Origin of the sequence: Cohnella hongkongensis, from assembly GCF_042654645.1 — a bacterium.
Classification (GTDB): Bacteria; Bacillota; Bacilli; order Paenibacillales; family Paenibacillaceae; genus Cohnella; species Cohnella hongkongensis.
In genome coordinates this window covers 57,672-115,049 of record NZ_JBHSEP010000003.1, presented here as the reverse complement: position 1 = coordinate 115,049, position 57,378 = coordinate 57,672, and the positions used below count along the sequence as shown (strand labels likewise).

The following is a 57,378-nucleotide window of genomic DNA, read 5'->3' as shown; positions in this document are numbered from 1 at the left end:
GGGTACAGACTCGCCTGTAATCGCAGCTTGATTAAGCGCGGACGTGCCTTTAACGATTACGCCGTCCATCGCTAGCTTCTGTCCCGGCTTGACGACCATCACGTCGCCCACTTGGATTTGGTCCACATCGACCGTCCATTCAGCAGCCCCGCGCTTGATCAGGGCTTCTTTAGGAGCGATATCCATAAGGGATCGGATAGATTGGCGAGCTTTTTGCATGGAATAGCGTTCGAGCGCCTCGCTGATTGCAAATAGAACGACCACGACGGCCCCCTCGCCCCACTCGCCAATTGCGGCGGCGCCTATGATGGCCACGGTCATTAAAGTGTTCATGTCAAACTGGAATCGAAGCAGATTGTTAATCCCCTTAACAAATAGCCCATAACCACCGACTAGAATGGATGCGGCAAAAGCTAAGGCAGAGAACAAGCTTTCTTCCCCGTTAGTCGAAGCAAGTAAATAACCTGCAGCCATCCCTAACACGGAAACGAATACGTTCCAATTCTTTTTCCAAAAGGGTTTTTTATTTTCCGCAATCCTCTGTTTGTCCGGTGTTAATTTTAAGTTTTCAAACGCCCCAGCCTTCTCTAGCTCTCCGACAGTCGTGTTCCCAAATACGGTGATTTTGGAAGCTCCGAAGTTGACCTGCGCATCCGTGACTCCCGGCAGGCTCTTGACGTTTTTTTCGAATTTCGCTGAGCAGTTCGTACAAGTAAATCCTTGCACGCGGTACACGCGTTTCTGAGCCTCATGTTGCTGCATGGGTCACCAATCCCTTGCTGTGGACGGAAGCCAGTTGAATGAATGGCCGAACTAGATCGTCTGCTAATGAATAAAATGCCATCTTTCCTTCCTTGCGGTGTTTAGCCAGCCCGAGCTGCTTTAATGTGCGCAAATGATGTGAAGCAGTGGCCATCGAGGAGCCAATAATATTGGCCGCGTCGCAGACGCACAATTCATCCTCCTCGCATAATGCAAAGGCAATCTTCATGCGGGTCTCATCGCCCAGTACTTTAAACAGCCTTGCCATACCCGAAATATTTTGCTGCAGCAGCGCCGCCTGCACTTTTTGTACTTTTCGTTCGTCATAGCAATAAATTTCGCAGCTATCCCTCATTTCATGCCTCCTACAATCAAATATACGTTTGAATATAATCAACTTACCACGCTGCCGCTATTCAGTCAAATAATCATTTGATTATCGTTGCATAAAAATGGCTGCCCCATTCAGAAGGAGTTCTAAATGACAGCGCCGACTTTCTCCTTGCTATTTCTCACGCCCGATTCATCCTTCGATTCGCTTGGGTGCGCCGTTTTTAAGCTGCATGGCGTTTGTACGCGCGCATCGCAAAGATATAAGCTGCGAGCATAATTCCGACGCACCACGCAAGCGCGATCCAGATATCATGGCCTACAGGCTGATCGGACAGCAGCGCTCGGATGGTTTCTACGATCGAGGTCACCGGCTGGTTTTCGGCAAAGACGCGGACGACCGGCGGCATCGACTCGGTCGGCACGAACGCCGAGCTGATAAACGGCAGGAAGATCAGCGGATAGGAAAACGCGCTTGCGCCTTCCACGGAGGCTGCAGACAGTCCGGCAATCGCCGCGACCCAGGTTAATGCCAGCGTAAACAGCACGAGTATACCGGCGACGGCAAGCCATGGCAGGATCCCCGCCGAAGAACGAAAGCCCATCGCGAGCGCGACAAGAATGATGACGACAACCGATAGGGCGTTGGATACGACCGAGGTCAGCACGTGCCCCCACAGCACGGCGGATCGCGCAATCGGCATGGAGTGGAACCGTTCAATGATGCCTCGCTGCTTATCCAAAAACAGGCGGTAAGCCGTATAAGATATCCCGCTGGCAATGGCCATAAGGAGGATGCCGGGCAGCAAGTAGTTCACATAGTTATCCGTACCGGTCTGGATGGCGCCGCCGAACACATAGACGAACAGCAGCATCATCGCGATCGGAGTGATGCAGACGGTAATAATGGTGTCCATGCTGCGGAAAATATGACGCATGGAACGACCCAGCATAACGCCCATATCGCTAAAAAAGTGATTTTTTGCCGTCTCCATTTTACTTCTCCTCCTTTTTGCCGACGATGGCGAGGAAGATCTCCTCCAATGTCGGCTGTTTTTCCACATACTGTACCTCTGCGGGCGGGAACCGCTTTTTCAGCTCATCGAGCGTGCCGCCTGCGATAATCCTGCCCTCGTGCAAAATGGCGATTCGGTCGGCAAGCTGCTCGGCTTCCTCCAAATACTGCGTGGTCAGGAGGATCGTCGTGCCTCCGTCCGCCAGCTCCTTGACCATCTTCCAAACCTCGATGCGCGCTTCGGGGTCGAGCCCGGTCGTCGGCTCGTCGAGGAAAATGATCTGCGGGTTTCCCACTAGGCTCAAAGCGATGTCGAGCCTGCGGCGCATGCCGCCCGAATACGAAGACGGCTTGCGGTCGGCGGCGCCTGTCAGGCCGAAGCGTGTCAGCATGTGATCCGCCGCCTGACGCGGATTTTTAAGGTGCCGCAGCTTGGCGATCATGACAAGGTTTTCCCGTCCGGTCAGCATCTCGTCCACGGCGGCAAATTGTCCGGTCAGGCTAATCGCTTGCCGCACGTTCTCGGGCTTTGACGCGACGTCAAATCCGTTTACGGCGGCGGTGCCTCCGTCCTGTTTGAGCAGCGTGGAGAGAATTCTGACCATCGTCGTCTTGCCCGCGCCGTTGGAGCCGAGCAGGGCGAAGATCTCCCCTCGCTTCACTTCAAAATCGACGCCCTTTAGGACTTCTGTGTCCTTGAACGACTTTCGCAGACCTTTCACTTCAATTGCTTTTACCATCCGGATCTCCCCCTTTCTTTGTTTTGTCCGTAACCCTCTTCATGGCCTTGTTCACTTCTTGGTCGACGGATTCTTGATAGAGGTCAGTGTAAGTTTTTGAATCTTTGATGAGATCGTCGCAGAAAGCCGCCACGTCTCTGCCCGTCACTTCGAGCACGCTTCTTCCCGAGGCTGCGCCTTCTTCAAAAAGATCGACGATCCCCGAGAGCAACCCCGTCCCCTCGGTTAATTCAACGGGGCCGACCTTAAAGAGATATTTTTGAATCTCTTTATACACGATCTGATAATCTTGTGGCAGCGCCTTGACGCGCGCCATGTGCGCCCGCCACTCTTTTTTGCCTTCGATGAGGTCTCGTAAGCTCATTTTTTTATCCTCCTATTTGCCTAATTTTTTCGCGATATTACGGTTGAGCTGCTCGCGCCACTTGTCGCGATAAGACTTGGCTCCTTCTTCTCCGGCCAGCGCTGAACAGAAGCCTTTGATATCGTCGCCCAAAACCTCTTGGACGCTCTGACCGTCCGCCGCCGTCTCTTCAAGCAGGCCAAGCACGCCATCCAGAATGGGCATGAGGTTACGACCGGTGAAATCCGAGCGGGGCCAAAGATTGGCTTTAATTTGTTCCCATGCCGCTTGATAGTCAGCCGGCAGCTTTTGGACTCGCGATTCAAAAGCTTTCATTTCCTTAGTCATGTCGCTGCCGGTGATCTTTTCCCAAAAATTCATGGTTTTCTCTCCTTTAACTCGTTCATTTTTGAGGCTACGAACTCCCATTTTTCCCAGAACCTCCGCAGCTCCTCGCGCCCCGCGTCGTTGAGCGTGAAAAACTTTCGCGGCGGTCCCATGTCGGAAGGCTTTTTAGCGACCTCTACCAGCTTGCTTTTTTCAAGCCGGATCAGGATGGTGTACACCGTTCCTTCCACAACGTCCGTGAAGCCGAGGGCGTTCAGCCGCCGCGTAATTTCGTAGCCGTAGGTCTCTTCGCGGCTTATCATGTCAAGGACACAGCCCTCAAGCACGCCTTTGAGCATTTCCGTTAAGTTTTCCATAACCAACACCCCCCTGCTATTCTGTATGACTGGTAACATGTATTACTTACTACTGCTATAAAGTAACACGCAGTAGCTGTCGTTGTCAATAGCGAGAATTTTATATCATTTAACACTAATATAACAAATGGATTATATAATCGAAGAGTGAAATGAAAATAAGTTAAGGGGGAAATAAGGTGTCGAGGGAAAAAGACTTACGCATTTACTTTTTATGCGGTCAAAATCGCTGCCGCAGTCAAATGGCTGAAGCATTTGCCAAACATTATGGCAGTCCGAGTGTCGTCGCGGATAGTGCCGGGCTTGATCCGAGTCCGCTGCATCCACTGACGGTAGAAGCAATGCGGGAAATCGGACTGGATGTGTCTGAACAGATCTCCAAACGGATCGATATGAAAGTATTCTTATCGGCTACCGTAATCGTGAAGCTATGCGAAGATATTCAGGAGAAATGCCCCATCGTGCCTTTTGGAATTCGCAATGAGCAGTGGAATGTAGCGGACCCATTGGCCCAAGCGGCTCCTTCTATCCAAGATGTTCGCAAAGCAAGAGATGAAATCAAATCAAAAGTCATTCATTTGCTCCAGCAGCATCAAGCTTGTAACCCGACAACCTCAAGATAAGTATCAACTAATATTATTGTTTACTTATATTTGGGGCTGTGTGTATAATACGAAGGAGTTGAACTTTGCAAGGAAGGGCGTGAAATTCTAATGACGAATGTCGAGGAGATGTCGGATTCCCTAAAGCTTCTATCGGATAAAAGCAGACTCACGATTCTTACGCTTCTTAGAGAAGGCGAACTTTGTGTATGCGACATCGTCGCACTGCTGGAGACCACGCAACCGAATGTGAGCCAGCATTTGAAAAAGTTAAAAACCGGCGGTCTCATCAACGAAACCAAACGTCGGCAGTGGGTGTATTATTCCCTGAATGTGGAGGATAAGCCCTATATCAAAGAAATATTGGCTCAGCTGCCCTCGATGAAGGATCGAATAGATTCGTTAAAAGGGCAAAGCTGCGACTAACGTGGAGGAATTATGGTAGCGATCGCTTCTCTTCTCTTTCTGGTCACGCTTGTTTTCGTCATCTGGCAGCCTAAAGGGCTCAACATTGGTTGGTCTGCTTGCGGGGGCGCAATCCTCGCATTGATCTTCGGCGTCGTCCATTTTAACGATGTTTGGGACGTTACGCAGATCGTTTGGAATGCCACGCTTGCCTTCGTTGCCGTGATTCTCATTTCCCTTATCTTGGACGAGATCGGCTTTTTCGAGTGGGCTGCCCTGCATATGGCCCGGTTTGCGCAAGGCAACGGCACACTGATGTTCGTTTACGTCATTTTACTCGGCGCTGCCGTAGCCGCATTTTTCGCCAATGATGGAGCTGCGCTGATTCTTACCCCAATCGTCTTGGCAATGGTTCGGGCTTTAAGATTCGATGAACGAATGATTCTCCCCTTCGTTATGGCAAGCGGGTTTATCTCGGATACGGCCTCCCTTCCGCTTGTTGTCAGCAATCTGGTAAATATCGTATCTTCGGACTTCTTCGGGATCGGATTTGTCGAATACGCAAGTCGCATGATCGTCCCAACGATCTTTGCGATCGCCTCCAGCTTAGGGGTTCTGTACCTGATGTTTAGGAAGAGCATTCCTAAGCAGTATGATCTTTCTCAGCTGAAACAGCCTAGGGAAGCCATTAAAGACATACGGCTATTCCGGATTTCATGGGCGATATTGGCCGTATTATTGATGGCGTACCTGACGAGCGAATTCATGAACGTCCCCGTTTCCATAATGGCCGGTGCAGCCGCCATTCTCTTTCTTTTACTGGCTAGGCAAAGCAAAGGGATTCATACTTGGAAACTTGTAAAGGGCGCCCCGTGGGCTGTTGTCGTCTTCTCGATCGGGATGTACGTCGTCGTGTACGGATTGCGCAATGTCGGGCTTACCGATGAGCTGGGCAAACTTTTCGATTGGGTCGGGGACCAGGGGTTGTTCGCGGCTGCCATCGGATCCGGATTTATTGCGGCGATCCTCTCCTCGATCATGAACAACATGCCGACCGTCATGATTGATGCGCTTGCCATTCAGGGCACCGATGCAACGGGACTTGTTCGCGAAGCCTTTATTTATGCAAATGTCATCGGATCCGATCTGGGTCCCAAAATCACGCCCATCGGTTCGTTGGCTACGTTATTGTGGCTTCATGTGCTTTCTTCCAAGGGGGTCAAAATCGGCTGGGGGTATTATTTCAAGGTCGGCATCCTTCTGACCGTCCCTGTGCTCTTGATCACCTTGACGAGCCTTTATCTCTGGCTGATGATCCTCAACTAAAACACCCATAAAGGAGAATGAAAAATGGAAAAACCTCTCGTGTACTTTCTTTGTACGGGCAACTCTTGCCGAAGCCAGATGGCGGACGGATTCTTGAATGCGATCGGCGGCCATCTCTACGAGGTGCAAAGCGCTGGCCTTGAAGCCCATGGTCTGAACCCGCGTGCCGTTAAAGTCATGGCAGAAGCCGGCGTCGATATCTCGTCTAATTCCTCCAACGTCATAGATCCGCAGACTTTGAATCGAGCGGCCTATGTCATTACCCTTTGCGGACATGCGGATGAACATTGCCCTGTTATCTCCAATCCGAACGTCATCAAATGGCATTGGGGCTTCGACGATCCCGCCAAAGCGACTGGGACGGAAGAAGAAATCATGGATCAGTTCCGTGCGGTGCGCGATGCCATCAAAGCGCGAGTGGAGCAGTTCGTTCAAGAGGGGAAATAGCTCTGCCAGCAAATGAACCTGCCGCGATCTGAAGTGTCGATGCTTCTGAATAGCAAAAAAAACGGGCTGCTCCAGCCGCTTTCAGCGTACACGCGCCAAGCGGCAGGAGCAGCCCTTCCATCGGATTCCTGTCCGATAACCTCGCTAATCATCCGAACATCATCCCCTCAGCGACCTTTCCTAGATCACCTCAACCGCCGCATTCCCCAGTATCGCGAATATGGACGTGCGAAGCTTGCGCGCCCAGTTATTGCCATGCATGTTTTTCCGTCATGAAGACATTTTACATTCAGGCTTCAAAATAGGAGGTGACCCCAATAAACGATTCATTTTCTCCGATGCTGTATCATTGGTTCGTGCGTCCGAAATGGTTTACGAAAAAATATATCCACGATCACATCACGTCGCAATTTTCGTTCGACAATCAGTCGGTTCTCGATTTCGGCTGCGGTACCGGCGCCAATTGCCGGATGTCCCCCGCGGCTTCGTATCTGGGAATCGATCCGGACAGCCGAAGAATCCGCTTCGCCAGCCGGTTATTCCCCGACTACGATTTCCGCGCGCTGGCGACGGAAGTTCTGCCGGTTGACGACAACTCCGTCGATTACGTATGGATCATTGCGGTATTGCATCACCTGCCATCGGATTTGATCGCGCATTATTTAAAGGAATTCCGGCGCGTGCTTAAAAAAGACGGACAAATTCTTGTCATCGAGCCTTATCTTTGCCCCAAAACGCCCATCTGCAACCGATTCATGCAGCTCTACGACAGGGGACGGTATATTCGGGAAGAGGATCATTACTTGCGGCTGTTTGACGAGAATCGCTTCTCCTGCAGCATCCATCGTAAATTCCGGAAATGCTTTCTGTACAACGAGCTTTTCTTCTCGGCCAGGCAGACTACAGTTTAACGCTCTGTACCTTCTTGAGTCTGGCACCGACCGGAAGGAAAGCTTCGAGGTTTCCTGGCTGTCCCCGACAGCTTAAAGAGCCCTAAAAAGGGCTCAACTTTTTGCAAGGACGAAGCTATGCGCTTTGGCTTGGTTTTTTGCGAATGCTCGTTAACTCGAAAGCCTCTTTGGGAATTCCCAGCTCCAGAGCCTTCTTCTTTTTCATGACCATGGCCTGCTGTAGGCTGGTGGCTTGAAATTCGATGGTGGTGCCTGACGGATCCTCGAATGCGTAATAGCTCTTTTTATTTGCCATAAACCAGTCGCCTTCCCATCCTATTTTGCACGTTAGCGGACCCTTGAGACGGATTTAAGCTTCAAGTCAACGACGTTTGCCGGGCCCGAATTTGTTCTCTGCCTTCATCGCTTATTCGCGCAGGCGTCCATTTCGGTTCAAAAACAAGCTTTACCTCGACCTGCTCGACCCCTTCGACTGATCCGGCCGCGCTTTTGACATTGGCCACGATTTGATCCGCCAAAGGGCATTCGGGAATCGTAAGCGTCATTTCGATGACGACCTTCCCATGATCCGCTGTTTCGATTCCGTAAACGAGTCCGAGATCGACGATATTCACGCCGATTTCGGGATCGATCACTTCTTCTAGCGCGGTCATCAATCGCTCTTCATTCAAGGTAACACATCCTTTTTGCAAGCCTTGGGATCTCGAAAACATTTTTCCCAAGACAGGCCCTTACAATGCGCGCTGCGAAGGCGGCTGAACCGGCTAGATCAAATAGGAAAAGCTGTGTTGGCCTGATCCAACGTTCGCGGTGAGCCCCTTCTCACTCCACGCAAATTGACTTTCCAGCTCGGCGGCAACCGACTTCGCCTGACCTAATACCAGCGTTGCGGTCGTGTTATGAGGAATGGTCACCTCAAGTTGAACCCGATTGCCTTCCGCTTTCCACGAAACGACAATGTCGCCATAGATCGTGGAATACGTCGCATGTACATCCTCCAAGCCTCCGCCGATATGCGGTTGGATAAGGGTATGTTTAAAGCCCGCTTGATGTTCATCCGCTTCGATTCCCGCGACTACCCGGAACAGCCATTCCCCTACCGCCCCGTAAGCGTAGTGGTTAAAGGAATTCATATCCGGGCTCCACATGGTTCCATCCGGCTTGATCCCGTCCCAATGCTCCCATATCGTCGTCGCTCCGGCCTTCACTTGATACAGCCACGAGGGGAAGTCGTCCTTTAACAGAAGCTCGTACGCTTCCTTCAAGCGGCCGTTCTGACTAAGGGCATGGCAGAAATACGGGGTGCCCACAAACCCTGTGACGAGATGTCCGTCGTTCTCCTCCAACAACTCCACCAGCGTTCGGATGGTCCTTTCCCTGAATTCTTCCGGAACCAGATTAAAGTACAAGGCAAGAATATGCGCGGTTTGCGTTCTGGCGGCCATTCTTCCGCTGCGGGTAAAAAATTCTTTCTGGAACGTATCCGCGACCTCGCGATATAATTTCGAATACTTCTCGTAATCCCGGTCTTTGTTTAATCTCTTGGCGATTTTCGCAAATAACTCGGTAGAATAGGCGTAATAAGCGGTGGCTACCAACTCGTTGGGAGTGGCTCCGAAATAACTGCCTTCCTTGGCATCAAGAGCAACCCAATCGCCGAATTGGAGCTTGTAGTTCCAAATCCCGTTCTCGGAATGCCGTTCCATGAAATCGATCCACGCTTTCATGCTGTCATACTGCTCTTCCAGGATTCGAGTATCGCCGTACATGAGATATAACGTCCATGGCATAATAACCGCTGCGTCCGCCCAAGCCGCAGCCGAATGCGTTCCCTGCTTCAACAGCCAGTTATCGTCGGCTTTCCCCGACACGATATCCGGAACGACATGCGGCACGCCTCCTTCCGGCGTTTGATCCGCTTTCACATCCCGGAGCCACTTGCTGAAAAACGTATACGTATCCATCAGATAGGTTGCCGTTCTGCAGAAAATTTGCGCGTCTCCGGTCCAACCCAACCGTTCGTCCCGCTGAGGGCAGTCCGTTGGAACGTCTACAAAATTGCCCTTCATTCCCCAAACAATATTATGCTGCAGCTGATTGACGTCCTTATTGGAGCATTCGAACGTTCCTGCAGGCTTCATGTCCGAATGAACGGCAACCGCTTCGAAATCTTCCAGCTTCAGTTCCCCGGGATACTCGACGACTTGGACATACCGGAAACCTTGGAAGGTGAAATGAGGGTGATAAGCCTCCTCCTCCCCGCCCTTTAGCGTGTAGCTGATCGTTTGCTTCGCTTTTCTTAGGTTATCGAGGTATACGTTGCCTTCCGCGTCCAGCACTTCAAAGTGCTTGAGCACAACGCGTTCGCCGGATTGCCCTTTCACTTTGAAGTGAACCCAGCCCGTCAGATTTTGTCCGAAGTCGATGACCGTATCTCCCTGAGGCGTGACGATCCGTTCTTGGGCCGGAATTCGATCGATTGGTTTGACCTTGGCTCCTGCTTGCGACACTAACGCCGATGTATCGTATGCTACAATCTCGACGGGTTTCCAAGCTTTATCGTCATATTCCGGATTGCTCCAGCCCTCTTCCTCAAGATTGGCGTCATAGATTTCGCCATCGTAGATTTCAGAGAATAATACGGGAGAATCGGCGCCTTTCCAACGGCTGTCCGTTACGACGACCTCCTTGGAGCCATCCGTATAAACGATCTCCAACTGGCATAACAACGCCGTTTGATCCCCGTAATGATTTCTCTGCCTGGCGAATCCCATTAATCCCTTGTACCATCCCGCACCGAGCATCGCTCCGATCGCGTTCTCTCCGCTTTGCACCAGGCGAGTGACGTCGTGCGTCTGATAGAGCAAATGTTTTTTGTAAGAAGTCCAGCCGGGAGCCAGCTCATCCTCGCCGACTCTTGTGCCGTTGATATAAAGCTGATAGAGTCCCAATGCCGTAGAATAGACGACGGCTCTCGCGATTTCAGGCTTCGCGGCAAACTTGCGGCGGACGTAGGTGCCCTTGGAATTCGCTGCGTCTGCTTTCGTCTCTGCCGACACGAATTGCCCCTTCCACTCCTCATGGGTCAGCAGCGCCGTCGCGAAGGAAGCAGTTGCGCTCCACTCGCTCTCTTCCGCATCGTCCGTGATTCTCACTCTCCAATAATAGACGGTAGAGGACGACAGCTTGAGTTCTTTCATCTCCACATGGGCAGATTGTTCGCTTTCCACGATCCCGCTGTCGAGCAGAAGATTTTGAAAGCGCGGATCGGAAGCGACTTGAATGCGATACGATTTTTGAATCACATTGGTCTTATCGCTCCCGATCGTCCAGCCCAGCTGCGGAGGTTTCGTAATTCCGACGGGATTGACCAAATAATCTGCAGTTACTTGCTCTATTCGCAACATGCTATCCCTCTTTCCAGTAAACAATTTTCAGTATATAAAGGTACTTTACCGGCTTTTGAAGGATTTTTAAATGACGATTCAAGAGGAATAGCATGACCATTTATGACTCACACAACAATATACATCCTGCTTCAAAACGACTATACTGGAGCTAGCGATCAAAAAAGGAAGCAAGGTGTGTCTGACTATGACAGAGGCGGAGCTGGATTCATTTCTGCGGAAATATACGGACATAGAAGCCTTATTGGAGGCCTGCGACAGTCCGGAAGGCAAAGAGGCTCTGAAACGGGAATATCAATTCCATGACTCCGATACCTTCGACGAGGCCATGTTCATTCCTCCCGGACAAGACATCACCTTCTCGGTGCACACTCGTTTCAAACCTGTCGCCAGTCACCGTCATTCCTTCATTGAATTAATCTATATCTATTCGGGCGAGTGCCGCCAAACGATAAACAACCAAAGCGTCTCCATGAAAAAGGGGGAGCTTTGCATTCTCGACACGAACACTTTTCATTCCATCGAGGATACCGGCAAAGACGACATCCTCATTAACTGCCTCATGAGGAAAAGTTATTTCGATTGGGCTTTCTTAAGCAGGCTCTCCGGGAATGACATCTTTTCAAGCTTTTTGACCCATGCCATCTATGAAAACAAGCATTCCAACGAGTATATTTTAATTCGTTCCGGCGACAACCCTAAAATCAGCCGCATCATGAATGCTATTCTGTGCGAGTACTTTGACAAGCAGCCTTGCTCAGACGAAATTATTAACTCGTATATGGTCATTCTCTTTGCGGAAATGCTTCGCATGTACGAAGGCGACGTAAACGAGCGGAATTATTCGACTTTGAAAAATACGCAAATTACAGACATCATCCATTATATTCAGACGAACTATAAGTCTGTCACGCTGGATTCGACGGCCCGCCATTTCAATTTCAACGCCAACTATTTGGGCAAGGTTCTGAAGAAAATCACCGGAAGCAATTTTATCGATCTGGTTCATCAGATCCGACTCGGTCAAGCTTGCACTTTGCTCAGAAACTCGGATGTCAGCGTGCAGACGATCGCCAACGAGACGGGATACGAGAACATCCACTTTTTCTACAAGATTTTCAAACGCAAGTACAACTGTTCGCCTGCGGAATACCGGGAAAAGTCTCGTTTCCGTTAGTCGAATGAAGCCTCGTTCGGACAGGCGTTAACCCTCCCCCGGATCCGGCAGGTGAAGCAGCTCGGACACCGTCATGAACGAATACCCCTCCGCTCGCAGCTCGGAAATGATTTGCTCGAGCGCTTCGACCGTGTTCTCCAGACCGTTCTTGCCGCCGGCGGAATGCTGAAGCACGATTCCGCCGGGATAGATTTGCTCTCGGACCCGCTCCATGATTTCCTCCGTCGAGACGCCCGACCAATCCATCGTATCCACCGTCCAGTTGACGACGGCCAGATTCATTTCCGCGATACGGTCCAATTTGTCCTGCTGCAGCGCGCCATAGGGGGGCCGAAACAGGTTGGGGCGATAACCGATCGTATCTTCGAGCACGCGCTGCGTATTTTCGATCTCCTCCAACGCCTCTTCCATCGAGATATCGTCGAATTTCGGATGCGCCCAGGAATGGTTGCCGATCGCGTGTCCTTCCTCGGCGATCCGCCTCGCCATGTCGGGATGGGCTTGGACGCGATTGCCCAGCAGGAAGAAGGTTGCCTTGATGTCGTTGTCCTTCAAAATGTCCAGAATTTGCGGAGTGACCGTCTGGTCCGGGCCGTCGTCGAACGTTAGCGCCACGCGCTTCCCTTCTCTGGAAGAACCGTTAAACAGGATTTTGTTGCCGCCTTGCCGATGACTCGCGCCGAGCGCGCGCCTTCCCGGCGTTTGTTCGCTAAAATACGTCTTTAGCCCTTCGTAAACCGCTTGAGCCGCACGTTGTTGTCCCTCATCGCTTAACAGCATGCTCTCCTCCTCCGGATGGGTCAAGTATCCCGTTTCTACGATCACCGCCGGCATATGAGCCGCTGACAGCACAACGTACTCCCCCTGCTTCGAGCCGCGGTCCCGAATTCCCAATGCCGCCGCGACCTGCTCTTGAAGCGCTTGAGCAAGCGGCAAGCTGCTCTTGGCGGTGTATAAAATCTCCGTCCCGGAAACGGCAGGGTCGTGGAACGTGTTGCCGTGAATCGACACGAACGCATCCGCCTCCCAGGCGTTGGCGATCTCCGCCCGATCCTCCAGCTCGATGAACCGGTCGTCCGAACGCGTCATTCGCGCTTCGAACATCGGGTCTTGCTCGAGCAGCTTGTGAATCCGCTCGGCCAGCGACAGGTTAAACTCCTTTTCGTAAGCGCCGCTGACCCCCGTTGCTCCCGGATCCTTGCCTCCGTGGCCGGCATCGATCACGATCCGGAATTTCGAATGGAGCGAATCGGACTGGCCGGCCTGCGAGGTTCCGAACGGCGACGAAGCGAGCGGAGTCGGCCCCGCCGCGGAAGAAAGGGTGTTCCAGGCGATTCTGACGCCCATAAGGACAACGAATGAGATCAGTAGAAGGTACATCGCTTTGACAGGTCTTTTGCGTTTGCGGCTGCTAGAATGGCTCATGGTTCCTCCTCGTGTAAGTTTTTGAGATTTAAGTTTCATAGCTCCTATCTAAAATCAATATAAAGGATGGATGTGGAGAACGTTTCGACACGATGTCAACAAGATGTCAACAAATTGCGTACAGAGCGAACGGGGGCGATTGAAATAAAGAAAAGGCGCTGCCGGGAATTCTATCCCGAGCAACGCCGTTTTCGATGGGGTTAAGTTACTTGAACGCGATAACCAGGCTTTGGCTCACGGGGTCGGCAGCGCTTACTAACTCCCTGACCGCCTGCGGACTGCCCGACTTTAAACCGTAAACGAGCAATTTGCCGTTCGTCGGGCTCCACTCCATGCCGTAAGCATCGATCCCTTTATAAATTTGTTTCCTGTTTAATACCGTATTGCCGTACATACTGGCTGCATACACGTCGTCGCCCTGGGTATAGGCGATGAATTTGCGGTCGCCCGATAACCGGAATCGTCCGACATCGTTCAGCATCGCCGATAGCAGACGATTGCGCTGATCGTATGCGTACAGCGTGCCGTCCGCCCCGACGAAAGCGATCTGATCCGGGTGAATCCATTCCACCCGCCCGTCCGTGCTGATCGGATGCCGATATTGGGGAATGAAGGCGTCCCCGCTAAGCTTCCCCCACTCCATCATCGAGTCTCGTCCCGACGTCTTGACGATGACCGCGTCCTCGCCGTTGTCCGAGACGCTGACGAACCAAACCCATTCGTTCAATTGCGAACCTGGGAGCTTGTACCTTTTCGTCTTTTTTTCCGTCCTATCGTAAACGAATAACAGAGCAGCCCCGTCCATTTCGTCACTGTCCGCATAACTGAAAAATCGGCTGTTGTTCGACCACGACATTTGCGTAAAATAAATAGACTTGCTTCTCGAAATCTCAATCCGGCTATTTTCGCCGTCGCTTAGCGAATGCAGGTTCAGCTCTATCGCGTTACCGGTCATATCGACATAGGAAACATGACGCTGATCCGGCGACAACACAATGCTGTTATACGTGCCCTCCGCTTGGAACGGGCCAGGATCGAGAAGCTTCTGCCTGGCGGCGTACGGCTCGTTTACCCGGTTGAAATAGGGGCGGTAAGAGGGCGTAATCCCGAGCAGCGAGTTGTCGTCGATCCAGCCGATCGGAAACAGCGGTTCCTTGTCTCCGTCCAGAACGGTATAAATCGTCTCTACGTTAAAAAGCGAAGCTTCGTCTTCGTCGGAGCCCCTCTGCTCGGCATCGTCCATAAGGATCGTTTCCGTCCGCGGCGTTCCCAGGCATCCGGTCAGCAGCAGGGAGACAACCGCGAATAAAACGTATAAACCGGTTTGTCTTCTCATCCATCATCATCCCTTCTGGGCTTTCGCCAACGGAAAATCCATCTCGACCTCCGTCCGTCCGTCGTTGCTGGATATTCGGATGCGGCCTTGATGCTCGTCCACAATGGCTTTGCATATGCTGAGTCCGAGCCCGACGCTTGCCGATTCGGTCTCGTCCTGCCCCGCCCTGTAGTACGGTTCGAAAATATGGTCCAGATGGTCTTCGCCGATCGTCTCCCCGCGATTGGATACGAGCAGTCGGACCCGATCGCCGTCAAGGCTGGCCGCGGCGAGAATGTCGGTATGCGCGTGCGAATATTTGATGGCATTGTCGAGCAGATTGATGACGAGCTGCCGCAGCCGGTCCGGCTTGCCGTGCACGAGCGTTCCTTGCTGCGTGTCGCAGCGAATCGTTTTTTTGTACCGCTGCGCCCTCATCGCCATGGCCTCGCTTACTTCCTGCACAATTTGCGCCGCGTCCACGACCGCATCCGCATCGTACGTTTCCGCCGCTCCGGATTTTTCGAGCAGCTCCAGCACCATCGCATGCAGCCGCTTGCTCTCGTTCAGGATATGGTCCATCCCTTTGTGAAAAAGAGCGGCGTCCTTCGTCCCGTTCTTACGGATCATGTCCGCATAGCCCATAATCGTCGTCAACGGCGTTTTCAGCTCGTGGGTGACTTGATCGAAAAACCGCTTGCGGTGTTGATTGAGCGCCTCCAGCCTGTCGCGGTCCTGCTCGATGATCGCAAACTGCTCCTGCAGCTTCTCGAGCATGCTGCCGAAGTTGGCCGCCAACTGCCCGACCTCGTCCCGCTGCTTCACTGCAATGCGGACGCGAAGATTACCGTTCGTGACCTCGGTCGTCGCTTTCGTCAGCTTGCTGAGCGGAACGGTGATATGACGCGACAGGAGGATGGAGAACAGAAACGCCGCGGCAAATACGGCCAATGCAATCGAAGCGATCGTCCGCTGCATTTGGCTGCTTTGGCTGTACAGGGGCGTAAAGTCCTTGGCAAAGCGCACAATCCCGACTTTATCTCCGTTCACGGTGACCGGATAGGAAAACAGCACGGCGGATTTCCCGTCCGCCCGGGTTAATGTGAAGGCGGTCCTGTCCTGCCTCGCCAGCTCCAAATCCTCGCTGCTTGCCGAGAAGGCCTCCGGATCGGAAGCGTAGATCAGCTTGCCTGCAAGCGAATAGAGCGCAACCTCGCCGGAGGCGGCATGACGCAGCTCCGTCCCGAGCTCTTCGGCGATTTGCCCGAAATAAATATCGTCGCTTGTGAAGTGATGCGTCAGAAACGATTGCTGGATATAGCTGTTGCTGTTGTTTTTCAAATCCTGCAATTGGCTCTTCACGGTGCTGCGGTTGCCCGATTCGATGTGGGCCGTCATCCATTGAAAAAGGACCAGAAAAAACACGCCGAAAATCACGAAAAATCCGATGAGAAACTTGCTTTGAATAGATCGGATCATCTTAAACGTCCGTCATCTTGTTGAATTTATAGCCGATGCCGAACACGGTAACGATCAAATCTCCGAGATCCAGCTTCTTGCGCAAGCGCTGGACGTGCGTATCCACCGTTCTCGTATCTCCGGCGTATTCGTAGCCCCACAGGTCGTCCAGCAGCTCTGCGCGGCTGAAGATTTTTCCCCGATGCGTATAGAGTTTAAGCAGCAGGTCGTATTCTTTGGGCGTCAGTTCGATTTCCTTCCCGCCTTTGTTGACGACGCGCTCCGCGGTCAAAATTTCGATGTCCTTAAACCGGATGGCCGGCGGACCGGCTTCTACGGATTCCACCGTCATCCGGTTAGCCTGGTCAACGCGCCGAAGAATCGTGCGGACGCGGGCGTTAACCTCCCTCATGTCGAACGGCTTCGTTATATAATCGTCCGCGCCGAATTCCAGCCCTAAAATCTTGTCGGTAATGTCCGACTTCGCCGTAATCATCACGATGGGAATATTATAGGAGGCGGTTGCCCGCTTGCATACGTTCAGCCCGCTCATATCCGGCAGCATCCAGTCCAGCAAGAGCAGATCGGGCCGAAATTCCGCAAGCTGCGCCAGACCGTCCGCTCCGGTATGGGCGCTTCTCGTCAGGTAGCCTTCCTCCCGCAGCCCGTACTCCAACAGATCCGCAATCGCCGCTTCGTCTTCGATAATCAGTATTTTCGTTTTATTCATCGCGACCCCTCGGCATTGGATGGATTCTATTTTATACTCTCAAGTATAGAGAATACATGTAACCAACTGTCGTCCAACTTGTAAACAAATTGTTACAAGCAAAAACGCTTTCGGCATCCTCTAGACGCGGAATCGCGTTTTTGTCGGAGGTGATTCAGATAAGGATAGCGCATTTTATCCTTTCTGAATCACCAAGCATAAACGGCTCACGTCGTCCTTGGGATCGGCGGGATATGTCCTGATCGCGCTTTCCACGACTTTGGTCGGGCGCCGCCACCTTCCTCGGTCTGTTCTGCAGGACGGCGCTATCCGGTATACTATAACCAGTATGGCATGAGGAGCGATTGACGATGAGTTACGAGCAGAAAGCGCGCGAGGAAATCGCCGCTTGGGAGCGTCAGCTCTTCAAGCCTCCCGGTTGGCTGGAGAGAGCCTCCAAGACGATAGGCGCCCGTATTAACGGCTTGCTCCCGCCCAAAGCGCACCGCATCATTACGACGACTATAAAATCGATCGTGCGCACCGCGCTGTTCGGCGCGGAATATACGCCTCAGCGGCCGGTGCAGCGGAATCTCGACTTGGAAGCGAACGATCAAGAGGCGAAGCGGCTGTTTTCCCTATACCAGAAAATTGCGGTGGCCGAAGGCGCAGGCACCGGAGCCGGCGGCCTGATTCTCAACGTCGTGGACTTCCCTGCTTTAATCGCGATCAAGATGAAATATTTGTTCGAGCTGGCTCATCACTACGGCTACGACACGAAGCATTTTTCCGAACGGGTGTTCATCCTTAAAGTATTCCAATTGACGTTCTCCGGGCCGGAGCAGCGCGCCAAGCTGTTACAAGCGATCAAAAACTGGAGATCCGAAGAAGCGCTATGGTCTGCGGACCGCGACTACTCCAAAAACATGGACTGGGAGACGTTCCAGAAGGAGTACCGCGACGCAATCGACTTTCGAAAGCTGCTTCAGATGGTGCCGGGAATCGGCGCAGTCGCGGGGGCTTGGGCGAATTATACCATTCTCGAGGAGCTCGGGCAGACCGCAACGAACGCCTATCGCATGCGAAGATTAAACGAGGGGACAACAACGCGGGGACAACAGAAACCGCCAGACCATCTAACCTCACCTGCCTGAGGGCTCTGCTCGAACGGCCTGTTCGCCGATCGAGCAACCGCCCCGACTTCCCTAGTGGATCGGCTAATAACCAGTAAAGGCGTCCCTCTTGATCTTTTTCTTCGGCACATCTTTATTTCTGAAATAAGCGGACACCGAGTCGGCGAACGACTTCGATCCGGCAGTCAAGTAACTCCCCATGCTCTTGTTAGAGGAGAGAAAAGTCTCCAACTCCTGGTTCAGTTCCTCCCTGGAACTCAGGTAAGCGACCCGGACGAAGGGATCGCCGGCGGCGATTTCGTCAAGCTCATCCGAATACAGATATGACTTGGAGCTGTCCATATAGAGCAGATGAATCGGGGAGCCCGCCTTCTTCCCTTCCGCCTTCCGCTGCATGAGGATTGAGCGGAACGGCGTCATTCCGATCCCGCCTGCAACCAGCAGTGTCGGACCGTTTTCCTCCGGATAAAAAGACCCTAGAGGCCCGCTCATCTTCACGGTCATTCCCGGCTTTAATTCCAGCAACGCTTTCTTAAAGTCGCTTGGACTCCCGGGTATGCGCGTTGTAATGCGAACGCTGTTTTCTGCGGGAGCAGACGCGATGCTGAACGGCTTCGTCGGGTTTTTGATTTTCGTATGCGCGATGCTGAACAAACCGTATTGCCCTGCTCTCCAGGTCAAATCTTCGCTCTTCGCAAAAATAAAGGAATAGACATCTTCCGATTCCTGGATTCTTTCGCGAAAGACCAGATCTCTTTTCTTCCAGACGGACATCAGATCTTGAAAAAAACTCAATTTCTCGTCACCCCGTTTTCGAAGCTTGGATCAAATATTTCCCCGTAATCGAATGCTCCGAGTGAACAATCTGCGAAGGCTTGCCCTCGAACACGACCTGGCCTCCCCGGCTGCCTCCGTCCGGGCCCATATCGATAATCCAATCGGCTTGGCTGATGACATCCAGATTGTGCTCAATGACGATTACCGTATTTCCGGCATCCACGAGACGGTTCTTGATCGCCATCAGATGGCTGATATCCGACATGTGCAGCCCGGTCGTCGGCTCGTCCATCACGTAGATGCTTCCTTTCTTATGCAGTTCGCTGGCCAGCTTTATACGCTGGCATTCCCCGCCCGAGAGCGTGCTGAGCGGTTGACCGAGCGTAATATAGTTCAGGCCCACATCGCTCATGGCCTGGAGCTTGCGCACTACCTCCTTGAGCTGGAAAAAGTTCAACGCCTGCTCTACCGTCATCTCCAGCACTTCCGCTATCGACTTGCCGTTCAGCTTGTAAGCGAGCACTTCTTCCTTGAATCGTCTGCCTCCGCACGCTTCGCAAGGCAGCTTCACGCTGTCCAGGAAGGAAAGGTCCGTGTACACGACGCCCAGCCCTTGGCAATTCTCGCAGGCTCCCTTGGAATTGAAGCTGAACAAGCCCGGACTGACCTTGTTCGCCGAAGCGAAAGCCTTGCGCACATCGTCCATGATGCCGGTATAGGTAGCGGGATTCGAACGAGTCGACACGCCTACCGCCGATTGGTCGATGACGATCGCATCCGGATGCTGGCGAAGGAAAACCTCGTGAACGAGCGTACTCTTGCCCGAACCGGCGACGCCGGTCACAACGGTCAGCACCCCGGTTGGAATATCGACGTTGACATGGCGAAGATTGTGGAGCGCGGCATCCCGGATGGACAGCTTCCCGGTCGGCTGCCTGCAAACGTCCTTCAATCGGAGCGGGCGCTTCATATGCGTGCCGGTCAGCGTATCGGTTGCCAGCAGCCCTTGAAAGCTGCCCTCGTATACGATAGTCCCTCCGCGGCTCCCGGCATGCGGACCGACATCGACGATATGATCCGCCGCTTGGATGACGTCCGGATCGTGTTCGACGACGATAACGGTATTCCCCTTGTCGCGAAGCTTGCGAAGCAGTTCGTTTAACCGGTGGACGTCGCGGGGGTGCAAACCTACGCTGGGCTCGTCGAAGATGTAGGTGACGTCCACCAGGCTGCCGCTCAGATGCTTCACCATTTTGACGCGCTGCGACTCGCCTCCGGACAACGTGTCGGTCTCGCGATCCAGCGAAAGATAATCGAGGCCGATATCGACCAGGTGCTGCAGCCGCTCCGTCAGCGACTTTACGATCGGAGCGGCGACGGGATCGTCGATCTCCCGAACGACCCGGATGAGCTCGCCGACCTCCAGGGCGGACATCTCGGCAATGTTAAGCCCGCGGATTCTGCAGCCTAGCGCGGCTTGACTCAGCCTCGCGCCGCGGCAGCCGGGGCACGGTCCCTCGGTAATGAACGGGGCAACCGCCTTCTGCGTGCGCTCGGATTTCATCTTTACATCCTGCTTGATATATTTGTTGGTGAACTTCTCGATGACGCCTTCAACGGTCAGATTCGTCGCCTTGCCGGCGAAATCCACCTGAACTTTCCTTGCCTTGGCGTACAGAAGCTCGTTCAGCTCATCGTTCGAATAATCGCTCAGCTTCTTATCGGGATCGAAGGAGCCCGACTGCAGGATCAACGACCAGTCCCAGCCGTTCACTGCGTAGTCCGGCAGCAGAATCGCTCCTTCGTTAAGCGACTTGGACCTATCCACCGCCCTGTTCATGTCAACCCCCAGCCTGCGCCCAATCCCGTTGCAGTCGGGACACATGCCCTGCGGATCGTTAAATGAGAACAGGTGAGCCGGTCCGACATAAGGCTGACCCGCTCGGGAGAAGAGCAGTCGGAGAATGGGAGAAATATCGGTAATCGTACCCATCGTGGAATGGGAGCCGCCTCCCAGTCTCTTCTGATCCACAATAACGGCCATGCTCAAGTTCTCGATCGCGTCCGCATCGGGTTGAGGAAAACGCGGCAGGAACGTGCGAACGAACATGCTGAAGTTTTCGTTCAGCAAACGCTGGGACTCCGCAGCAATCGTGTCGAATACGATCGACGACTTGCCGGATCCGGACACTCCGGTGAAGATTGTAATTTTCCGCTTCGGTATGCGCAAAGATACGTTTTTCAGATTGTTCTCCCTTGCGGACGAGATCACGATATATTCTTCGTTCGCTTCGCTCATCAGTGAACCTCCTTCTTTCGATCGCGCGAATGCGACCGTTTTGATCGAGACTGCTTCTAGGCTTGCAGAAGATGATCAAGCTTGTCGAACCAGGCGCTCCAGCCCTGCTTGGCGCCCGCGACTCCGTACGCATTGGAGAAGCCGGTTTGATCGAGATGAAGTCCGACCTTGCCGTCGCCTAACGCCTGCACCGTCAACACGACCGTATGCTTCTCCTCTCCGGTTGCCATCGTAAAGGACAAACGAGTGGGCGCCTCCACGACCAGCACTTCGCAATCGACGATGCCGTCCCACCATTCGGACGGCGGGTGGCGAAACTGAAAACGATGTCCAACGACGGGCTTGAAATCATTTTCCGCGATCCATTGGGCAAGCTTGCTTGAATCTGTCAGAGCCGACCATAGCTTCTCGATCGTTGTCGTGAACTGAAAATCCAGCGATAAGGATAAACTCATTCCTCTTCCTCCTCTAATAGTTGGCTTAGGCGCTGCATATTCGCCGTCCAATACTGGCTGTAGAACGCTACCCAATCCTGAACTTCTCTAAGTGGTGCGGCGTTGAGCCTGAATCGCGTTTCTCTGCCGACTTTGCGATCATGAACCAGTCCGGCCTCCTTAAGGATAGTCAGATGCTTGGACACTGCTGTCCGGCCCATCGGAAATTGGGGCGTTAGCTCGTGAAGCGGCATCTCTTTCTCGGACAACAAGCGAATCAACCGGCGTCTGGACGGGTCAGCAATCGCGTCAAACACGTCGCGCAACGGGCTAACCTGGCTCATAGCACCCCCTCCTCGTATCAACCAAGAAACCGTCCGCCCCCTCCCCCAATTTCGAGGATGCGCACCGTTTTCCTGAGCCGCTCCCGCAAATCGGCACCGCTTTTGAACCGGCACCTTCTAGTGTCGGATTAATAATAGGACACCGTTAGGTGTCCTGTCAATCTTCTTTTCGCTTCACTGTTCGATTAATTACAGCGCGGATAGCCCTGATACGATCCGGTTATAATAGGTCAAAATGGAAATGAAAGGCTCGATCCATCGCCATGTTTATCAAGCGGAAATCCCGTATTTCTCGAAACAAGAAAAACGGAGGCCAAGAGGCCGATATCCCGATCGCCCCCTCTATTTCGCAGGAAACGCTGCTTGGCATGCCTCTAGGCGCCGCAATCGCCACCGCGCGCGCCCGGATGGGCGACAGCGCCGACTTTATCGTCAGGGAGATCGGACGCGATGCTGCAGGGGCGCCGAAGGCGGCCGTTTTCTACATCGAGGAGCTTGCCGACGCCCAGAAAACGAGCGAATTGATCGAAACGTTGATTCATGTCGCCTCTGAGGACGCGGACGAAGGTTCGCCGGCTCCTGCAGCGCTTCTGAGAAGCATGCACGACCGCGTTCATTTCGGCAGCACGACGTCCATTACGACAGATGAAGCGTTCTACGCTGCAATTCTGAGCGGATCGGCGGTTGTCCTTGTAAACGAGTGCCGGGATTCGTTCGCCGTGGCCGTGCAGGGCGGAGATAAACGGAGCATCGAGGAGCCTTCCTCCCAGACCGTAATACGCGGCCCGAAGGAAGGCTTTACGGAGGTGCTGTCCTCCAATCTCGGGCAGCTGCGCCGCAGACTCCGAACGACGCAGCTGCGCATCGAGCACCGAAGCGTCGGCCGCTTCACCCGTACGCAGATCGCCATTGCGTATATCGAGGGCATCGCCAATCCGACCGTGCTCGCGGAACTGCGCAGACGGCTCGATGCGATTGACATCGACGGAATACTCGAAAGCGGTTATTTGGAGGAACTCATACAGGATCGTACGTTTACGCCATTCCCCACCATTTTTAATACGGAGAGGCCGGACGCGATCGCCGGCCATCTGCTGGAAGGCCATTGCGCGGTGCTCGTGGACGGTACGCCGTTCGCGCTCGTGCTTCCGGTCACCTTTTTTAAGTTTTTCCTGTCGAGCGAAGATTACTACCAGCGCTTCGACATCATCACCTTCATTCGCGCGATCCGCTTTCTGTCCTTTTTCGTCAGCTTGCTGCTGCCGTCTCTTTACGTCGCCGTCACGACATTCCAACAGGAGATGATGCCGACGACGCTGCTGATCAGCCTGGCCGCTCAGCGCGAGGGCGTGCCGCTCCCGGCTCTGCTCGAAGCGCTGCTGATGGAGCTGACCTTCGAGGTCATCCGCGAGGCCGGCGTCCGCATGCCCCGCGTCATCGGACCCGCCATCTCGATCGTCGGCGCTCTCGTCCTGGGGCAAGCGGCGGTTCAGGCCGGCCTCGTCTCCGGCGCCATGGTCATCGTCGTTTCGTTTACCGCGATCGCCAACTTCGTCATCCCTTCGGTGTCGATGGCGGCGTCCATCCGGCTCATTCGCTTCGGCCTTATGCTGCTTGCCGGCACTTTCGGGCTGTACGGCATCCTCGCGGGGACGGTTCCGCTGTTGATCCATCTGGTTTCGCTGTCGTCGTTCGGCGTTCCTTACTTTCTGCCGGCTGCTCCGCTATCTCTGCGAAACCTCAAGGACGTCTTCGTGCGCGTTCCCTGGAAGGCGATGCGCACGAGACCGGAGATGATCAGCGTCCTCAATCGGACGAGGGAGGGGAACGTACCATCAAGCCGCAAGGAGAAAGAATGATGCCGAGGTCCCTTTTTCTACTCTTCGCAATCGCCGCCTTCGCCCTTCTTCTGACCGGATGCTGGGATCGCAAGGAGCTGAACGAGCTCGGGATTACGTCCTCCGCAGGCGTCGATTGGGCCGATGACAAGTGGATCATCACCTATCAAGTCATCGTTCCTTCCGGCATGTGGTCCGGATCGAGCGGCAGCAGCATCAGCGCCTCCCAGGCGACGGTCCATGTGTTTACCTCCGAGGGTCGGACGATTCGGGAGGCGGCCATCCGAAGCAGTGTCGAAGTTCCAAGACCGCTGTACTTTTCGCATACCGATACGTTGATTATTGGGAGGAGCGCGGCCGAGCACGGTCTGACGGACATTGTCGAGCTGTATTTGAGAAGCGTGGAGTCCCGCGAGACGGTGCTCATGGCCGTCACCGAAGAGCGCGCTTCCGACGCGCTGAAGCTGTTCGTTCCGCTGGAGAGACTTCCCGGCGACGCTTTGAGCAAAATTATGATGAAAGAAGCTTTAAATGCAGGCTTTTATCCGATCGTCCGGATGTTTGATTTCGCCCAGAGCTTATATTCGGAATCCCGCGCCATTGCCGTGCCGGAGATCAATCTGAAAAACAAGAAGGACGCTAAATCCCGCAAGGATCTCGCCTCGATCGATACGTTCAAGCATACGTACAGCGACTCCAAGCTCCGGATTACGGGGCAATCCGTCTTCAAGGACGGGCGTCGGATCGGCCATCTCGATCTGAGAGAAAGTTACGGTGTGTCCTGGCTGTCGGACAAAATTAAAAGAAGCATCGTCGCCGTCCCCTGTCCGTCCGGCTCTCCTCCGAACGCTTTTTCCTCCTTTCGAGTCGATTTCGCGAAAACTAAAGTGAAGCCGCTGAAGGAAAAAGACGGCTATCGCATGCTTGTCGAAGTGAAGGCAAGAGGCGAATTAATGGAGTCGGAATGCCGGCTGGACTTGACGAAGAACGAAGCCGTTCGCCAGCTGCGGGAATCGTTCGAGCAAGAGATTGAACAGATTATGGACGACGGATGGGACGCCGTTAAGCGCGTGAAGGCGGATTTGCCCGGATTTGCCGACAAAATCTATCGCCAATATCCGAAGGACTGGAAGAAAATGAAGATCGCGTGGGAAGACGAGCTTGTGAAGCTCAAGGTAGAACCGAAGGTCCGAATTTCCGTCATCCGCATCGGTCTGGCGCAAAAGCCGCTGAAGCTGCACCGGAGCAATGCCAAAGGATAAAGCTGCCGAAGGAGGGGAACAAGGTGGACGGCCAACATACGCGGATTTCCGAGCTGCTCGTCTGTTATATTTTATTCCAGGTCGGCAGCACGACGCTGTTCCTGATGGCGCCGGAGGCCAGGCAGGACGCCTGGCTTTCGATGCTTGCGGCTGCCGCAGCGGGCTTCCTGCTGCTGATGCTGTACTTGGCAATCTATCGGGCCGATCCGCAGCGCGACCTGTTCGCCTTGCTATCCCGCTATTGGGGCAAATGGATCGGTACGGCGGCGGGGTTTGTCTTCGCCGGATATTTCGCGTATGAAGCCTCGCGAAATCTGAGAGATCTTGGGGAGATCGCCGCGCTCATCCTTCTCCATCGAACGCCGCTATTTGTCATTATGCTGATCGCCATTCTCGTTATCACCAATACCGTTCGCCTGGGCGCCCCCGTCCTGTTCAAGTTCAGTCTGGCGATCTTTCCTTTGCTGCTGGGAAGCTACTTGATCCTTATTCTGCTGCTGGCCGGCTTGAGGCAAATTCAGATCGAACGAATGTTTCCGATGCTCGAATCCGGGTGGAGACCGATTCTAGACGCGGCGTTTCCCGAGATCGTATCGTTCCCGTTCGGACAGTCCGTGCTGTTTCTCGTCTTTTTTCCGCTCGTCTCGAATTCGGTTCGGAAACTGAAGAAGTCGATGTACATCGCTTACGTCTCCATTGCGCTCTCGCTCACCGTTCTCAATCAAGTCGTCATTCTCGTGCTCGGTCCGGGAATCGCCGCGAACTGTACGCTTCCGCTGCTGCAAACGGTGCAATTGATCGAGGTCGGCGACGTCTTCGAGCGAATGGACATCTTCTTCGTCCTCATCCTCTTCATCGGCTTGGGGACGAAAGTGGCCGCGTTCTTCATCGGATCCGCCGTCGGACTTCATCGCCTGACAGGACTCGGCTACAATCTGTCCTCTGTGACGGTCGGCGCCGTCATCTTCGGAGTCGCATTTCTGTCGCCCACTTACACGCACCATATCTGGTTGGGCAAGGAAGTGCTGAACTGGGATCCGATTCCCCAGATCGCCCTGCCCCTCCTGCTCTATGCTGCGATGCTTCTCCGAAGGCAACGGACGCGCTGATCGAACGCGGACGCTGACCCCCGCCAGTCTAGGCCAACACAGGCCAACATACGCCAACCCCGCGAGCCCCCGCCAGCCCAGGCCAACACACGCCAACCCCGGCCAGCCCACTAACGTAACGGTTGCCAGCGCCGCTAATTGTGCCATTTTCGCAGTACGGGGGTTGTAACGGTTGCGGCAGCGGCTATTTCAGCCGAAAACGCGCCGTTTCGCTCGATAACCCCAAAATAAGCGCGGCGGCAACCGTTAGCTTTTCCTTTTTCGGGAAAACGATCGATTAAGCGCCACTGCAACCGTTAGACGTTGCCGGCAGGCTGCGCGCCTTCGATCGCATACGACAACGGCTTAACCTAACAACATTGCCCCCCCCTTCCAAGCTTCTCCCCTTCCAATCCGGCATTTCCCCAATCGAAGCGGATCTATTCTGCAAATCAATAAGTCTATAGACCCTATTTCCTCTAAGAATAACGCATTTATTGCCCCCCTTGCGGAAGACGTTGAGCACATCAGCCTATGTCGAGACGAGTCCGAACGTCCGAAATAGATATTGTCTAAGTGAAAATATCAAAGAGGATTCGAGCTCGATTACAGCTAAGGGAGGACAAACGGATGTACAAAACCGCAAGAGGCTTGATCAGGAGGACGATGACGTTAACGCTGGCGGCCGCTCTGCTATTCCTGGCAGTCGCGCCGCAGGCGGACGCGGCATTCAAGGACGTGCCTGCCTCTCATTGGGCTTACGAAGCGGTCGAGCGGGCTGCTGCCGAGGGCTGGGTCGACGGTTACAGCGACGGGACGTTCCGTCTGTCGCAGCGGGTAACCGAAGCCGAGTTCCTGAAGCTTCTGCTGGCGGCCGCCGTCCCCGGCGAGCTGCCCGAACGGCGGACGGGAGAGACGTGGAGCGCTCCTTACTACAACTACGCCCAAGAGCGGAACTATCCGCTGGCCGCAGCAGGCGCGAGCTTCGACAGAGGCGGAGCCGCGCAGCTGCTCGCCGCTCTGAAGGGGCAGATTCTCGGACGCACCGAGGCGGTTCAATATTTGCTCGATAACGGGCTGTCGAAGGGCATCACCTCGGCGACGGTGGAAGGCTACCGGATGGAGAATCCGCTAAGCCGGGCGGAAGCCGTCCAGTTTATTGTTAACGCGCTGAAGGACGACTCGGCGGTCGAGCCGGTACCGAGCACCGGATACCGGCTGCGGGGCATTGCCATCGGCGACCCCGAGGCGACAGTCACGACGAAGCTAGGCCAGCCGGACCGGGTGGATCCGAGCGAATACGGGTTCCAGTGGTATATCTACAATCGGGACTACAAGCAATACGCGCAGATCGGCATCGGCGGCGGCAAAGTCGTCGCGCTCTTCTCCAACGCCGACGCGTGGAGAAGCGGCGATGGGCTCGGAATCGGCTCTACAAAAGCGGCCATCTCGGCCAAGCTGGGAACGGCTCGCCATATGACCGATCTCGCCAAAAATATTACGATTCGAGCGGACAGCGACGTTTACCCGAGCTACGAGGTAGACGGCTCTTACTTAACGTTTATATTAGACCAGCATAATGGCGGCAAAACGATGGGCATCTACATGATCGAGCGCAATACCGCCTCCGCTCGCGACGGCAGCTACGGCGTCGTTAATGCCGCTCAGCTGACAGCTTACGAGCGGCAGCTGCTGGATCTCGCGAACGCTTCCCGCGCGCTGGCCGGCAAGAAGGCGCTCGTCTGGGACGCCAAGATCGCCGGCACGGCTCGCAAGCACAGCAAGGATATGGGAGAGAACGGCTTTTTCGATCATACGAATCTGCAAGGCAGCAGCCCGTTCGACCGGATTAAAGCCGACGGCATTACCTACTCCGCAGCTGGAGAGAACATCGCGGCCGGCCAGATTAACGCCGTCTTCGCGCATTCCGAATGGATGAATTCGGAAGGCCACCGGCGCAATATTCTGGACGACAGATTCGAACGGCTGGGCATAGGCATCGTTTATTCGGCGAAATACTCCTACCGGATCTACTATACTCAAAATTTTTATACTCCGCGCGGCTAGTCCAGCCCCGCCCAACGGACACCCCTCTCTGCAGGGCGTGTCCTTTTTTCATCTCCCACACCCGCCATCGTTTCCCTTCTGTTTGCCGCCCTTCCCGGAATCCTTCATCTATTCCCTATTCCCATGCATGTTTGCGCGAAGACCGAGTTACATTAACTTCATGGACGTTCACATTACACGAAGAAGGTGAGCATGCGTGCCCGAGACCTCTATTAACGGATACAGAATGCACTACATAGATCGCGGCAAGGGACCGGCCATCGTGTTTATTCATCCCCCCGTGCTGACGAGCATGAATTTCCAAATGCAAATGGAGTCCTTGTCGGAGGAGTTTCGGACGATCGCTTTCGACATTAGGGGACACGGACAAAGCGAGCACTCGCAAGAAGAAGTCACTTATCCTTTAATCGTCGAGGATATCAGACAGCTCCTGAATCGGTTGGGGATCGATAAAGCGTTTTTGTGCGGCTATTCGACCGGAGGCTCGGTGGTGCTCGAATTTCTGTTGACTTGCCCCGATCGGGCATTCGGGGGCATCGTGATCGGCGGAATGTCGGAGGCGAGCGACATAAAGCTGAGAGCCAAAATCGCGCTAGGTCGCTTTCTCACTCGAATCGGAGCATACCGGCCGGTGGCGCTCGGCCTCTCTTGGGCGCAGGCGAATGCAAAAGCGTCCATCACTCGGCGGCTCTATCGCGATGCCCAAAAAGGCAGCGCCAAAAACGCCGAGCAGTATTATTTATACAGCCTGAAGTACAACTGCACGGCGCGATTAGGAAATATTCGCCAGCCTGTGCTGCTGATTTACGGAAAGAAGGATAAGTCGTTTCACCCCTACGCCCATCTGCTCCACCAAGGACTGCCGACGAGCGAGCTCGTATGGCTCCGCGACGCCCACCACCAGATCCCTACGAAGGCGGCGGAACAATTAAACGAGCAGATCCGTCTTTTCGCTGCCCGCTGCGGCGAGCGCTCCCCTATTGGAAGTTCTCCCGCCCGTAAATAATCTTTCGCTCCTATTATTTTTTGCTTATTGATTCGTCGGGTATAATAAACGTTAGCAGAATGACGAAGAAAAGAGGGGGAACGATGTCCAGTCTGGGCGAGAGGTTATCAAGAACCGGATCGAGCGATTTAGAGCTGTTAGCCGCCCTACGCTCGCTGAACTTAAGAAGCTGCCTGATCGAACGGGACGGCGACATCCGGCTGGAGCATTATCGCGATCCGCTTGCTGCGGAGGAAACGGCCAAAGTGAATTCTTGCACGAAGAGCTTTCTGTCGGCTTTAATCGCCATTGCTATGGACAAGAGACTGCTCCCTGGACCGGAAACGCCGCTCGCCGAATTTTTCCCGCAGCTGCTGACGGATCCGGATCCGAGGAAGCGGGACATCGAGCTGGGTCATCTGTTGACGATGACTGCCGGCTTCCGGTGGACCGAGTTCGGCGGAATTCAATCGTTTCCTCGCATGACCCGGACGGAGAATTGGGTCGACTTCGTGCTGAGTCAGCCGATGTCCGAAGCGCCCGGGCGGACAATGGAATACAATTCCGGAGCCTCGCAGCTGCTGTCCGCCCTCCTTGTCCAGGCGGCCGGCATGCCGGTCGCCAGATTCGCCGATCTGGAGCTGTTCGGTCCGCTGGGTATCGAGCGCTACGAATGGGACACCGATCCGCAGGGCATCCACACCGGAGGCTTCGGCTTGCGGCTGCGTCCCGCCGACCTGCTCAAGCTCGGACAACTCTATTTGAACCGGGGACGCTGGGGAAATGCACAGCTGGTTTCCGAAGAGCGCGCAATCCGCTCCGTGCAGCCCGCGGTTCCCGCAAGCGCGCCGAATCGGGGCTATTACGGCTGGCATTGGTGGACGGACGTCCTCTCCCGGCGTCCGGAGGAGACCGGCTCTCCCCTCCCTTTCAGCTACTTCTATGCGAGAGGTTACGGCGGTCAGTTCGTCTACGTCGTTCCTGCATGGAACGTCGTCGTCGTGCTGACGGACGACAGACGGAAGAAGGAGCGCAACCCGACGGACGCTTTCCGCGAGCTGATCGCCCCTGCGCTTCTGCTTTCGGATCTGTAGCTCCGCGTAGCCTATGCGGGTGTCGGCCGCTCATAACGAGTCCATTCCCTTGCAGGAATCCCGGTATTCCTGAGGCGTCATTCCCGTTTTTTTGCGGAACAGCCTCGTGAAGTAGGGAGCGGAATCGAAGCCGATCTCCGATGCGATGTCATGTATTTTTTTGTCCGACTGCTTGAGCAGAAGCTTCGCTCTGTGAATTCTGGTTTCGTTAATGTAGTCGAGCAGCCCTTGTCCGGTCATTTGCTTATACATTCGGGACAGATACGGCGGGCTCAAATAGACGATTTCCGCCAGCCTCGTCAGCGAAAGCTCTTCGTGCAAAAACTGATGGATATAATGGTGGACGCGTTCGACGATGACGTGGCTGCGTTCCTTCTGCCGCTTGCCGTTATGCTCCGTAATGCGGGCGCCGAGCTCTTCGAAAAAGGCCAGCATCGCCTCCAATCCCGGATGATGATTCGGGTTGTAGATTCGCTCGATCTGAACGTTGGCCTCCATCGCCTCGATCAGCTTCCGCTTATTCAGATAGGTGAGAAAAAAGGCCGACAGATGCGAGAACAGTTCAAGCCCCAGCCACTTGCCTTCGTCGCTGGCGAACAGCTCTTCCTTTACCCGGAACAAGCTTCCGTACAGCTCCGCAAACTCGTCCTTCTTTCCGTGATCCATCGACGACTCCAGCAAATCCAGCTTATGGATATTCGAACGAAGGCGTCCGATTTCCAACAGCAGCGTGCTGGATTCGCGCCGGCTGTCGCCGTCTTCCCTGTCCGCCGTCTCCGTCATCAGCACCTCTGCGCCCGCCGCCATACAGAAGGTCAGCTGCAGCTTCAGCTCCTCGAGAACGCTGCCTGCCTCCTCCCAGCTTACGGGCCGGAACGACAGCGCAATCGAGAACGGGATGCGCAGCATGCTTTTGCAGGCGGCTTGAATCCGTTCGGCGCTGGCGCGAAGCGCTTGATTTACCGTTTCCATCGCTTCGCCCCGCTTCGGCTGAAGCAGCCAGACCGTGCGCGTGCGGTCGTATTGCAGAGCAACGAACCGCATATTCGACTCGAAATGCTCTTCCGCGATATTATGGATGGAGTAGAAGAGCAGCGCCCGGTCCGCAGGAGCCGAGAACGAACCCCAAGCGTCGATGCGCCCGAGCATCGTGCAGACCGGCTGGTCCGGGTCCAGATCGATGTCCAGCTCGGAGAACCGCTTCCTTCGGGCGGCCAGGCTGTCGACTTCGCCCTGCAGAAAATCGATCAAGTAGTCCCGGCGCAGCGACGGCATCGCCAGGTGCACCTGCTGCCGAGCCTTCTGCATGATCTGCTCGTCGTTGAGCTCCTCTTCGATATCGGCGACCGCTTTCTCCAGGGCGCTGACAATCGCCCCATCCCCTTCCGTCTTCAGCACGTAGTCGACCCCGCCCTTGCGGATCGCGGTCTGCACGTAATCGAAATCGTTATAGCCGGTAAGGAAGATGATCCGGCATCTCGGGTTCGTCTTCCGGATCGCATCGGCAAGCTCCATGCCGCTCATGCCGGGCATCCGAATATCCGTCAGCAGAATATCGGCCTTGCCGGAGCCCAGCTTGGCAAGCGCGTCTTTGCCGGAATAAGCTTTGGTCACATTGAGCTGCAGGTTCGGCAGATCGGCCAGCGCCTCTGCCAGATAGTTCACGGCAAGCGGCTCGTCGTCCACGATCAGCACATTCTTCATCATTCGCTCTCCCCCCATTCGAAGGTTTGTCCCTCCGCTCCTTCGTCCGAACCGGGCAGCGGAATGATCACGGCAACGGTCAAGCCCTCTCCTCCCGCGTCCAGTCGGATCCCGGCACCGCCGCCGTACTTCAGCCTGAGTCTGCGATGCACGTTTAACAGGCCCGTAATTTCGCGGTCATGCGTTTCGAATTCCAGCCGGCTTCTCCATTGCTCGGCCTGCTCCTCCGTGAGGCCTGCTCCGTTATCCGTAATGAAAATGAGGGCCAACGGATCCCCTGCAGACGTCCGTTCCTGCCGAAAGCCGATGCGGAGCAGGCAATCGTCCGTATCGCCGTTGAAACCGTGCTGATACGCGTTCTCCACGATCGGCTGAAGCGTAAGGCGGGGAACGCGAAGCTCGCGCCATCGCTCCGGCGTCTCCTCCAGCTCCACGGAAATCCGGTCTCCGAATCGGATGGACTGGATTTCAATGTAAGAGCGGACGTGGCGAATTTCATCCTCCAGCGGCACCTCTTCTTTTCCGTTTCTGGTGATATATTGATAGTAGTCGCCCAGATAACGGGTGAAGCGGGTCGCATTGTCGATGTCGTAGGCTTTGGTCATACGGTAGATCAAATAAAAACTGTTATAGAGAAAGTGAGGATTGATCTGCGATTGGAGCTGCTTCAGCTCCGACTGCTGCAATCGGATTTTCTGTTCGTACACCTCATAGATCAATTTGTTCAAATGGGCGACCATATCGTTAAACTTCTCGTACAGATAACGGAATTCGTCGTTGCTTTCGTGGCGAATTTCGACCTGCTTGATCCCCGACTCCACTTTGCGGAACGCGCCCACCAGCTTGCGAAGCGGGCGATGAATAATGCGATAGATCCAATAGGCGAACACCGGAATGACGATCATGGCGGCCGCCAGGACGATCCACAGGTACATGCGGTATTTCATCAGCGGCCCCATCACCTCCCGGTCCGGCACGTAAACCAGCAGATGCAAATCAAGGGCCGCCGAGTAGAGAGAAGTGATTAAGTAGCTGCCGTCCTCCAGCGTCAGCATAGACGTCTGTGCGGCGGCTTCTCCGGGGGCTCCCGCTCCCTCCTTCAACCATCGGTACGGCTCTCTGTTCCACTTCTCTTGAATTTTCTCGAAGGAAGTCAGATGCTTGCCGCTCACGATAACGGCGCTTTCGCTTACAAGCGCGGCCCCGCCGCTTTCATAGCCCGGCAGCTGCTCAAGAAATCGGTACAGCGCCGGAATCGACAGCTCCAGCTCGAGAATAAAGTTCGGATCGCGATGCTCCAGATTGTAAGGGCTGGGATAATATTCGCGAATGAAGAAGCTTCCGTCTTGCCGGATGAAAGGGTGCGCCGGGCTGAGCGAGCCTTGCTTCACCTTGTTCAACGTCGCTTGATCGAGCTCCTCGACGCCGCCGTCGGACGACACGAGCCGCTCGATCGACGGAATGTAGGCTTTTGCGCTGGCAATATACACGCTGGACTCCTTGATCATTCTTAGCCTCGCCTGCAGACGCTTCACCGCAGAGAGCCGCTCGTACATCGACATTCGCTGAACCATCAACGACAGCGCGTCCAAATCCTCGTCGTTCATGAACTCACGCTGCAAGGCGGACATCCGGTCGATCTCCGTTTCCAGCGACAGCAAATAAAATCGAATCTGCTGCTGCAGCGATTTTGATATTTCCTTGTCGACGATTCTCGCTCCCTGATCGCTGATGACGCCTCCCAATACGAGCAGAGGCGCCATAACGAGTAGAAAGGCAAGCACCAGCTTGCCGAAAATCGAAACACGTTTTCTAGATGACGGGTGATCCATGCCTGCCTGCGCTCCTCTCTCTGAGGAAGGAAGCGGAACGTTTACATTCCTTTCAATAAACTAATGCTACTCCTTCACGCTTCCGAGGACAATTCCTTTCGTAAAATGGCGCTGCAGGAACGGATAGACAAGAAGAACCGGAATCGAGCCGACGAAGAGCTGGGCAGCCCGAGCCGTTCGGTCGGAAACCATCGCGAGCACCTCCATATCCGTCGAGCTGCCGATGATGGCCTGAATGCCTACGACGACAGTGTACAGATAGCTCTGAAGCGGATAGTGGTCCGGGGAATTCATGAACAGGATGCCGTCGAACCAGGCGTTCCAATGCATGACGATCGAGAACAGCGTGACTGTCGCGATGGACGCGGCCGACAAGGGGACGAAGATTCCCCACATGATTCGCCAGTGTCCGGCGCCGTCGATCAATGCCGCCTCCTCCAGCTCCTTCGGCAAATTCCGGAAAAAGTTAAGCAGAATGACGATATTGAATACGGGCACCGCCGTATGCAGAACGAGCACCCAGATCGTATCCAGCAGGCCGAGAAATCGCATCGTCATATACATCGGAATGATGCCGCCGCTGAACAGCATCGTGAACACGAAAATCCAGACGTAGACCGTGCGGCCCGCCAACGCCTTCGCATCCTTGGAGAGCGGGTAGGCGACCAGAATCGTGATCGCCATATTAAGGGTTACGCCGAGAAGCACCCGTTTCAGGGTAACGCCCATCGCGTTCATGAACGCCGACTCGGTCAGCACGAACTCATAGGACTTCGTCGTAAAATCGACAGGCCACAGGAATACCTCGCCCGCCGTTGCCGCTGAGTTGGAGCTGAACGATACGGCGAAGAGATGGATCAGAGGCATCACGCACAGGAGCGCCAAGCCGGTAAGAAAGCTATAATTCAGCCATTGGAAAATTCGGTAGGCCGGCGACGGATGTCCGCTCACAGGGGCACCTCCTTAGAAAATACGGTAATTGGCAAAGCGGTAAGCGAGGAAATAAGACACCGAAATCAGGAACAGCGATACGACCGATTTCAGCAAACCGACAGCGGTGGCCAAGCCGTACTGCGCCTCTTCCAATCCGATCCGATAGACGAACGTATCTATAATGTCGCCGCTTTCATATACGGCTGGTCCGTACAAATTGAACACTTGCTCGAAGCCCGCGTTCATGATGTTGCCTATGCTGAGCGTCGCCATCAGGACGATGATCGGCATCATGCCCGGCAAGGAAATATGAAGCGTCTGCTTCCAGCGGCTGGCCCCGTCCACCAATGCGGCTTCGTACAAGGCGGGATTGATGCCGGCCAGCGCGGCCAAATACACGATCGTGCTGAATCCGAATTCCTTCCACTCGTTGGAGATGACCAGCGTATAAGGAAACCAGTCGTTGCTGCCGAGGAAAAAGATGCTGTCAAAGCCCAGCCATACGATGATTTGGTTCACGACGCCTCTGCTCGGCGACAAAATGTCGATCAGAATGCCGCTCAGAATGACCCAGGAAAGGAAATAAGGCAAGTAGATCAGCGTCTGAATCGCCCGCTTGTACGCTTCCTTGCGGATTTCGTTCAACAACAGCGCGATGCTCACGGGCACGACGATGCCGGCGACGATCTTCATGGACGCGATAAAGACGGTATTCCATAATATTTGGGTGAAGTTAGGCAGCTGGACCATATAACGAAAGTGCTGGAGTCCGACCCAGTCCGAACCGAATATTCCTTTGACCGGCACGAACTTTTGGAACGCGATTACGATCCCGGCCATCGGGATGTAGCTGAAGATCAGAATCGCGACCAAGCCCGGAATCAGCATCAGGTGCAGCGGGGCTTGCATTCGCCATTTTTTTAACATTGCAGTCTCCTCCGGCAAGAAGTAAGGAGAAGGCGAACGTTCGCCTTCTCGCCGACATCGCTGTTTACTTTCTTTCGTTTACTTCTTGCGTAATCTGGTCGCCCCCGAGCTTCTTCCACTCGCTCACGAACTTGTCGAATTCGGAGATCGGCGATTCGCCCATAATGATCTTCGTGAACGTCTCGTCCTGATATTTCTTCAAGGAGGCCATCTTCTCCGACATGGTCGGCGTTGCCGCGCCCTGGAACGCATTGTAGATTCCCATGCCGTTCTGGTCGTAATAGTCGATGACGCTGTAGGAGCCCTCCGCTCCGAAGACGATCGTCGAGAACCACATCGCCTCGTCGCCGGCCGCATATTGGGTGAGACGGTCGTAATGCACGTTGGCAGGGAAGCCCAGCTGGCTGCCGTCGTTCTTGGCCAGCGCGTCCTGAACGAGGCGGAACGCGTCCAGGTTCACGTTCAGCGGATCGATGAGAACGGGATGGTACTTGCCCGGGAAGATGCCGTTGTCTCTGGAGATGAACGGATTCGGCTCCGGTGCGTAGCTGGTCAAGTAGTAGTGCTCCAGATAAATGTTCGCCAGCTGAATCATCGCTTCCGGATGCTTGACGCCCTTCTTGACGACGAAGAAGTTGTTGGCCGTGTCGCTCAGTTGCGGAGGAACGGGGCTTCCGTCCGGCGATACGATCGGGTACACCTTCCATTCGGCGTCCGGATCGTTGTCCTTGTTCGCCTTATGGATGTGTCCGCCGTCGGACACGGTGCCGTAAGCCAGTCCCAGGCGGCCCGCTGCGATATCTTCCGCGAGCTTGTTCCAGTCCTTGACCGTAAATTCGCGATCGATCACGCCTTCCTTGTACAGCTCGCTCAGCTTCTGCAGCGCCGTCTTCATCTCCGGCTGAATCGAACCGTAGACGAGGTTGCCGTCGCCGTCCTTCAGCCAGATGTCGGGATACGCTTTAAATCCGTTGAAGAAGCCTTTCACCGTGCCGTGCGCCTGAAACAGCTCCTTGTTCAGACCCAAGCCGTAGGTGTCGTTCTTGCCGTTCCGGTCGGGGTCGTCCTTGGCGAAGGCCGTGGCGATCCTGATCACGTCGTCGATCGTCTTCGGCTCCGGCAGGCTCAGGTTCTGCAGCCAGTCGTAGCGCAAATAGATCATCTCGGCCGTGCTGACCCCGCCGTTCACCTGCATCTGCGGAATGCCGAGCAGCTTGCCCTCGTATGTCGCCGCCTGTAGGGCCGTGCCGTTATCCTGGTTCAACAGCTCCTTCAGGTAATCGCTTCCATACTGGTCCAGCAGCGCCGTCAAATCCTCAAGCTGATCTTCCTCCGACAGTCTCAATAGCTCCTCTTTGTTGACGACCATGAAGTCCGGAATGTCGCCCGACGCAATGGAGATGTTCAGCTTCTGGCGATATTGCGATTCGTCCACGACCCATAAATTTTTGACGTTGATGCCGTATTGATCTTTGAAAATATCCGTCCAAATATTGTTGTCGATCGACTTGCCCTCGTCGTATTTGAACGCTTGGTTCACCGCTCTCACCGTCGTCACTTCGATCGGCGGATCGTATTTCTCCAACGGTCCGGAGACGGCCGCAGCCGCTCCGCTGTTCTGTCCCGCCGGTCCGGTCGACGGCGCCGGAGTCCCCTCGCCGTTCGTAGAATTCGAACAAGCGGCAAGCGTTAGCGCGGACGCCAGCAGCAAGCCTGCTGCAGCCTTTGTCCTTTTTTTCTTCTCCATGTATACCCCTCGCTTCGTCTAGATTGTTCCATTGCCCTTTCATTATAAATTCCGCTGCAATCGCTTCGATACGAGACAATCTTGCGGTTCTTGCCTGTTTTTAAGCGTTTGCGGAAGCTGCGAACAGGCTGTCGGCTTCCGCGCGCCGCGCGGGTCAGAAGTTCAAGGTGCTTCGCTTCGGAGGGGACGGACGATCGCTGGCCCTGTAGAGAAGCGTATAAGCGGAGTTGAGCTCCGGACGAGCGGCGACGACGAGCTCGAGCTTCATTCTTTCGGCGCCGGACGCCGGAAGCCGAAACCTCGCAGTGGGCCCTCTTCGATTTTCGTTGGCCCGCATTCCGTCGTACTTCCATTCGAGCAGCAGCCGTCTCTCGCCCGATTCCAACGTCAAGTAGGCGTCTACCCGCCCGCCGGGCACCTCTTCCGGGCTGTCGTTCAGCAGCCACAGCTCCGGCTCGAACCACTCCCCCTCGTGCCATACGAACTTCGGAATGCGAGCGCTAGCCAGCACGGGCCTGCAAGAGGCTTGGACGGCGTAATAAGCCGGCTTCGGCTTGTCGGGCCACATGACGAGGCTGTTATTCGCCGCTGTCGGCCAAGGCTCGTTGTAGCACCAATTCAACGCCATCGAGCATCTCGGCTTCTGCCGCCTCGCTTCCTCATAGATGCACTTGTAGCCTTCCGATTGCAGCAGCTGACCGTACTCCACGAGCTGCTCCAGCGTCTCGTAGCGCCCGAAATAGTGGTCCAACTGATCCTGCATCAGCCACATTTCCGGAGACAAGGCGTTAAACGCGTGATGGCTCTCCCATGCCGTCCCCGGCCTTGGCGGGAAAAGCTCGTCTTCCGGAATGAAGCTTTGCAGCTGCTCGACGGAGGACGGCGAAGGGACGCCGAACTCGGTATACGCGGTATTGCTTGCCCTCGGCATCGCCTCCAGCACGTCTTCCCCCGTCCGGTAGCGGAACATATAATGCCCATGGCCCATCCCCTCCAGCGGCGAAGTCATCAGGAAAGGCGTCCCCGGATCCAGCTCGTAGCAGTTGGCGTTCAAGAGGCGGAGCGGAAGCGACTGATCCGTCATCTTCGACCATGCGTTAAACAGCTCGTTGCCGCCGCACCACAGGACGACCGAGGCGTGCTTGCGAAGCCGCAGGACGATCGAACGGGACTCCTGATCCAGCACGCGCAAATACTCGGGCGTGTCCGGGTACAGGTTGCAGGCCAGCGGAAACTCCTGCCACACCATCAAACCCATCTCGTCGCACTGCTCGAAGAAGGATTCCTTATTGACGATTCCTCCGCCCCAGACGCGGAGCAGGTTCATATTCGCCGCCTTGGCCAATTCCAGAAGGCTTCGGTAGTCGTCAGAATCGATCGTTCCCGGGAAGATCGAAGGATTGACCCAATTCGTCCCCTTGCAGAAGATCGTTCGGCCGTTGATCTCCATCGTGATCGGTGGCAGGCTGCGGCTCTTCGGAAATTGCGACGGCTCCTTCCACCCGCCCTCGTGAACGACCAGCCGGACCTTTCTGAACCCGATCGCTTGTCGATGGACTTCCGCTTCTCCCTCGTCTCCCCCTGTCCCCGACAGGTAAACCTCGGATCGATACAGCGGCTGATCGCCGTGGTCGTGCGGCCACCACAGGCGGGGCTGTTCCAGCGTGTGGAAGGCTTGAACGGAGTCTCCCGCGACCGGGATTCTGCGCTCGAACACCGGATTTCCTTCCGGATCGGCCATCTTCCATACCCATTCGCCGGTTCCGGCGCCGTTTAGTCGGGCGTCCAGCGTCAGCTTCGCGCGATTCCTATCGGCATCCAGCTCGTAGCGAACCTCGGCGGCCGCGATGTGCGCCTGCGTGCGGATTTCCGCATACGTGTCGTCCCATATGCCCAGCGGAATAAGGCGAGGATGCCAGTCCCAGCCGTAGCTGACGGCGGGCTTGCAGCTGTGGGCCGCCTGGGATCTCCCTTCCGCTCCTTCAAGCTTGGGCGCCGGTTCGATGACGACTTCCAGTTCGATTCGGCCGTCGTCGGCGTCCATTTGTTCCGTGAGATCCAGCTCGACGGGAGTGAACATGCCCTCCTGCGACAGAATCGTCCTGCCGTTCGCGCGGATATGGAAATGATAATCGATGCCCTTCGAAACGAAGACCAGCCTCTGCCCTTCCTCCGCCGGTACGGTGTCCAGCGTGGAGCGATACGTCCAGTATTTCCGTTCCATCCACTCGTATTGACGCCAATTGTCGCCGTACGAATGATGGCCCCAATTTTCCGCTCTCGCCCAGTCCAGTTGGACGGCGCCGGGCACGACGGAAGGCACCCATCGCTTCGGCGGTTCCTGCAGGCTGTCGCTCCAGCCGACTTCCCACTGCATTTCGATTTTGATTCCCATGCTTCAGCCTCCCAGCCCAAGATAACTTGCGTATGATTCGCCCGACAGACCGTTATTCCCGCCAAACCTGCATCGACGTTCCGTATAACGGTCCGGCAGACCGTTATTCCCGCAGTCTTCGCAATTTGTCGAGAGGAATAGTAGCGCTGCTTCGAGTGAAAGTGGCCCCTAAAGGTCACTTAAGGGACACCCTCGTGCGATTCCAGATCAATCGTGCGCGTACAAATTCCGGTTCAAGGCTCTCTCGCCCGCAATGCCTTGAACGAGCAGCGGAACGGTGCATGCAATGTCGCCGTACGTATTGAGAATCGTGTCGATGGACGCCTCGTACTCCTTATGGACGAACGGGTGAAAATGCGAAACGAAGATGACCGGGGTTCCCAGCTTCGTCCACCCGCCCATCATATTTCTTGCGACCTCGTCATGAAGACGGACGACGTTCAGGCCGTAGCTCAGCCGGCTGCCGATCGAACAGACGATCAAGTCGAAGCGCCTCTCGGCTGCGGCCTGAAATAAGGCGTCCGGCCCCGGGTCGATCCACTGCTCGACATGATCGGATAAGCCGCCGAGCGACTGCTTCATTCTGGCGAGCAGCTCTTCGTTCCGGTCGGCGTTGTTCATCACGACCGCGTGCAGCACCTTCGTTTCCTTGCCGATCGGGAACGGAACGATCCCCTCCCGGTCGCGCACGACCGTGATGCTGCGCTCAACGACTTGCCTGGCCACCGCTTCATGAGCCGCTAGATCAGGCTTCGGCGCGGCTTCGCCGGCCCTGAACAGACCGAACTGCTCCTTCAGCGCGATGATTCGGGCCGCCCGGTTGCGCATCGTCTCGAGGCTGAGCGTTCCGTTCTCCGCTCTCCGCTCCATCTCCGCATAGAAACGATCGTCCATCCGCGGGAAGAGAAGCATGTCGCAGCCGTTCTCCAATGCGGCGGCGCAGGCGTCGTAATAATTCATGTAGCCGACGATGCCGCCCATCTCTATAGCGTCCGTCACGATCAGTCCTTCGAAGCCCATCTGTCCGCGCAGCAGATCGACCAGCAGCCGCTTCGACACGGTCGCCGGAGGATACAGTCCGCGCTCGTCCGGCTCGTCGAAGGCCGGCAGAGCGATGTGGCCCGGCATCAAGGCCATCGCGCCCCGATCGATCAGCTCCTGGAAGACGCGCCCGGGGCCGTCGAACCAGGCCGCCTTGTCCAGCGGAAGCGACGGCGTCGTCAAGTGATGGTCCCAAGAGGTATAGCCGTCCCCCGGGAAATGCTTGATCGTCGCCATCATCCCGTTCTTCTGCAAGCCTTCCATGTAAGCGCTCGCCATCTTGACCGCATGCTCGGGGCGGATTCCGGCGCTTCGCATGCCGACGACCGGACTGTCCGGATCGGCCGCCAGATCGGCTACCGGCGAGAACGTCCAGTTGTACCCGAGCTCCCCCGCTTCGAGGGCGGCGATTTTGCCGGCCTCGAAGGCAAGCGCCTCGGAATTCGTCTGGCTAAGCCCCATCATGTAGGGGAACTTGGTCGCGCCCAGGATCATGTTGCCGGGCCCGCACTCCATATCGCTGACGATAAAAGGCGGAAGCTTGCACGCGGCTTTAAACTTCCCGATCACTCGTCCAAGCTCGCCCCGTTCCATCGGATGGAAGAACATGGCGCCGAAAGATTCCAGCCTCTCTTCCCCGATCCGGCCGAAGCTCGGACAGCAGACTTGCTGGAGAAGCTCTCTGAAGGATAGCGCCGCCGCCGCTCGCGCGGCGCTGTCCGTGACCTGAATGCGGTATTTCATCGTTTACCCGTCCCTTCTCTTCAGGAGGTTTACCAAGTAATGCTGACGCTGCCGTTCACCGAATGCGCGACAATTTTGTTTCCCCGGCGTTCGAACGGGATGGCGACTCCGTCCGTATGTTCCGCGCGCAGCTCCACCAAGCCGGCTTCGAGCGCGGCCAGCGGCGGGTACACCGTCAGCACGGCGTCCGCGAGGCCGCTGACGGCAAGCTGGCGCGCCGACTGCTTCCTGCGAGTCGGCATGGCGCTCATCTCCCGGCAGCTTACTTGGGAGGGGCCGGTCTGCTCGACGAAAATCCGGCATTCCTCATGGAACGTACGATCCAGCGCATAAGCGGCGCAGCCGGTGCCGACCACGGCCGTTTGTCCGGTCATGACCGGTTCTCCGTCCGGAAAGCGCAGACGGAACGACACGGACGTATCCTTCTTGCAGCCGACGAAAAAATAGGCGTTGTCGTGCCGCTTGACGAACATCAGAGCGGACGTCGAGCTCTGGGCGTATTTGTTCTGCATAACCGTGTAGCCGAAATGCCGGAGCACGGTGCGGACGGCGATCGACGCGTCCGACCATTCGGCATCCTGACGTACCGGCAGATGGGTGACGCCCGACGGCTCGAACGGGAGCGAGCCCCGCACCCATCCGATGCGCCCGCCGCTCCATTCCGGCAAGGATCTGCTTAGCGCGAACGCCCGTCTCTCCTCGCCCTGCCGAACCTCGCAGGCGACGATAACATTCGCATCGGTCTCGTCCGCCAACGTCTCCGCCAGACCGCCGTCTCCGATCATGCCGTAATGGCGCAGCTTGCGAGCCCGGGTGTCCGCCTGCTCCAGGCCGTCCACCATGCCCGACAGCACGAATTCGAACTCGCCCTCAAGCGGCGAGGCGCTCCGCAGTCCGAGCAGCTCGCACAGACGCGCGTCGCGAACGGCGCCGTACAGCAGCGCTTGCCCGCCCCGACGCACATAATTCGCGACGGCTTCCGCCTGCTTGCCTTCCAGCCATCCGGCTGAAGCGAACAGAATCGTGCCGCGCAGCTTGCCGGCGGCCTCTTCCTTCATTGAGAAGAAGACGTCCGTGCCGACGACGGTGTTCAGCGGCAGCCCTTCGTTGATCGCGTTGCGCACGAACCAGTCGTGGAAGAAGATCATGCCCGACCGGTCGCCGGAGGAGGCGGCCGCCTGATGCAGCTCCCGGAACGGATAAAGCCAGGTCAGTAAGCCGGGCGCGTCGGGCCGGTCCTTCAGCGCCCTGCGGATATGCGGCACGATCTCAGCGGGTCCTTCCTCTCTCAGCTCTCCCTTCTCCGTATCGATCGTTAAAATCTCGACGACGCCCGGGCTTTCCGTCTGTCCGGACTCGTTCACCCGGGCGACGGAGAGCGGGCAATAAATATCGTGCGGCTCCCTGTCGTACAGGTCGAACCAAGGATTCTGCCAAAACCAGGGGTCGTTCGGATAGAAGCGGTAGGGATAAGTCTCGCCCGGAAGCTCCGCGATCCGCGACAAGTAGCCGGTCATCTCCAGCCCGAAGTCGAAGTTGAGCGCTCCCCACGGCGAGTTCGGCGCCGGATATTCCAGATAGTTCTTCTCGTAGAGCTGCAGCATCGGAATATAATCCTTCGCCAGATCCATGCCGGTTCCGAAATTGGTTCCCCGGATCTCTACCCGATAGTTCGGACATTCCCTCTTGAACAAGTCCCAGAACGACAGAACGTTCGCGGACAGCTCGGCCTGATCCGCCAGCGGAAGATTCGTTCCGTCGTAATTGGCGCCGAGGTACGTCCAAGGGAAGTACGACAGCGCGAAGCCGTTGGAAAACCAGATATAATCGAACCCGAGCGCGGGCAGGAAGCTTGCGCATTGCTTGCCGAAAAATTCGCCGAACGGCGTTCCTTCCGGAATTCCGTCGGGGTAGGCCGCATAGCGCGAGCCGTCCTGCTTCAGCTTCGACCACGTGCAGACAACCGTATAATCGGCCTTCAGCGCAATGTACCGGCCGCCCAGCTCCGCGCGATTAATCTCCGGATGCGTCTTGTATTTAAAATCCGAGTAGGCGAATTCCGGACCCGCGTCGAACGTGGCCCCGATCTCCAGCGGCACCCCGAACCGCTCGCGGGCGACCCGCTTGAACGAAGCGACGATGCGCTTCAGGTCCCCGTAGGTCATATCCGCCGGATTTTCCGTGTACAGCCGGGCAATGCGGGGATTTTCCCGGTCCTGAATATGGCTGAAATACTCCTCGTTCGCGAATCCGATATATTTCGCCCATTCGAAGGAGTCGGTTTCTCGTCCGTTCCAGGTCAGTATTTCGCTGCCGTCCGATACCCACAGCAGCATGGAAGCCGACTCGGCCATGTCGAGCAGCGGCTTCCACTGCCGGAGCGCTTCCTCGCATACCTCGTCGACGGCCGTCTGCTCCAAGCTTTTGAACGGCTTCAGGCTCATCTCCAACGTCGCTCTCTTCAGCATTTTCTCTCGTTTGCCGTTCATGACGCCCGCCTCCTCTATACGATCTCCAGCTCGATGCCCAGCACCTTGGCGACGTTCTTCAGCTTGGCGTTGACGTGACCGACGCCGAGCGCGAAATGGTGGGTAGGCCCCGCCGAGCACCATTGCTCGATGAACTCCGCCACCGGGCGATCGAAGCTGCAGCGCGTGTTCGTATTGCCGGTTTGCGGGATTTCTCCCGGGATGGATTGCCCTTCGGCCGCGATCATCTTGAAGCGGCCGTCCGCCGTCTGCGAGATGCCGAGCAGCGTCACGGGCCCCGTTCGGATGCTGAACTCGACGCCGATGCCCGAGCCGGCTTTGCCGTGGAACAGGTCCAGCCCGCGGATAATCGGCCGGCCGTTCGCGATCTTGATATTATGCGGACCGTCATGCCCGACCAGCACGACGTTGTCGACAAAGTCGCACGGGTGCAGCTCGGCGAACGAGCCGCCCGCATCCAACCGATCCATGATGAGCATAGCTGCGCACGTCTTGAGGTCCGCCTCTCCCGCCAGCGGAATGCCCTTCCCCGTCAGCAGCGAATTGCCCAGCACCATGTTCGAGCCAATCCGTTCGTATTCGTTGTTATCCAGCCCCTTGTAATAATAAGCCAGGCCGGTTAAGCCGAACTCCGCCACCAGCTTGTCAAGCCCGACGGCCACCTGCGCGGACCATTCCAGATCCTCCTGCCGAATCGGCCTCGTTACGGGATCGATGAACGGATCCGCGATCTGGAAGACGCTGCGGATCTCCTCGATCTTGTTCTTGATTTCCCCGCTCGTCGCTCCGTTAACCCTCTTCGCGAGATCGCACATCTCCAGCATTTGAACATGAGAGCCGAACGCCGCCGTGAACGCCGTCGGATCCGAATTCATATCGTACATGCCTTCGTACGTGTGACCCAGGTATCCGATCTTCGCGTGCTTAAAAGCCCGGCGGGCGTTCGCCGCCTGACACCAGCCCCTTAATTCCGACACGGCTCTCGGATCGTCGCGCAGCGTTCCGACGATCATGCCCGCAGCGGGCTTGCCGGCTCTGACGAGCACGCCTCCGATTTCCGGCAGGGAGCAAATATTGTCGTTCGCCAGCTGCATATAAGTGGTCGTTTTCCGGTAATCCAGACGTTTCAAGGGCTGTAGCGCCACCAGCACGGTCGGAACGTTCAAGTTCAGAATGGCCGTAGCCGCCGAAGACGAAGTGACGTACGTGCTCAGGTTGCAGAACAGGAAATCCACGTCGCGGGCTTTCAGGTAGGCGGCCGCCGCGAACGATTGGTCTACGTTGTCGACGAAGCCTCCGCTGACGATTTCTATGTCGTTGCCCGCCAGCAGAGCCTCGAATTCTCGTCCGTAGCCCTCCAGCTCTTCCTTTAAGCCATCGAATTGCCCCCAATACGGCTCGTGGCCGACTGTAATTACACCGACGCGGGCTCTATTACGGATCGTCGTCAAAGTCATGCTGATCTCCACCTCTAGTTTTGAATTAAAGATTGATGATACCGTACCCAATCCGAATTCGGACGACAATAGATTCGGCTGAACTCGTAAAAAATGGACAACGGAGTAAAAAAAGTCTCCTATTCTCGTCTGCTGTCCCCGGCTAGAATGAAGCTAGAGAGGAGGCGCTTAGTTGAATCCGTACTGTCGACATCCGTTGGCTCCGCCGCCGGCCCACATTTATTTGCCTACCCCCAGCACAATGAGATGTAATCCGATGGATATGATGGGATATACACGCTGCAAAATTTATTTGTACGCCTCCGCCGAGAACGCCTCGATCGACCTGACGATTCAGGGAGCGCCGAATGAAGACGGGCCTTATATGCTGGAGCTGGGGGAGCGCGCATCGATAAGAGGCGCGACAGCCGACTTCTCCTTCGTTCTGCACGATATTTCACGTTACCTGGTCATTGAGGTGCTGCGAATGACGGGGAATTGGACCATTTGGGCAGTTCCGATGCAAGCCTGAAGGAGGGTCGACGATGCCGGAAATGAAAGTCGAAAATATCGCGTTGGACTACGAGGGGACATGGAGCGCGAAGGCCTCCGCCGAAGCTGGCCTCGGAAGCCTGCACGAAACGTGCGGAGCAGCCGATCAAGACGCGGCAGCCAGATGGCAAGGAGCCTTCCGCTCGGCTAAGATTTACGCAGCAACGGGCGACTATGGCATTGCGGAGATTTGGGTCGACGGGAAGCGGCGTCGAGTGGTCGATCTGTACAGCTCGTCCGAGCGTCACGGGATGCTCGTCTGCTCTCTCGACGATCTGGAAGCGGGATTCCATACGTTGGAAATCCGAAAAAGCGGCCGGAAGAATGAACGCTCATCCTCCTGCCGCTTGAATCTCGATTATCTTGAACTGGATTTTATCCGGCCCTCGAACGTCCATTATCGCCAGATCGTCTGCATCGGCGATTCGATCACCTTTGGGGCCAACGTCGATGACAGACCCCGCGGGTTATTCGGCCGCAAGCTGCAAGGCATGCTGGCCGTTCCGGTCAGCGTGCACGGATTGTCCGGCGCCACGATCCGAACGGTTACAAGCGTGCTGGATGCCGTGGCCGCGCCCCGGAAGCCCGATCTCCTTCTGTGGCTTGCCGGCATGAACGACGAAAGCCCTTATGCCCCCATGGTTCAGGGCATCGACCGCGTCCGGGAGCAGATGCCCGACACCGAGCTGATCGTCTCCAACATTCCCTACAATACGTATTACTCCGAAGATCAGAACCGACGCAAGGCCGACGAAGTCCGTCAGGCTTGCCGGGAGAAGTCGGTTCCCTGCATCGATCTGTACGGCATGACATATGGGAACGACTGGCTTCATCGGCCGGAAAACACCGTACATCCCAATTCCGAGGGCCACAGCGTAATCGCTTCGGCCTTCTACCGGGAGATTATGCGCCGTTGTTCGTCGACTGCCCGGCCCCCGCTGCCGTCTACAGCAGACTAAGCGCAGCGCCGCCCGCAGCGCCGGCTAACACGACAAGCCAGGACGGCGTTTTCCAGAAGACGAGCATCGCGAACAGCACGGCCGCCAAGACGAAATCCGCCGGACCTCGAATCGTCGTCGTCCATAACGGATCGTACAGCGCCGCCAGCAGCAGACCGACGACCGCCGCATTGATCCCGATCAGCGCCCCTTGAACCTTGGCATGGCTGCGCATCGCGTTCCAGAAAGGAAGCGAGCCTGCGACGAGCAGATAAGACGGCAGAAAAATCGCCGCGGTCGCCGCCGCCGCCCCGGCCGCTCCGTTCATCATCGCCCCCAAGTATGCGGCAAAGGTGAATAACGGTCCGGGCACGGCCTGCGCCGCTCCGTAGCCGGCGAGGAAATCCGCGCCGGAGACCCAGCCGGGAGGCACGACCTCTCTCTCCAGCAAGGGGAGCACGACATGGCCGCCGCCGAAGACGAGAGAGCCTGCGCGATAGAAGCTGTCGAACAAGGGCAGCCAACTGCCGGCGGAATGCGGACGAGCTAGCGGCAGCGCCACGAGCAAGCCGACGAACACCAGCAGAAAAAAGACGGCAGCGCCCCGGCTGACAGGCACGTTAAGTCGAGGGGATTCCGGTACGGGCGTATGGCGGTAGATCCAGAGCCCGGCGAAACCCGCAACGGCGATCAGCAGCACCTGGCTGAACGCCGTTTGCCACAGCAGGGCCGCGGAGGCCGCGGCGATCGCGATCGTAGCCCGATAGCGGTCGGGCGTCAGCTTCTGCCCCATGCCCCATATCGCGTGGGCGACGATCGCTACGGCAACGATTTTGAGCCCGTGAATCCATCCCGCCGCGCCCACGTCGAAGCTCTGCAGCAGCATAGCGAACAGGACCAGGGCGATGACAGACGGCATCGTAAAGCCGAGCCAGGCGGCCAAGCCGCCCGGAAGGCCGGCGCGGATGACTCCGATGCCCATGCCGACCTGACTGCTCGCCGGTCCGGGCAGGAACTGGCAGAGCGCGACCAGATCCGCGTAGCTGCGCTCGTCCATCCATCGGCGGCGCCGAATGTACTCGTCGTGAAAGTAGCCCAGGTGAGCGACCGGACCTCCGAACGAGGTAAGGCCAAGCTTGGCCGATACCCCCAATACTTCCAGAAGGGTGCGCAGACGGCTCTTGGGCGCCTCTGGCGCCACGGCCGGATTCGTTTCCATCCGTAACGGTCACTCCTCGTTTAGCGGTCTGCGACAGACTCCTCTGTCCCTTGCCGCTGCGAATCGTCCAGCCCTTGCTCCTGGAGATAGCTTCGAACCGCCTGCAGCGCTTCTTCCTCGTTCCGGACGCTTAAGCGGACTCCCGGGCGGTCTCCGTACGACTCCGACGAGTGAGCGTATCGCGGATCGTAATAATGCGTCAGCAGCAGCTCCACCGCGTCGGCGAACCGGTCCGCCAGCAAGGCCGCTTCAATCTCGGCCGCGACGGGCGTGTGAATTCTCGATTTGATATGTCTGAAGGCTTGATAATACTGCTCCTTGTATTCGGGGGGACGGTATTCCCTGCAGAGAAGCTCTACTCTGGCTTGCAGCGGCATCTCGATTCGGATGGGAATGCCCTCTTCCTTCTTCCGCAGAAGCAGCTCGGGCAGCGTCACTTTCCCGATTCGTTTGCTCTCCGCTTCGAACAGGACGTACGGCGAATGCCGAATCCGGATCATCTCCTCCAGAAGACAGGCGTCGAACGTTTTCTGGTTGCGGCTTTTGAGGCCGATGCTTCCGAACACGGAGCCGCGATGCCCCGCCATCTCCTCCAGGTCCAATACCGGAAGGCCGTCGGCTTTTAATCGGCGCAGCAGAGCCGTTTTTCCCGTACCCGTATTGCCGTGAAGCACGTATGCCTGCGGAGGGAAAGCCATGGAGCTTAACGTATCGACGACCCATCTGCGATACTCGCGATAGCCTCCGACGAGACGAAACGCTTGAATGCCCATCAAGGAAAGCAGCGTGGCCGTCGTCTTGCTCCTCATGCCGCCGCGCCAGCAAAACACGACTTTCTTGGATCCGATCTCCGCGAATTCCTTTATAAAGGCGGGGAGCTTGGCCGAAACGATCTCGAGCCCCCGCTCTTTGGCGGCCTGAACGCTGATTTGCTTGTAGATCGTTCCGATCTCCGCTCTCTCGGCGTCGTTGAACAGCGGGATGTTCAGGCTGCCCGGTATTGTAGCCAGCTCGTATTCGGACGGAGAACGAACGTCGACGACCGCGAGCTCCTGCTTATTTATCAGCGCTCTTAATTCTTCCAGCGTAATCTCATAAAGCAACGCATTCTCTCCTTACTCTCTCAGCATCTGCCCCATCCGCTACAGAACCTCTATCCGCCCCGGATGCTTCTCGACCGCTTCGCCGATCCGGCTGGCCTCGACCCCGGCGTGGCGCAGCGCCTCGAGCAAGGCGGCGGCGTCCGAAGGCGAGACGGAAATCAACAGCCCGCCCGAGGTGACGGCATCGCACAAAATCCACCGGTCGATTTGATCCATAGACTCCGGGAAGGCGATCGAGTCCTGCACATGGGCGAAATTGTTTTTCGTTCCTCCGGGGACAAAGCCTTTATCCGCAAGCTCCCGGACTCTCGGCAGCAGCGGAACCTGATCCTTGACGATGCGCAGCCCCACTCCGCTTCCCTTCGCCATCTCCAGCGCGTGTCCGAGCAGCCCGAATCCGGTCACGTCGGTGCAGCCGTGGACTTGGAATCGGCTCATCGTTTCCGCAGCCGTTTTGTTCAAGGCGGCCATCACGGCCGTGACGCGCGCGACCTCCTCCTCCGACAGCTGATCCTTCTTGATCGAAGTCGTCAGGATGCCTACCCCGATCGGCTTCGTCAAGATCAGCTGATCCCCCGGCTTCGCGCCCGCGTTGGTGCGAATCTTCTGCGGATGGACAAGGCCCGTCACCGCAAGTCCGAACTTCGGCTCCTTGTCGTCGATGGAGTGTCCGCCCACGAGCGTAATGCCCGCCTCGTTCGCCTTGTCCGCCGCGCCGCGCATAATGTCCGCCAGCACCTGCTTGTCCAGCGCGGCGATCGGGAACGCCACGATGTTCAGCGCCGTCAGCGGGGTGCCTCCCATCGCGTAGATGTCGCTGATCGCGTTCGCTGCGGCAATCTGCCCGAAGGAATAGGGATCGTCGACGATCGGAGTGAAGAAGTCGACGGTCTGCACGAGCGCAAGCTCGTCATTAAGACGGTACACCCCCGCGTCGTCGCTCGTATCCAGGCCGACGAGCAGATCGGGGTTCGGAGCCGCCGGAGGAAGCTGGCGAATGACCTGGGCCAGGTCGGCGGGGCCGATCTTGCAGCCGCAGCCGCCTTTGCTGGAGTATGAAGTCAACTTGATTTTGTCCGTTGTCGACATGCGCACGTTCCTCTCTATTGTTGTTTCTCCTAGTTCAATAGTACACGATTGCCGGGGCGATTCGCAAAGCTATTCTCCCTACGTTTACAGAAGAAATAAACTGCTGTAAGCTAGCTATGACAGACCATCTCAGAGGGGAACGAGTATGACGATACGGTTCGGACGCTGCGTCGAAGAAGAGGAGTTCGCGAAAGTCTCTCTATACATGATCGAGCGAAGAAGAGATTTGCATCCTTCTTTATGCACGATTGACATGGTCACGCTTCTATACGGATACATGACGGAAGGTCAATTGCATTACGGAATGGACGAGGAAGGACGAGTCGTAGGGGTGTCCGGCTTTTATATCGAACCGCCCGAAGAGGGCGTCCGGGACCGCGGCTGCGTGCTGATCGACGTTGGCATCGTAGACAAGGAGCGAAGAGGCACGAGGTTGTTCCTGAAAGGAATGCAGCATATGATCGACCACGTCTCCGAGCATCATCCGGAGGTCGGGGTCGTCCGTCTGTGCGCTCTCTCCGAGAGCTCTTACTTGTGCCGGCTATATGCGAAATTTGCCCGCTTCGAAGGCACCCGGGAAGGCAGCGTCGGACAAGAATCGGTGTTTTCCGGAGAATTACGCCAAATAAGGGATATTCTAAACAGGCTGAATCCTCTATAATGGAGAGGAGTTCCCAGACTTATCCCAAAGGAGGACAAGCCCATGTATCCAGCTAAGCCCGACATCAAGGACGTTAAAAAAGGCTCCGGCTTCGGAAAAATCGTCAAAGCGAACGATTCGCTCCGCGCGGCTCCGGTCGTCGTCACGAAATAATGCCTTATCTTTTCCGCGTATGCACGTTCGACATGGACCACGAAGCTTATATGAAGTTCGTCCTGGAGAACCATCGGGATTTGAACCTGCCGTATCCGTTCCACGTCAAGCTCAGCTTCGCCGGCAGCCCTCTTCTTCTAGGCAAGGCGATGCTCGTCATCGACGAGGAGTCTTACGAAATGGTCGGCGCGGCGGGTTTCGTCTTCGGCACCGGCGCGAACGATCATCAGGATCGCAGCGTGTGCCAGGCGGAGCTCGCCTTCCTTCATCCGAAGCATCGCGGCACTCCTCTGTTCGTCCGCGGGCTGCAAGCGCTGCTTGACGCGGCTCGGGAAGACAACCCGGAAGTCGAATGGTTCCAATTCTGGGCGCCCTGCGAACAGAAGGAACTGACGGGACTGTTCGCCAAGTTTGCCGAGCTGCCGGAAGCAAGCAGCGAGACGGTGAACGGAGTTACGCGGTACAGAATTCCTTTCGAGCCGCTGTCGGCTTACGCCCGCCAATATCGCAGGCGAACGGATTCTCCGGTTTCGATCGGCGGGCCGCCATAAGGTCATGAAAAAACCACCGTTGCCGGTGGTTTTTTCGAAATGTGAGCTTAATTCCGGATCAGGTAATCGAATGCGCCCAGCGCCGCGGTCGCGCCCGATCCCATCGATATGATGATCTGCTTATAAGGGCTGTTCGTACAGTCTCCCGCCGCGAATACGCCCGGCATGCTGGTCGCGCCATGGCGATCGACGACGATCTCCCCCATCCGCGTACGCTCCAGCGTATCCCCCAGCCAATCGGTATTCGGAACGAGACCGATCTGCACGAATACGCCCTGCAGCTCAATGTGCTTCTCTTCTCCCGTCGCCCGATCGACAAAAGAAATCCCGTTTACTTTGTCCGTTCCGGTAATTTCCTTCGTCTGCACATTTTTGTGAACCGTGACGTTAGGAAGGCTGTACAGACGATCCTGCAGCACGGAATCCGCCTTCAGCTCGGGCATGAATTCCAGCACGGTCACATGGTTGACGATGCCTGCCAAGTCGATGGCCGCCTCAATGCCGGAGTTGCCTCCGCCGATGACCGCGACGTGCTTGCCCGCGAACAGCGGACCGTCGCAGTGCGGACAATAGGCAACGCCTTTGTTCTTGAACTCGGCTTCGCCCGGAACGCCCACGTTGCGCCAGCGCGCGCCGGTCGACAGAATGACCGTCTTGCTCTTCAATACGGCCCCGTTCTCGAGCTCAACTTCGATAAGCTCCTTCTTCTCCAGCCGTTTGGCCCGCTGCAGCTTCATAACGTCGACGTTATATTCCTTCACGTGCTCTTCCAGGCTGGCCGCCAGCTTGGCGCCCTCGGTATACTTGACGCTAATAAAGTTCTCGATTCCGACGGTGTCCATCACCTGGCCGCCGAAACGCTCGGCTACGATCCCGGTGCGAATGCCTTTGCGAGCGGCGTAGATGGCCGAGCTGGCGCCGGCAGGCCCGCCGCCGATGACCAGCACGTCGAACGGCTCTTTGTCCGCGAACGCCGAAGCGTCCGGCGCATCGGAAATTTTAGCGATGATTTCTTCCAACGACATGCGTCCGCTCCCGAAAAACTCTCCGTTCAAGTACACGGAAGGAACGGCCAGAATATCCTTGCTCTCGACTTCGTCCTTGAAGGCGGCTCCGTCGATCATCGTATGGGAAATGCCCGGATTGAGCACGCTCATCAGGTTTAACGCTTGTACGACATCGGGACAGTTATGACAGCTCAGACTGATGTAGGATTCGAATGCATAATGGCCGCTGATGCTCTTAATTTGGTCGATGACGCTCTGCTCTACCTTCGGAGGTCTTCCGCTCACCTGCAGCAAAGCCAGAACGAGAGAAGTAAACTCATGTCCGAGCGGAATGCCGGCGAATACGACGCCGGTATCCTCGCCGGGGCGGTTTACGCTGAAGCTCGGCGTTCTCGCCAGTTGAGCTTTTTCGATCGTAATCCGTGCGGACATGCCGGCCAGCTCGTCCAAGAAAGCCAGCATGTCGTTGGATACGGCATCCTCCGGCGCGGCGCTGACCTTGATCTGCACATCGCCCTCCAGGAGCTGAAGGTATTGATTGAGTTGTTGTTTGATATCCGCATCCAACACCGGCGAGTCCCCCTTTAGATTTTGCCTACGAGATCAAGGCTTGGCTTCAACGTTTGCGAGCCTTCCTGCCATTTCGCCGGGCACACTTCGCCCGGATTGCTGCGAACGTATTGCGCCGCTTTGATCTTGTTGACGAGGGTGCTTGCATCGCGGCCGATGCCGCCGGCGTTGATCTCCACCGTCTGGATGACGCCGTCCGGGTCGATGATAAACGTGCCGCGGTCGGCCAGGCCGTCCGCCTCGATCAGAACGTCGAAGTTGCGGGAAATCGTGTGAGACGGGTCTCCGATCATGATGTACGTGATTTTGCCGATCGTCTCGGAGCTGTCGTGCCAAGCTTTATGGGTGAAGTGCGTATCCGTCGATACGGAGTATACTTCTACCCCGAGAGATTTCAAAGTTTCATATTGATCCTGCAGGTCGGCCAGCTCGGTCGGGCACACGAAGGTAAAGTCCGCCGGATAGAAGCATACGACGCTCCACTTCCCTTTGAAGTTTTCTTCGGTTACCTCGATGAATTTGCCGTTGTGATAAGCGGACGCCTTAAATGGTTTGACTTCTGTTCCAATCAGAGACATAGCTGAAATTCCTCCCACTCTTTTTATTGTTGATTTTGAAAATCCGATTGAGAATCGTTAGCAGTCTATAATGATTCTTATCTACTGCTTATTACAAATAATATCATCGTTCGACCCGTTTCGCATGAAGAACTGATGAAGAGAATTTGTCTATTTTGTGAACGAAATCTCTATCGAACTCGCACTGTTTTAGTATTCCACATTCGCCGGCCTTTTATAAGGAAAAACGCCGGTCCGGAACTCGATCATTCGAGCTCCCGGACCGGCGTTGGGCGGCCGTCTCTTAGCGCGAAGCGATGAAGGAAGGCCGGGGCTTGCTTGCGGCGAAAGGCTCCTGCAGCCGGTTTTCGACGCTGTTGAACACGTAGAACGCGTTGCTGCGCGGATACGGGGAAATATTGCTGGCCGACCCGTGCATCAGGTTGCAGTCGAACAGCAGCACGGACCCCGCTTTACCGACGGGCATCCGAATGCCCCCCTGCTCGACGAGCCGGGTTAAGCTCACCTGGTCCGGCACGCCGTATTCCTGCTTGCGAAGCGATTGTTTGTAGTGATCGTCCGGAGTTCGCCCGACGCAGCTAACGAACGTTCGATGTGAGCCGGGAACGACCATCAAAGCTCCGTTAAAGGGATTGTTGTCCTCCAGGGCGATCGAGCAGCTCAGCGCCCTCATGCGCGGCATGCCGTCTTCCGCATGCCAGGTCTCAAAGTCGGAATGCCAGTAGAACTCCTTGCCTGTAAATCCCGGCTTGAAGTTGATTCTCGACTGATGGACGTAAACTTCGCTTCCCAAGATTTGCCGAACGATGGCGGACAGTCTGGGGTGAACGGCAAGCGATTGGAAGAACGGATTTTTTTCGTGCACCGCGAAGACGGAGCGAACCTCGTCTCCGCCCGGCTCGAGAATGACCTCCGGCCGGGTCGAGCCTTTGCAGGAAGCGAGCAAATTCCGGGTTTCGGCCTTAAAGGCGCTTACCTCCTCCGCGTCGAAGAAATCCTCCAGAAACAAGTAGCCGTTTTCTTCATAGAAGGAAAGCTGCTGTTTGCCGATTTCCTGCTGCCGGATTTCCGCATCGTAGACGACGGGATCGACTCTTCTAATCAAAGAGGGTTTGGCTTCCTTGCGAGTCGGATAAACATCGGTGGCAATCGTCATCTCGTTCACGCTCCTAAATATGGATAGGGTTTCAATTCAGGATTGCGGCGCCGCATAGGCGCCGTCTTCGTCATGCACCTCTTGGCCCGTGCAAGGGGGGGTAAATACGCACACCATTCTCATATCGGTCGTGCCTCTGAGGAGATGCTTCTCGTGTCCGTTCAGCACGTAAAGCATGCCGGGCCGGATCGCATGCTTTTCTCCTGTCTCGACAAGCTCGATTTCGCCCTCCCCTTCGATGCAGTAGACGGCTTCGACATGATGCTTGTACCAGATCGGCGTCTCTGTTCCGGCCTTGATCACCGTGTCGTGCAGGGAAAACCCGACGCCGTCGTCCTTCAATAATAATCTGCGGCTGTTCCATGTCGCCGCAGCGACATCGAAATCCGTTCCGACGCGATCCTCCAAATATCTTACGATCATGATGCGTTCCTGCCTCTCTCTTCTTCTCTAACCTGATTCAATGGGCCAATACGGCGCGCTTCTCTTCGGCAAGCTCGGCGAGGCATTGTTTGAGCAAAGCGAGCCCCTTCTTCAGCTCTTCCAGCTTGATGGTCAAGGGGGGCATAATCTTGATGACCTCGCTGTCGGTTCCCGAGGTTTCCATAATGAGTCCGCGTTCGAACGCCATTCGCGAAAGCCGGTCGGCCAGGCCCGGTTCGAACGCGATGCCCTGCATCAAGCCCAATCCTCTCGGTTCTCCCTTCAGGCCGGGCAGCTCCCGCGTCAAGCTGGCCAGTTCTCCGCTCAGGAAGCGACCCTTCTCCCCGATCTCCTCTTCGAACTGTCGGGTTTGCCAATAGCTCAGCGCCTCGGCAGCGGCAATAAAGGCCAGATTATTTCCGCGAAACGTGCCGTTATGCTCTCCCGGCTTCCACTTGTCGAGCTCCGGCTTAATCAAGGTCAGCGCCATCGGCAGACCGTACCCGCCGATCGACTTGGACAGGCAGACGATATCCGGAACGATTCCGCAGCGCTCGAAGCTGAAGAACGGACCGGTTCTGCCGCAGCCCATCTGCACGTCGTCGACGATCAGCAGCATGCCGTACCGCTTGCAGATCGCTGCCAAGCCCTTGAGCCATTGATCGGATGCGACGTGGATCCCTCCCTCTCCCTGAAGCGTCTCGACAATAGCCGCCGCAGGCAGCGAGATTCCGCTTCCGCTGTCTTTCAGATAGCTTTCGATGTAGTCCAGCGTGCTGACGTCAGGCCCCAAGTAACCGTCGTAGGGCATCGACACGGCGTGATGCAGCGGGACGCCGGCCCCTCCCCGCTTAAACTTGTTCCCCGTAACGGCAAGCGCTCCGAGCGTCATGCCATGAAACGCGTTCGTAAAGCTCATGACCGTCTGGCGGCCGGTTACTTTTCTGACGAGCTTCAAGGCGCTCTCCACCGAATTGGTTCCCGTCGGCCCCGGAAACATCGTCTTGTAGTTCAAGCCTCTGGGCTTCAGGATGATTTCGTTAAACCGGGAGAGGAAGCTTTCCTTTGCTTCGGACGCCATATCCAAAGTGTGAGAAATCCCGTCTCCGGTCAAGTACGCCATTAGCTTTTTTTTCATGGCAGGCGGATTGTGCCCGTAATTTAGCGCGCCGGCGCCGGCGAAAAAATCGAGGTAGGCTTTGCCTTCAACGTCCCACATCGTAGATCCGGACGCCCGTTCGAATATGGCCGGAAAAGACCGGCAGTAGCTTCTGACCTCCGATTCGTTCCGCTCAAACACTTGCATATCGTTCCTTTTGTTGGTCGCCGATTCCATAGGTCAGCCGATTCCTCCTTCGTCTTTCGATTGGTCTATCTGATCGGTCCGATTCGGTACAGCTCCTCGCGCTCGTGAGCGTGTCCGGGAAAACAGCGCTCCTCGAAGCCGGGCGAAACGCCGACCTCCAGCCCGCGCGACCGCGCCCATTTCTCGAACATGGCGCGAGAGCCGGCATTCGAAGGCGCCACGGTGGCTTCGACATAACGGATTTCCTCCTGACCGGTCACCTCGTCGAGCAGCTTGCCGGCGATGCCCTGTCCTCGCCGGCTTTCGGCAACGGCAATTTGCCAGACGAACAGCGTATCGGGACTTGCCGGCTGGCGAAATCCGAGGACGAAGCCGACCGGAGAGTTCTCCGCTTCGTCGACCGCGATTCGGCAGCTGTCGCCGAACC

Annotated in this window: 53 protein-coding genes (2 of these 53 running past the window's edge); 17 read left to right on the top strand and 36 right to left on the bottom strand. The window is 56.1% G+C overall.

Annotation, left to right across the window (positions count from 1 at the left end; translation table 11 throughout):
• The 7 genes from ACFO3S_RS06050 to ACFO3S_RS06020 all read right to left on the bottom strand — a co-directional run.
• Positions 1–762, bottom strand: partial view of a heavy metal translocating P-type ATPase gene (locus ACFO3S_RS06050; protein WP_378093375.1) — the start only. Its footprint begins 1,356 nt before the window's first position; 762 of the gene's 2,118 nt are visible here — the first part of the coding sequence; the start codon lies at positions 760–762; its stop codon lies beyond the left edge, outside the window.
• Positions 749–1,117: an ArsR/SmtB family transcription factor gene (locus ACFO3S_RS06045; protein WP_378093373.1), complete on the bottom strand. Its 369-nt coding sequence runs from the start codon at positions 1,115–1,117 to the stop codon at positions 749–751. The genes ACFO3S_RS06050 and ACFO3S_RS06045 overlap by 14 nt, the downstream gene beginning before the upstream one ends.
• Positions 1,118–1,316: 199 nt before the next feature.
• A complete protein-coding gene (locus ACFO3S_RS06040; RefSeq protein ID WP_378093371.1) occupies positions 1,317–2,087 on the bottom strand; it encodes an ABC transporter permease in 771 nt (256 codons plus the stop codon).
• A gap of 1 nt (position 2,088) precedes the next feature.
• The gene (locus ACFO3S_RS06035; RefSeq protein WP_378093369.1) at positions 2,089–2,847 is read right to left on the bottom strand and encodes an ABC transporter ATP-binding protein; all 759 of its coding nucleotides are present in this window, start codon (positions 2,845–2,847) and stop codon (positions 2,089–2,091) included.
• On the bottom strand, positions 2,831–3,211 hold the full coding sequence (locus ACFO3S_RS06030; protein ID WP_378093367.1) for a DUF1048 domain-containing protein: 381 nt from the start codon (positions 3,209–3,211) through the stop codon (positions 2,831–2,833). The genes ACFO3S_RS06035 and ACFO3S_RS06030 overlap by 17 nt, the downstream gene beginning before the upstream one ends.
• A gap of 12 nt (positions 3,212–3,223) precedes the next feature.
• Positions 3,224–3,571: a DUF1048 domain-containing protein gene (locus ACFO3S_RS06025; protein ID WP_378093365.1), complete on the bottom strand. Its 348-nt coding sequence runs from the start codon at positions 3,569–3,571 to the stop codon at positions 3,224–3,226.
• On the bottom strand, positions 3,568–3,894 hold the full coding sequence (locus ACFO3S_RS06020; protein WP_378093363.1) for a PadR family transcriptional regulator: 327 nt from the start codon (positions 3,892–3,894) through the stop codon (positions 3,568–3,570). Before ACFO3S_RS06020 ends, ACFO3S_RS06025 begins: the two co-directional genes overlap by 4 nt.
• A 179-nt stretch (positions 3,895–4,073) precedes the next feature.
• Here ACFO3S_RS06020 and ACFO3S_RS06015 point away from each other — a divergent pair, with 179 nt between their 5' ends.
• From ACFO3S_RS06015 to ACFO3S_RS05995, 5 genes are all read left to right on the top strand, one after another.
• Positions 4,074–4,517, top strand: a complete 444-nt coding sequence (locus tag ACFO3S_RS06015; RefSeq protein WP_378093360.1) for an arsenate reductase ArsC — start codon at positions 4,074–4,076, stop codon at positions 4,515–4,517.
• Between the two features lie 90 nt (positions 4,518–4,607).
• A complete protein-coding gene (locus tag ACFO3S_RS06010; RefSeq protein ID WP_378093358.1) occupies positions 4,608–4,922 on the top strand; it encodes an ArsR/SmtB family transcription factor in 315 nt (104 codons plus the stop codon).
• A 12-nt stretch (positions 4,923–4,934) separates the two neighbouring features.
• Positions 4,935–6,227 carry an arsenic transporter gene (locus ACFO3S_RS06005; protein WP_378093355.1) on the top strand — a complete coding sequence of 431 codons (1,293 nt, stop codon included), beginning with the start codon at positions 4,935–4,937 and terminating at the stop codon, positions 6,225–6,227.
• A 24-nt stretch (positions 6,228–6,251) separates the two neighbouring features.
• Positions 6,252–6,674 carry an arsenate reductase (thioredoxin) gene (gene arsC / locus ACFO3S_RS06000; protein WP_378093353.1) on the top strand — a complete coding sequence of 141 codons (423 nt, stop codon included), beginning with the start codon at positions 6,252–6,254 and terminating at the stop codon, positions 6,672–6,674.
• Between the two features lie 338 nt (positions 6,675–7,012).
• The gene (locus ACFO3S_RS05995; protein WP_378093351.1) at positions 7,013–7,585 is read left to right on the top strand and encodes a class I SAM-dependent methyltransferase; all 573 of its coding nucleotides are present in this window, start codon (positions 7,013–7,015) and stop codon (positions 7,583–7,585) included.
• A gap of 115 nt (positions 7,586–7,700) precedes the next feature.
• Here the strand turns inward: ACFO3S_RS05995 and ACFO3S_RS05990 are convergent, their stop codons facing one another.
• The 3 genes from ACFO3S_RS05990 to ACFO3S_RS05980 form a co-directional block, all read right to left on the bottom strand.
• Positions 7,701–7,880 carry a hypothetical protein gene (locus ACFO3S_RS05990; protein WP_378093349.1) on the bottom strand — a complete coding sequence of 60 codons (180 nt, stop codon included), beginning with the start codon at positions 7,878–7,880 and terminating at the stop codon, positions 7,701–7,703.
• Positions 7,881–7,941: 61 nt separating this feature from the next.
• Positions 7,942–8,298: a metal-sulfur cluster assembly factor gene (locus tag ACFO3S_RS05985; protein WP_378093906.1), complete on the bottom strand. Its 357-nt coding sequence runs from the start codon at positions 8,296–8,298 to the stop codon at positions 7,942–7,944.
• A 51-nt stretch (positions 8,299–8,349) separates the two neighbouring features.
• Positions 8,350–10,992, bottom strand: a complete 2,643-nt coding sequence (locus tag ACFO3S_RS05980) for a family 78 glycoside hydrolase catalytic domain (protein ID WP_378093347.1) — start codon at positions 10,990–10,992, stop codon at positions 8,350–8,352.
• A 187-nt stretch (positions 10,993–11,179) separates the two neighbouring features.
• On the opposite strand from ACFO3S_RS05980, the gene ACFO3S_RS05975 reads away from it, so the two are divergent.
• Entirely contained in the window at positions 11,180–12,169 is a 990-nt protein-coding gene (locus ACFO3S_RS05975) for an AraC family transcriptional regulator (protein ID WP_378093345.1), read from the top strand.
• A 27-nt stretch (positions 12,170–12,196) separates the two neighbouring features.
• Here ACFO3S_RS05975 and ACFO3S_RS05970 read toward each other — a convergent pair whose 3' ends face one another.
• The 4 genes from ACFO3S_RS05970 to ACFO3S_RS05955 form a co-directional block, all read right to left on the bottom strand.
• Entirely contained in the window at positions 12,197–13,594 is a 1,398-nt protein-coding gene (locus ACFO3S_RS05970) for an N-acetylmuramoyl-L-alanine amidase (protein WP_378093343.1), read from the bottom strand.
• Between the two features lie 205 nt (positions 13,595–13,799).
• Positions 13,800–14,930: a hypothetical protein gene (locus tag ACFO3S_RS05965; RefSeq protein ID WP_378093341.1), complete on the bottom strand. Its 1,131-nt coding sequence runs from the start codon at positions 14,928–14,930 to the stop codon at positions 13,800–13,802.
• A gap of 6 nt (positions 14,931–14,936) precedes the next feature.
• The gene (locus tag ACFO3S_RS05960; protein ID WP_378093339.1) at positions 14,937–16,388 is read right to left on the bottom strand and encodes a HAMP domain-containing sensor histidine kinase; all 1,452 of its coding nucleotides are present in this window, start codon (positions 16,386–16,388) and stop codon (positions 14,937–14,939) included.
• 1 nt (position 16,389) lies between these two features.
• A complete protein-coding gene (locus ACFO3S_RS05955; RefSeq protein ID WP_378093337.1) occupies positions 16,390–17,097 on the bottom strand; it encodes a response regulator in 708 nt (235 codons plus the stop codon).
• A 350-nt stretch (positions 17,098–17,447) separates the two neighbouring features.
• Here ACFO3S_RS05955 and ACFO3S_RS05950 point away from each other — a divergent pair, with 350 nt between their 5' ends.
• On the top strand, positions 17,448–18,230 hold the full coding sequence (locus tag ACFO3S_RS05950) for an EcsC family protein (protein ID WP_378093335.1): 783 nt from the start codon (positions 17,448–17,450) through the stop codon (positions 18,228–18,230).
• A 63-nt stretch (positions 18,231–18,293) separates the two neighbouring features.
• Here the strand turns inward: ACFO3S_RS05950 and ACFO3S_RS05945 are convergent, their stop codons facing one another.
• Genes ACFO3S_RS05945 through ACFO3S_RS05930 form a run of 4 tightly spaced genes read right to left on the bottom strand, consistent with a single transcriptional unit; the run spans position 18,294 to position 22,063 of the window.
• On the bottom strand, positions 18,294–19,004 hold the full coding sequence (locus tag ACFO3S_RS05945; protein WP_378093333.1) for an FAD-dependent oxidoreductase: 711 nt from the start codon (positions 19,002–19,004) through the stop codon (positions 18,294–18,296).
• A 7-nt stretch (positions 19,005–19,011) separates the two neighbouring features.
• Positions 19,012–21,285, bottom strand: coding sequence for an ATP-binding cassette domain-containing protein (locus ACFO3S_RS05940; RefSeq protein WP_378093331.1), 2,274 nt, complete (start codon positions 21,283–21,285; stop codon positions 19,012–19,014).
• Between the two features lie 56 nt (positions 21,286–21,341).
• Entirely contained in the window at positions 21,342–21,740 is a 399-nt protein-coding gene (locus tag ACFO3S_RS05935) for an SRPBCC family protein (protein ID WP_378093329.1), read from the bottom strand.
• A complete protein-coding gene (locus ACFO3S_RS05930) occupies positions 21,737–22,063 on the bottom strand; it encodes an ArsR/SmtB family transcription factor (RefSeq protein WP_378093327.1) in 327 nt (108 codons plus the stop codon). The genes ACFO3S_RS05935 and ACFO3S_RS05930 overlap by 4 nt, the downstream gene beginning before the upstream one ends.
• Before the next feature lie 368 nt (positions 22,064–22,431).
• Between ACFO3S_RS05930 and ACFO3S_RS05925 the strand changes: the two genes are divergently transcribed.
• The 6 genes from ACFO3S_RS05925 to ACFO3S_RS05900 all read left to right on the top strand — a co-directional run bounded on the left by ACFO3S_RS05925 (position 22,432) and on the right by ACFO3S_RS05900 (position 30,397).
• Complete coding sequence (locus ACFO3S_RS05925) at positions 22,432–23,922, top strand: spore germination protein (RefSeq protein ID WP_378093325.1); 1,491 nt, start codon at positions 22,432–22,434, stop codon at positions 23,920–23,922.
• Positions 23,922–25,163 (top strand): Ger(x)C family spore germination protein, encoded by a 1,242-nt coding sequence (locus ACFO3S_RS05920; protein WP_378093323.1) that lies wholly within the window; start codon positions 23,922–23,924, stop codon positions 25,161–25,163. The genes ACFO3S_RS05925 and ACFO3S_RS05920 overlap by 1 nt, the downstream gene beginning before the upstream one ends.
• Positions 25,164–25,186: 23 nt before the next feature.
• Positions 25,187–26,272: a GerAB/ArcD/ProY family transporter gene (locus ACFO3S_RS05915; RefSeq protein WP_378093321.1), complete on the top strand. Its 1,086-nt coding sequence runs from the start codon at positions 25,187–25,189 to the stop codon at positions 26,270–26,272.
• Between the two features lie 609 nt (positions 26,273–26,881).
• The gene (locus ACFO3S_RS05910; RefSeq protein ID WP_378093319.1) at positions 26,882–28,318 is read left to right on the top strand and encodes a CAP-associated domain-containing protein; all 1,437 of its coding nucleotides are present in this window, start codon (positions 26,882–26,884) and stop codon (positions 28,316–28,318) included.
• Positions 28,319–28,514: 196 nt separating this feature from the next.
• Complete coding sequence (locus tag ACFO3S_RS05905) at positions 28,515–29,324, top strand: alpha/beta fold hydrolase (protein WP_378093317.1); 810 nt, start codon at positions 28,515–28,517, stop codon at positions 29,322–29,324.
• A gap of 83 nt (positions 29,325–29,407) precedes the next feature.
• Positions 29,408–30,397: a serine hydrolase domain-containing protein gene (locus tag ACFO3S_RS05900; protein WP_378093315.1), complete on the top strand. Its 990-nt coding sequence runs from the start codon at positions 29,408–29,410 to the stop codon at positions 30,395–30,397.
• 30 nt (positions 30,398–30,427) lie between these two features.
• Here ACFO3S_RS05900 and ACFO3S_RS05895 read toward each other — a convergent pair whose 3' ends face one another.
• The 9 genes from ACFO3S_RS05895 to ACFO3S_RS05855 all read right to left on the bottom strand — a co-directional run bounded on the left by ACFO3S_RS05895 (position 30,428) and on the right by ACFO3S_RS05855 (position 45,666).
• A complete protein-coding gene (locus ACFO3S_RS05895) occupies positions 30,428–32,101 on the bottom strand; it encodes a response regulator (RefSeq protein WP_378093313.1) in 1,674 nt (557 codons plus the stop codon).
• Positions 32,101–33,933: a sensor histidine kinase gene (locus ACFO3S_RS05890; RefSeq protein ID WP_378093311.1), complete on the bottom strand. Its 1,833-nt coding sequence runs from the start codon at positions 33,931–33,933 to the stop codon at positions 32,101–32,103. Before ACFO3S_RS05890 ends, ACFO3S_RS05895 begins: the two co-directional genes overlap by 1 nt.
• Positions 33,934–33,999: 66 nt before the next feature.
• Positions 34,000–34,884, bottom strand: a complete 885-nt coding sequence (locus tag ACFO3S_RS05885; RefSeq protein WP_378093309.1) for a carbohydrate ABC transporter permease — start codon at positions 34,882–34,884, stop codon at positions 34,000–34,002.
• A gap of 12 nt (positions 34,885–34,896) precedes the next feature.
• On the bottom strand, positions 34,897–35,793 hold the full coding sequence (locus tag ACFO3S_RS05880; RefSeq protein WP_378093307.1) for an ABC transporter permease: 897 nt from the start codon (positions 35,791–35,793) through the stop codon (positions 34,897–34,899).
• A gap of 64 nt (positions 35,794–35,857) precedes the next feature.
• Positions 35,858–37,540 (bottom strand): extracellular solute-binding protein, encoded by a 1,683-nt coding sequence (locus ACFO3S_RS05875; protein WP_378093305.1) that lies wholly within the window; start codon positions 37,538–37,540, stop codon positions 35,858–35,860.
• 154 nt (positions 37,541–37,694) lie between these two features.
• Entirely contained in the window at positions 37,695–39,935 is a 2,241-nt protein-coding gene (locus ACFO3S_RS05870; protein WP_378093303.1) for a glycoside hydrolase family 2 protein, read from the bottom strand.
• 207 nt (positions 39,936–40,142) lie between these two features.
• A complete protein-coding gene (locus ACFO3S_RS05865; RefSeq protein WP_378093301.1) occupies positions 40,143–41,720 on the bottom strand; it encodes a glycoside hydrolase family 3 protein in 1,578 nt (525 codons plus the stop codon).
• 29 nt (positions 41,721–41,749) lie between these two features.
• Entirely contained in the window at positions 41,750–44,209 is a 2,460-nt protein-coding gene (locus ACFO3S_RS05860; protein WP_378093299.1) for a hypothetical protein, read from the bottom strand.
• Between the two features lie 14 nt (positions 44,210–44,223).
• On the bottom strand, positions 44,224–45,666 hold the full coding sequence (locus ACFO3S_RS05855) for an L-arabinose isomerase family protein (RefSeq protein ID WP_378093297.1): 1,443 nt from the start codon (positions 45,664–45,666) through the stop codon (positions 44,224–44,226).
• Between the two features lie 256 nt (positions 45,667–45,922).
• Here ACFO3S_RS05855 and ACFO3S_RS05850 point away from each other — a divergent pair, with 256 nt between their 5' ends.
• Complete coding sequence (locus ACFO3S_RS05850) at positions 45,923–46,177, top strand: hypothetical protein (RefSeq protein WP_378093295.1); 255 nt, start codon at positions 45,923–45,925, stop codon at positions 46,175–46,177.
• 13 nt (positions 46,178–46,190) lie between these two features.
• On the top strand, positions 46,191–47,156 hold the full coding sequence (locus tag ACFO3S_RS05845; protein ID WP_378093293.1) for an SGNH/GDSL hydrolase family protein: 966 nt from the start codon (positions 46,191–46,193) through the stop codon (positions 47,154–47,156).
• Here ACFO3S_RS05845 and chrA read toward each other — a convergent pair.
• The 3 genes from chrA to selD are packed head-to-tail and all read right to left on the bottom strand — an operon-like array spanning position 47,143 to position 50,546.
• Entirely contained in the window at positions 47,143–48,354 is a 1,212-nt protein-coding gene (gene chrA, locus ACFO3S_RS05840; RefSeq protein ID WP_378093291.1) for a chromate efflux transporter, read from the bottom strand. The genes ACFO3S_RS05845 and chrA overlap by 14 nt on opposite strands.
• 20 nt (positions 48,355–48,374) lie before the next feature.
• Entirely contained in the window at positions 48,375–49,457 is a 1,083-nt protein-coding gene (gene mnmH / locus ACFO3S_RS05835) for a tRNA 2-selenouridine(34) synthase MnmH (protein ID WP_378093289.1), read from the bottom strand.
• Between the two features lie 39 nt (positions 49,458–49,496).
• Positions 49,497–50,546 carry a selenide, water dikinase SelD gene (selD, locus tag ACFO3S_RS05830; protein WP_378093287.1) on the bottom strand — a complete coding sequence of 350 codons (1,050 nt, stop codon included), beginning with the start codon at positions 50,544–50,546 and terminating at the stop codon, positions 49,497–49,499.
• 145 nt (positions 50,547–50,691) lie between these two features.
• Between selD and ACFO3S_RS05825 the strand changes: the two genes are divergently transcribed.
• Both ACFO3S_RS05825 and ACFO3S_RS05820 read left to right on the top strand, forming a co-directional pair.
• The gene (locus ACFO3S_RS05825) at positions 50,692–51,207 is read left to right on the top strand and encodes a hypothetical protein (protein ID WP_378093285.1); all 516 of its coding nucleotides are present in this window, start codon (positions 50,692–50,694) and stop codon (positions 51,205–51,207) included.
• A 203-nt stretch (positions 51,208–51,410) separates the two neighbouring features.
• On the top strand, positions 51,411–51,911 hold the full coding sequence (locus ACFO3S_RS05820) for a hypothetical protein (RefSeq protein WP_378093282.1): 501 nt from the start codon (positions 51,411–51,413) through the stop codon (positions 51,909–51,911).
• Positions 51,912–51,958: 47 nt separating this feature from the next.
• Here ACFO3S_RS05820 and ahpF read toward each other — a convergent pair whose 3' ends face one another.
• From ahpF to ectA, 6 genes are all read right to left on the bottom strand, one after another.
• Entirely contained in the window at positions 51,959–53,488 is a 1,530-nt protein-coding gene (gene ahpF, locus ACFO3S_RS05815) for an alkyl hydroperoxide reductase subunit F (RefSeq protein WP_378093280.1), read from the bottom strand.
• A gap of 14 nt (positions 53,489–53,502) precedes the next feature.
• A complete protein-coding gene (gene ahpC, locus ACFO3S_RS05810) occupies positions 53,503–54,066 on the bottom strand; it encodes an alkyl hydroperoxide reductase subunit C (protein ID WP_378093278.1) in 564 nt (187 codons plus the stop codon).
• A 283-nt stretch (positions 54,067–54,349) separates the two neighbouring features.
• On the bottom strand, positions 54,350–55,222 hold the full coding sequence (gene thpD / locus ACFO3S_RS05805) for an ectoine hydroxylase (RefSeq protein ID WP_378093276.1): 873 nt from the start codon (positions 55,220–55,222) through the stop codon (positions 54,350–54,352).
• Between the two features lie 36 nt (positions 55,223–55,258).
• A complete protein-coding gene (locus ACFO3S_RS05800) occupies positions 55,259–55,645 on the bottom strand; it encodes an ectoine synthase (protein WP_378093274.1) in 387 nt (128 codons plus the stop codon).
• A 37-nt stretch (positions 55,646–55,682) separates the two neighbouring features.
• Positions 55,683–56,981, bottom strand: a complete 1,299-nt coding sequence (gene ectB / locus ACFO3S_RS05795) for a diaminobutyrate--2-oxoglutarate transaminase (RefSeq protein WP_378093272.1) — start codon at positions 56,979–56,981, stop codon at positions 55,683–55,685.
• Between the two features lie 35 nt (positions 56,982–57,016).
• Positions 57,017–57,378: the 3' portion of a diaminobutyrate acetyltransferase gene (gene ectA, locus ACFO3S_RS05790; RefSeq protein WP_378093270.1), read on the bottom strand. Its footprint extends 277 nt past the window's final position; the window shows 362 of its 639 coding nt (coding positions 278–639); its start codon lies off the right edge, out of view; its stop codon occupies positions 57,017–57,019.

Bases quoted from the DNA above. Each gene is read 5' to 3' on its own strand.
- ACFO3S_RS06045 (WP_378093373.1), bottom strand. From the start codon at position 1,117: ATGAGGGATAGCTGCGAAATTTATTGCTATGACGAACGAAAAGTACAA.
- ACFO3S_RS05940 (WP_378093331.1), bottom strand. From the start codon at position 21,285: ATGAGCGAAGCGAACGAAGAATATATCGTGATCTCGTCCGCAAGGGAG.
- ACFO3S_RS05955 (WP_378093337.1), bottom strand. From the start codon at position 17,097: ATGAATAAAACGAAAATACTGATTATCGAAGACGAAGCGGCGATTGCG.
- ACFO3S_RS05930 (WP_378093327.1), bottom strand. From the start codon at position 22,063: ATGAGCCAGGTTAGCCCGTTGCGCGACGTGTTTGACGCGATTGCTGAC.
- ACFO3S_RS06030 (WP_378093367.1), bottom strand. From the start codon at position 3,211: ATGAGCTTACGAGACCTCATCGAAGGCAAAAAAGAGTGGCGGGCGCAC.
- ACFO3S_RS05860 (WP_378093299.1), bottom strand. From the start codon at position 44,209: ATGAACGGCAAACGAGAGAAAATGCTGAAGAGAGCGACGTTGGAGATG.
- ACFO3S_RS05845 (WP_378093293.1), top strand. From the start codon at position 46,191: ATGCCGGAAATGAAAGTCGAAAATATCGCGTTGGACTACGAGGGGACA.
- ACFO3S_RS05980 (WP_378093347.1), bottom strand. From the start codon at position 10,992: ATGTTGCGAATAGAGCAAGTAACTGCAGATTATTTGGTCAATCCCGTC.
- ACFO3S_RS05995 (WP_378093351.1), top strand. From the start codon at position 7,013: ATGCTGTATCATTGGTTCGTGCGTCCGAAATGGTTTACGAAAAAATAT.
- selD (WP_378093287.1), bottom strand. From the start codon at position 50,546: ATGTCGACAACGGACAAAATCAAGTTGACTTCATACTCCAGCAAAGGC.
- ACFO3S_RS05910 (WP_378093319.1), top strand. From the start codon at position 26,882: ATGTACAAAACCGCAAGAGGCTTGATCAGGAGGACGATGACGTTAACG.
- ACFO3S_RS05875 (WP_378093305.1), bottom strand. From the start codon at position 37,540: ATGGAGAAGAAAAAAAGGACAAAGGCTGCAGCAGGCTTGCTGCTGGCG.
- ACFO3S_RS05900 (WP_378093315.1), top strand. From the start codon at position 29,408: ATGTCCAGTCTGGGCGAGAGGTTATCAAGAACCGGATCGAGCGATTTA.
- ACFO3S_RS05935 (WP_378093329.1), bottom strand. From the start codon at position 21,740: ATGAGTTTATCCTTATCGCTGGATTTTCAGTTCACGACAACGATCGAG.
- ACFO3S_RS06035 (WP_378093369.1), bottom strand. From the start codon at position 2,847: ATGGTAAAAGCAATTGAAGTGAAAGGTCTGCGAAAGTCGTTCAAGGAC.
- ACFO3S_RS06020 (WP_378093363.1), bottom strand. From the start codon at position 3,894: ATGGAAAACTTAACGGAAATGCTCAAAGGCGTGCTTGAGGGCTGTGTC.
- ACFO3S_RS05965 (WP_378093341.1), bottom strand. From the start codon at position 14,930: ATGAGAAGACAAACCGGTTTATACGTTTTATTCGCGGTTGTCTCCCTG.
- ACFO3S_RS06040 (WP_378093371.1), bottom strand. From the start codon at position 2,087: ATGGAGACGGCAAAAAATCACTTTTTTAGCGATATGGGCGTTATGCTG.
- ACFO3S_RS05870 (WP_378093303.1), bottom strand. From the start codon at position 39,935: ATGGGAATCAAAATCGAAATGCAGTGGGAAGTCGGCTGGAGCGACAGC.
- ahpC (WP_378093278.1), bottom strand. From the start codon at position 54,066: ATGTCTCTGATTGGAACAGAAGTCAAACCATTTAAGGCGTCCGCTTAT.
- ACFO3S_RS05960 (WP_378093339.1), bottom strand. From the start codon at position 16,388: ATGATCCGATCTATTCAAAGCAAGTTTCTCATCGGATTTTTCGTGATT.
- ACFO3S_RS05825 (WP_378093285.1), top strand. From the start codon at position 50,692: ATGACGATACGGTTCGGACGCTGCGTCGAAGAAGAGGAGTTCGCGAAA.
- ACFO3S_RS05950 (WP_378093335.1), top strand. From the start codon at position 17,448: ATGAGTTACGAGCAGAAAGCGCGCGAGGAAATCGCCGCTTGGGAGCGT.
- ectB (WP_378093272.1), bottom strand. From the start codon at position 56,981: ATGGAATCGGCGACCAACAAAAGGAACGATATGCAAGTGTTTGAGCGG.
- ACFO3S_RS05925 (WP_378093325.1), top strand. From the start codon at position 22,432: ATGCCTCTAGGCGCCGCAATCGCCACCGCGCGCGCCCGGATGGGCGAC.
- ACFO3S_RS05970 (WP_378093343.1), bottom strand. From the start codon at position 13,594: ATGAGCCATTCTAGCAGCCGCAAACGCAAAAGACCTGTCAAAGCGATG.
- ACFO3S_RS05880 (WP_378093307.1), bottom strand. From the start codon at position 35,793: ATGTTAAAAAAATGGCGAATGCAAGCCCCGCTGCACCTGATGCTGATT.
- ACFO3S_RS06025 (WP_378093365.1), bottom strand. From the start codon at position 3,571: ATGAATTTTTGGGAAAAGATCACCGGCAGCGACATGACTAAGGAAATG.
- thpD (WP_378093276.1), bottom strand. From the start codon at position 55,222: ATGACGATTGCCACCGATGTTTATCCGACTCGCAAGGAAGCCAAACCC.
- ACFO3S_RS05990 (WP_378093349.1), bottom strand. From the start codon at position 7,880: ATGGCAAATAAAAAGAGCTATTACGCATTCGAGGATCCGTCAGGCACC.
- ACFO3S_RS05855 (WP_378093297.1), bottom strand. From the start codon at position 45,666: ATGACTTTGACGACGATCCGTAATAGAGCCCGCGTCGGTGTAATTACA.
- ACFO3S_RS06005 (WP_378093355.1), top strand. From the start codon at position 4,935: ATGGTAGCGATCGCTTCTCTTCTCTTTCTGGTCACGCTTGTTTTCGTC.
- ACFO3S_RS05850 (WP_378093295.1), top strand. From the start codon at position 45,923: ATGGATATGATGGGATATACACGCTGCAAAATTTATTTGTACGCCTCC.
- ACFO3S_RS05975 (WP_378093345.1), top strand. From the start codon at position 11,180: ATGACAGAGGCGGAGCTGGATTCATTTCTGCGGAAATATACGGACATA.
- ACFO3S_RS05895 (WP_378093313.1), bottom strand. From the start codon at position 32,101: ATGAAGAATGTGCTGATCGTGGACGACGAGCCGCTTGCCGTGAACTAT.
- ACFO3S_RS06010 (WP_378093358.1), top strand. From the start codon at position 4,608: ATGACGAATGTCGAGGAGATGTCGGATTCCCTAAAGCTTCTATCGGAT.
- ACFO3S_RS05820 (WP_378093282.1), top strand. From the start codon at position 51,411: ATGAAGTTCGTCCTGGAGAACCATCGGGATTTGAACCTGCCGTATCCG.
- ACFO3S_RS05920 (WP_378093323.1), top strand. From the start codon at position 23,922: ATGCCGAGGTCCCTTTTTCTACTCTTCGCAATCGCCGCCTTCGCCCTT.
- ACFO3S_RS05865 (WP_378093301.1), bottom strand. From the start codon at position 41,720: ATGAAATACCGCATTCAGGTCACGGACAGCGCCGCGCGAGCGGCGGCG.
- arsC (WP_378093353.1), top strand. From the start codon at position 6,252: ATGGAAAAACCTCTCGTGTACTTTCTTTGTACGGGCAACTCTTGCCGA.
- chrA (WP_378093291.1), bottom strand. From the start codon at position 48,354: ATGGAAACGAATCCGGCCGTGGCGCCAGAGGCGCCCAAGAGCCGTCTG.
- ACFO3S_RS05800 (WP_378093274.1), bottom strand. From the start codon at position 55,645: ATGATCGTAAGATATTTGGAGGATCGCGTCGGAACGGATTTCGATGTC.
- ACFO3S_RS05890 (WP_378093311.1), bottom strand. From the start codon at position 33,933: ATGGATCACCCGTCATCTAGAAAACGTGTTTCGATTTTCGGCAAGCTG.
- ACFO3S_RS05985 (WP_378093906.1), bottom strand. From the start codon at position 8,298: ATGTTTTCGAGATCCCAAGGCTTGCAAAAAGGATGTGTTACCTTGAAT.